At 61.5% G+C, this 57,671-nt stretch carries 50 protein-coding genes and 1 pseudogene (1 of these 51 running past the window's edge); 25 read left to right on the top strand and 26 right to left on the bottom strand.

Going from position 1 to position 57,671, the window contains the following annotated elements; translation table 11 throughout:
• From AC3WP7_RS25145 to AC3WP7_RS25135, 3 genes are all read right to left on the bottom strand, one after another.
• Positions 1-417, bottom strand: partial view of a DUF4123 domain-containing protein gene (locus AC3WP7_RS25145; protein WP_092249622.1) — the start only. 420 nt of this gene lie to the left of the window's left edge; only the first 417 of its 837 coding nucleotides appear in the window; it begins with the start codon at positions 415-417; its stop codon lies beyond the left edge, outside the window.
• Positions 417-2,432, bottom strand: a complete 2,016-nt coding sequence (locus AC3WP7_RS25140; protein WP_092249619.1) for a type VI secretion system Vgr family protein — start codon at positions 2,430-2,432, stop codon at positions 417-419. Before AC3WP7_RS25140 ends, AC3WP7_RS25145 begins: the two co-directional genes overlap by 1 nt.
• Before the next feature lie 306 nt (positions 2,433-2,738).
• On the bottom strand, positions 2,739-3,725 hold the full coding sequence (locus AC3WP7_RS25135; RefSeq protein WP_092249616.1) for a diaminopimelate epimerase: 987 nt from the start codon (positions 3,723-3,725) through the stop codon (positions 2,739-2,741).
• On the opposite strand from AC3WP7_RS25135, the gene AC3WP7_RS25130 reads away from it, so the two are divergent.
• Both AC3WP7_RS25130 and AC3WP7_RS25125 read left to right on the top strand, forming a co-directional pair.
• A complete protein-coding gene (locus tag AC3WP7_RS25130; RefSeq protein WP_139216876.1) occupies positions 3,724-4,056 on the top strand; it encodes a hypothetical protein in 333 nt (110 codons plus the stop codon). The two genes, AC3WP7_RS25135 and AC3WP7_RS25130, sit on opposite strands and share 2 nt — an antisense overlap.
• A gap of 21 nt (positions 4,057-4,077) precedes the next feature.
• On the top strand, positions 4,078-5,229 hold the full coding sequence (locus AC3WP7_RS25125; RefSeq protein ID WP_092249613.1) for an MFS transporter: 1,152 nt from the start codon (positions 4,078-4,080) through the stop codon (positions 5,227-5,229).
• Positions 5,230-5,280: 51 nt separating this feature from the next.
• On the opposite strand, the gene AC3WP7_RS25120 is transcribed toward AC3WP7_RS25125, so the two are convergent.
• From AC3WP7_RS25120 to AC3WP7_RS25050, 15 genes and pseudogenes are all read right to left on the bottom strand, one after another.
• The gene (locus tag AC3WP7_RS25120) at positions 5,281-6,156 is read right to left on the bottom strand and encodes a hypothetical protein (RefSeq protein WP_256575688.1); all 876 of its coding nucleotides are present in this window, start codon (positions 6,154-6,156) and stop codon (positions 5,281-5,283) included.
• A gap of 632 nt (positions 6,157-6,788) precedes the next feature.
• Positions 6,789-6,997, bottom strand: a pseudogene (locus AC3WP7_RS25115) (RNA polymerase subunit sigma-24); the annotation flags it as partial.
• A 15-nt stretch (positions 6,998-7,012) separates the two neighbouring features.
• The gene (locus tag AC3WP7_RS25110; protein ID WP_146012712.1) at positions 7,013-7,942 is read right to left on the bottom strand and encodes a type III secretion effector protein; all 930 of its coding nucleotides are present in this window, start codon (positions 7,940-7,942) and stop codon (positions 7,013-7,015) included.
• Between the two features lie 191 nt (positions 7,943-8,133).
• Positions 8,134-10,539, bottom strand: coding sequence for a TonB-dependent siderophore receptor (locus AC3WP7_RS25105; protein WP_102592966.1), 2,406 nt, complete (start codon positions 10,537-10,539; stop codon positions 8,134-8,136).
• Between the two features lie 97 nt (positions 10,540-10,636).
• Positions 10,637-11,590, bottom strand: coding sequence for a FecR family protein (locus tag AC3WP7_RS25100; RefSeq protein WP_102592965.1), 954 nt, complete (start codon positions 11,588-11,590; stop codon positions 10,637-10,639).
• A gap of 24 nt (positions 11,591-11,614) precedes the next feature.
• Entirely contained in the window at positions 11,615-12,115 is a 501-nt protein-coding gene (locus tag AC3WP7_RS25095) for a sigma-70 family RNA polymerase sigma factor (protein WP_102592964.1), read from the bottom strand.
• A 78-nt stretch (positions 12,116-12,193) separates the two neighbouring features.
• Entirely contained in the window at positions 12,194-12,844 is a 651-nt protein-coding gene (locus tag AC3WP7_RS25090) for a CGNR zinc finger domain-containing protein (RefSeq protein ID WP_102592963.1), read from the bottom strand.
• 107 nt (positions 12,845-12,951) lie between these two features.
• Positions 12,952-13,557 (bottom strand): adenylyl-sulfate kinase, encoded by a 606-nt coding sequence (gene cysC / locus AC3WP7_RS25085; protein ID WP_102592962.1) that lies wholly within the window; start codon positions 13,555-13,557, stop codon positions 12,952-12,954.
• Positions 13,554-14,783: an MFS transporter gene (locus AC3WP7_RS25080; protein WP_092249591.1), complete on the bottom strand. Its 1,230-nt coding sequence runs from the start codon at positions 14,781-14,783 to the stop codon at positions 13,554-13,556. Before AC3WP7_RS25080 ends, cysC begins: the two co-directional genes overlap by 4 nt.
• 9 nt (positions 14,784-14,792) lie before the next feature.
• Entirely contained in the window at positions 14,793-15,563 is a 771-nt protein-coding gene (locus AC3WP7_RS25075) for a class I SAM-dependent methyltransferase (RefSeq protein ID WP_071489708.1), read from the bottom strand.
• A 7-nt stretch (positions 15,564-15,570) separates the two neighbouring features.
• Positions 15,571-16,707 (bottom strand): SDR family oxidoreductase, encoded by a 1,137-nt coding sequence (locus AC3WP7_RS25070; protein ID WP_102592961.1) that lies wholly within the window; start codon positions 16,705-16,707, stop codon positions 15,571-15,573.
• Positions 16,704-17,429, bottom strand: coding sequence for an SDR family NAD(P)-dependent oxidoreductase (locus AC3WP7_RS25065; RefSeq protein WP_071489710.1), 726 nt, complete (start codon positions 17,427-17,429; stop codon positions 16,704-16,706). The genes AC3WP7_RS25070 and AC3WP7_RS25065 overlap by 4 nt, the downstream gene beginning before the upstream one ends.
• A 10-nt stretch (positions 17,430-17,439) precedes the next feature.
• Positions 17,440-18,168 carry a sulfotransferase-like domain-containing protein gene (locus tag AC3WP7_RS25060; protein WP_102592960.1) on the bottom strand — a complete coding sequence of 243 codons (729 nt, stop codon included), beginning with the start codon at positions 18,166-18,168 and terminating at the stop codon, positions 17,440-17,442.
• The gene (locus AC3WP7_RS25055) at positions 18,165-19,388 is read right to left on the bottom strand and encodes a transaldolase family protein (protein ID WP_102592959.1); all 1,224 of its coding nucleotides are present in this window, start codon (positions 19,386-19,388) and stop codon (positions 18,165-18,167) included. Before AC3WP7_RS25055 ends, AC3WP7_RS25060 begins: the two co-directional genes overlap by 4 nt.
• Positions 19,389-19,413: 25 nt before the next feature.
• The gene (locus AC3WP7_RS25050) at positions 19,414-20,118 is read right to left on the bottom strand and encodes an HAD family hydrolase (RefSeq protein ID WP_102592958.1); all 705 of its coding nucleotides are present in this window, start codon (positions 20,116-20,118) and stop codon (positions 19,414-19,416) included.
• A gap of 253 nt (positions 20,119-20,371) precedes the next feature.
• On the opposite strand from AC3WP7_RS25050, the gene AC3WP7_RS25045 reads away from it, so the two are divergent.
• From AC3WP7_RS25045 to AC3WP7_RS25025, 5 genes are all read left to right on the top strand, one after another.
• Complete coding sequence (locus tag AC3WP7_RS25045) at positions 20,372-21,172, top strand: glucose 1-dehydrogenase (RefSeq protein WP_092249573.1); 801 nt, start codon at positions 20,372-20,374, stop codon at positions 21,170-21,172.
• Positions 21,165-22,991 (top strand): glycoside hydrolase family 15 protein, encoded by a 1,827-nt coding sequence (locus tag AC3WP7_RS25040; protein ID WP_093127079.1) that lies wholly within the window; start codon positions 21,165-21,167, stop codon positions 22,989-22,991. Before AC3WP7_RS25045 ends, AC3WP7_RS25040 begins: the two co-directional genes overlap by 8 nt.
• A 49-nt stretch (positions 22,992-23,040) precedes the next feature.
• Entirely contained in the window at positions 23,041-23,514 is a 474-nt protein-coding gene (locus AC3WP7_RS25035; protein ID WP_092249565.1) for a cysteine hydrolase family protein, read from the top strand.
• On the top strand, positions 23,511-24,071 hold the full coding sequence (locus tag AC3WP7_RS25030; protein WP_092249563.1) for a GNAT family N-acetyltransferase: 561 nt from the start codon (positions 23,511-23,513) through the stop codon (positions 24,069-24,071). The genes AC3WP7_RS25035 and AC3WP7_RS25030 overlap by 4 nt, the downstream gene beginning before the upstream one ends.
• A 78-nt stretch (positions 24,072-24,149) precedes the next feature.
• Complete coding sequence (locus AC3WP7_RS25025) at positions 24,150-25,064, top strand: alpha/beta fold hydrolase (RefSeq protein WP_102592957.1); 915 nt, start codon at positions 24,150-24,152, stop codon at positions 25,062-25,064.
• Here the strand turns inward: AC3WP7_RS25025 and AC3WP7_RS25020 are convergent.
• Positions 24,998-26,002 carry a GlxA family transcriptional regulator gene (locus AC3WP7_RS25020; RefSeq protein ID WP_093127071.1) on the bottom strand — a complete coding sequence of 335 codons (1,005 nt, stop codon included), beginning with the start codon at positions 26,000-26,002 and terminating at the stop codon, positions 24,998-25,000. The genes AC3WP7_RS25025 and AC3WP7_RS25020 overlap by 67 nt on opposite strands.
• A gap of 90 nt (positions 26,003-26,092) precedes the next feature.
• On the opposite strand from AC3WP7_RS25020, the gene inhA reads away from it, so the two are divergent.
• A complete protein-coding gene (gene inhA / locus AC3WP7_RS25015) occupies positions 26,093-26,773 on the top strand; it encodes an isonitrile hydratase (protein WP_102592956.1) in 681 nt (226 codons plus the stop codon).
• A 56-nt stretch (positions 26,774-26,829) separates the two neighbouring features.
• On the opposite strand, the gene AC3WP7_RS25010 is transcribed toward inhA, so the two are convergent.
• Positions 26,830-27,459, bottom strand: a complete 630-nt coding sequence (locus tag AC3WP7_RS25010) for a LysE family translocator (RefSeq protein ID WP_102592955.1) — start codon at positions 27,457-27,459, stop codon at positions 26,830-26,832.
• A gap of 159 nt (positions 27,460-27,618) precedes the next feature.
• Between AC3WP7_RS25010 and AC3WP7_RS25005 the strand changes: the two genes are divergently transcribed.
• The 15 genes from AC3WP7_RS25005 (at position 27,619) to AC3WP7_RS24935 (ending at position 47,462) form a co-directional block, all read left to right on the top strand.
• Positions 27,619-28,134, top strand: coding sequence for a sigma-70 family RNA polymerase sigma factor (locus AC3WP7_RS25005; RefSeq protein WP_102592954.1), 516 nt, complete (start codon positions 27,619-27,621; stop codon positions 28,132-28,134).
• Positions 28,121-29,071, top strand: coding sequence for a FecR domain-containing protein (locus tag AC3WP7_RS25000; RefSeq protein ID WP_102592953.1), 951 nt, complete (start codon positions 28,121-28,123; stop codon positions 29,069-29,071). The genes AC3WP7_RS25005 and AC3WP7_RS25000 overlap by 14 nt, the downstream gene beginning before the upstream one ends.
• A 105-nt stretch (positions 29,072-29,176) precedes the next feature.
• Positions 29,177-31,660 carry a TonB-dependent siderophore receptor gene (locus tag AC3WP7_RS24995; protein ID WP_102592952.1) on the top strand — a complete coding sequence of 828 codons (2,484 nt, stop codon included), beginning with the start codon at positions 29,177-29,179 and terminating at the stop codon, positions 31,658-31,660.
• A 431-nt stretch (positions 31,661-32,091) separates the two neighbouring features.
• A complete protein-coding gene (locus tag AC3WP7_RS24990) occupies positions 32,092-33,531 on the top strand; it encodes an undecaprenyl-phosphate glucose phosphotransferase (RefSeq protein ID WP_102592951.1) in 1,440 nt (479 codons plus the stop codon).
• Positions 33,531-34,991 carry a mannose-1-phosphate guanylyltransferase/mannose-6-phosphate isomerase gene (locus AC3WP7_RS24985; RefSeq protein ID WP_102592950.1) on the top strand — a complete coding sequence of 487 codons (1,461 nt, stop codon included), beginning with the start codon at positions 33,531-33,533 and terminating at the stop codon, positions 34,989-34,991. Before AC3WP7_RS24990 ends, AC3WP7_RS24985 begins: the two co-directional genes overlap by 1 nt.
• Position 34,992: 1 nt before the next feature.
• Positions 34,993-35,904: a glycosyltransferase family 2 protein gene (locus AC3WP7_RS24980; protein WP_102592949.1), complete on the top strand. Its 912-nt coding sequence runs from the start codon at positions 34,993-34,995 to the stop codon at positions 35,902-35,904.
• 29 nt (positions 35,905-35,933) lie between these two features.
• The gene (locus tag AC3WP7_RS24975) at positions 35,934-36,710 is read left to right on the top strand and encodes a polysaccharide biosynthesis/export family protein (RefSeq protein ID WP_071489726.1); all 777 of its coding nucleotides are present in this window, start codon (positions 35,934-35,936) and stop codon (positions 36,708-36,710) included.
• Positions 36,711-36,725: 15 nt separating this feature from the next.
• Positions 36,726-38,717, top strand: coding sequence for a GumC family protein (locus AC3WP7_RS24970; protein ID WP_071489727.1), 1,992 nt, complete (start codon positions 36,726-36,728; stop codon positions 38,715-38,717).
• Entirely contained in the window at positions 38,717-39,907 is a 1,191-nt protein-coding gene (locus AC3WP7_RS24965) for a glycosyltransferase (RefSeq protein ID WP_093513823.1), read from the top strand. Before AC3WP7_RS24970 ends, AC3WP7_RS24965 begins: the two co-directional genes overlap by 1 nt.
• The gene (locus AC3WP7_RS24960) at positions 39,897-41,225 is read left to right on the top strand and encodes a GH39 family glycosyl hydrolase (protein WP_071489729.1); all 1,329 of its coding nucleotides are present in this window, start codon (positions 39,897-39,899) and stop codon (positions 41,223-41,225) included. The genes AC3WP7_RS24965 and AC3WP7_RS24960 overlap by 11 nt, the downstream gene beginning before the upstream one ends.
• Positions 41,226-41,233: 8 nt before the next feature.
• Entirely contained in the window at positions 41,234-42,451 is a 1,218-nt protein-coding gene (locus AC3WP7_RS24955) for a glycosyltransferase family 4 protein (protein ID WP_092249528.1), read from the top strand.
• Positions 42,442-43,545, top strand: coding sequence for a glycosyltransferase family 4 protein (locus AC3WP7_RS24950; RefSeq protein WP_093127049.1), 1,104 nt, complete (start codon positions 42,442-42,444; stop codon positions 43,543-43,545). The genes AC3WP7_RS24955 and AC3WP7_RS24950 overlap by 10 nt, the downstream gene beginning before the upstream one ends.
• A 2-nt stretch (positions 43,546-43,547) precedes the next feature.
• Complete coding sequence (locus AC3WP7_RS24945; RefSeq protein ID WP_093127386.1) at positions 43,548-44,975, top strand: O-antigen ligase family protein; 1,428 nt, start codon at positions 43,548-43,550, stop codon at positions 44,973-44,975.
• A complete protein-coding gene (gene murJ, locus AC3WP7_RS24940) occupies positions 44,975-46,384 on the top strand; it encodes a murein biosynthesis integral membrane protein MurJ (RefSeq protein ID WP_102592948.1) in 1,410 nt (469 codons plus the stop codon). Before AC3WP7_RS24945 ends, murJ begins: the two co-directional genes overlap by 1 nt.
• A 22-nt stretch (positions 46,385-46,406) precedes the next feature.
• A complete protein-coding gene (locus AC3WP7_RS24935; RefSeq protein WP_093127043.1) occupies positions 46,407-47,462 on the top strand; it encodes an acyltransferase family protein in 1,056 nt (351 codons plus the stop codon).
• A 261-nt stretch (positions 47,463-47,723) separates the two neighbouring features.
• Here AC3WP7_RS24935 and AC3WP7_RS24930 read toward each other — a convergent pair whose 3' ends face one another.
• The 4 genes from AC3WP7_RS24930 to AC3WP7_RS24915 all read right to left on the bottom strand — a co-directional run bounded on the left by AC3WP7_RS24930 (position 47,724) and on the right by AC3WP7_RS24915 (position 52,129).
• Positions 47,724-48,314 carry a DUF4174 domain-containing protein gene (locus tag AC3WP7_RS24930; RefSeq protein ID WP_092249515.1) on the bottom strand — a complete coding sequence of 197 codons (591 nt, stop codon included), beginning with the start codon at positions 48,312-48,314 and terminating at the stop codon, positions 47,724-47,726.
• Positions 48,315-48,478: 164 nt separating this feature from the next.
• Entirely contained in the window at positions 48,479-49,111 is a 633-nt protein-coding gene (locus AC3WP7_RS24925) for a glutathione S-transferase N-terminal domain-containing protein (protein ID WP_102592947.1), read from the bottom strand.
• Positions 49,112-49,123: 12 nt separating this feature from the next.
• Positions 49,124-49,702 carry a GNAT family N-acetyltransferase gene (locus AC3WP7_RS24920; protein ID WP_092249509.1) on the bottom strand — a complete coding sequence of 193 codons (579 nt, stop codon included), beginning with the start codon at positions 49,700-49,702 and terminating at the stop codon, positions 49,124-49,126.
• A gap of 69 nt (positions 49,703-49,771) precedes the next feature.
• A complete protein-coding gene (locus AC3WP7_RS24915; protein ID WP_102592946.1) occupies positions 49,772-52,129 on the bottom strand; it encodes a DNA polymerase II in 2,358 nt (785 codons plus the stop codon).
• A 198-nt stretch (positions 52,130-52,327) separates the two neighbouring features.
• Here AC3WP7_RS24915 and AC3WP7_RS24910 point away from each other — a divergent pair, with 198 nt between their 5' ends.
• On the top strand, positions 52,328-54,538 hold the full coding sequence (locus AC3WP7_RS24910; RefSeq protein WP_092249503.1) for a TonB-dependent receptor: 2,211 nt from the start codon (positions 52,328-52,330) through the stop codon (positions 54,536-54,538).
• 34 nt (positions 54,539-54,572) lie between these two features.
• Here AC3WP7_RS24910 and AC3WP7_RS24905 read toward each other — a convergent pair whose 3' ends face one another.
• On the bottom strand, positions 54,573-55,040 hold the full coding sequence (locus AC3WP7_RS24905) for an SRPBCC family protein (protein WP_092249500.1): 468 nt from the start codon (positions 55,038-55,040) through the stop codon (positions 54,573-54,575).
• 99 nt (positions 55,041-55,139) lie between these two features.
• Here AC3WP7_RS24905 and AC3WP7_RS24900 point away from each other — a divergent pair, with 99 nt between their 5' ends.
• Complete coding sequence (locus AC3WP7_RS24900) at positions 55,140-55,541, top strand: GFA family protein (RefSeq protein ID WP_071489739.1); 402 nt, start codon at positions 55,140-55,142, stop codon at positions 55,539-55,541.
• A gap of 1 nt (position 55,542) precedes the next feature.
• Here the strand turns inward: AC3WP7_RS24900 and mrdA are convergent, their stop codons facing one another.
• A complete protein-coding gene (gene mrdA, locus AC3WP7_RS24895) occupies positions 55,543-57,435 on the bottom strand; it encodes a penicillin-binding protein 2 (RefSeq protein ID WP_071489740.1) in 1,893 nt (630 codons plus the stop codon).
• Positions 57,436-57,671: the final 236 nt, after the last annotated feature.

The following is a 57,671-nucleotide window of genomic DNA, read 5'->3' as shown; positions in this document are numbered from 1 at the left end:
AAATACCGGCCAGCGATCCTGGCCCAGATGGGCCAGGGCACGCGCCAGGGTACGGTTGTCGTGGAAGCGGTACAGCGATTGCGCGCCTTCAGGGCCCACCAGCAGCCTGTCACGCCAGTGTCGAGTCACTGCCGTCAGGTCTTCGCCGGGTAAACTGCCCAGCCAGCCCCAGTTCGTCTCGGGTTGCCGCAATAGGCCAAGCAAAGCGTGCTCGTTCAGCGGGCCCAGCAGCACAATCAGTGGGCCTTCTGCCGCCAACTCCGCTACGGCAGTCTCGGCGTAAACACTGCGGTACGCCGGCAAGTCGCGTACCTCCAGCAGCGGTGCGCGCGCGTCGCTCTGCCCCTCAAGGATCAAGCACAGTCGTCGTCCCCGCTGTTGCTGTTGGTCCATCCACTGGCCTGGCATCCTTGGCATCAAGCGGCCCTCCCTGGCAGTTCACACCGTCCTTCGCGGCAGCGCTCGCACACCGGGCAGTAATCGGCGCCCAATTGCCTGGCCAGGTTCATGAGGCTGCCTTGCACCAGGGAGATCCTGGGTGTGTCGATCGCTGCCGAGGCATTCGCCGCCAGGGTGACGGACGGCGCTCCACCCAGGGTAATGGGGCGACTGCTGAAGATGCCGCCGGCCTGGATGACCAGATGCTCGCCCCCCGCCTTGAGGCTCAGTTGCGCCCCGGCGTCGATCACCAGGCTGGCACCGGACTTGAGATGAAACTGCTGCCCGGCCTCCAGGATAAGGGTCTGCCCCACATGGGTACGGCTGTCACCTAGTACATCTAGGTAGTCGCTCGCCTTGAGCACGATCCTGCGATCGCCGGTGATATGACGATGCTCCTCGCTGGCCAGGTGAGCCGTACTCAATCCATGAATGACTTCCCGTCGCTCCCCCGCCACTTCCAACCGACTGTCATGGCCGACCTGCTGCTCCAGGTCCCGCTGTGCACGAAGGTAAATGAGCTCCTCGCCACGACGATCCTCCAGGTACAACTCGTTGGCGCCCTCGCCCCCCAGCGTACTGCGGGTGCGCAAGACACTGCGGGTCTTGTGCTGCGGCAACGGGTAGGCCGGCCGGTGCGACGCATTGGGCAGACAACCGTTGATCAACGGCTGGTCCGGGTCGCCTTCAAGGAAGGTCACCAGCACTTCCATGCCCACACGCGGGATGATCGTTGCACCGAACCCGTCACCGGCCCATCCGGACGCAACCCGAACCCAGCAACTGCTTTTATCATCCGCCTTGTCCAGGCGGTCCCAGTGGAAGCGCACCTTCACCCGGCCATAGGCGTCACAATGCACGTCTTCACCCGGCGGCCCGGTCACGGTTGCGGTCTGGCTGCCATTGATGGTCGGCTTGGGATGTTTGAGGGGCGGTCGATGCACCGCTTGCCAAGGCGTCGCGGTGAAGCGATTACGATACCCCTCGAATGCATCGGTGGTGGGCGTCACCTCCTCCAGCACCTGCGGCTGATAACCTTCATGACGCACTGAAGTGATCAGCCACAAGTCATTGCAGGACGGATCGGGGTGATCGCGCAAGTCAAGGAAATGCCCGCTGCGCAGCGCCGGTTGATCACTGCGGCCCAATGCGCGAAGACGGTCGCGCTGGTGACGCTCCAAGCCCCGCCGCGCCAAGCGCTTGCCCCGGGCATGACCCGTGAATCCCGCTGGGTAACGATAATCCTCGAGAGGTTGCGCCGGCGCCGAGCCCGCGCAGTCCTGCAGCAGCAATGAAGGGTGTTCGAAGTCATGATCGCGACGCACCGTCTTCTGGGTGCGTGTGGCCAGGCGCACATCAAAACGCTGGACGACCTGCGTAGCGGCTTGCGGCCCGCCAGCAGGGCAGTAGCGTTGCTGGGGCAAACGGCGAAACACCGTCTGGTCATCACCGAACACCAGCAGATGGGCATCCGCGCTGTGACGAAAATGGTAATGAATGCCCTCCTCTTCACACAGCCGCTGGATGAAGTGCAGGTCGCTCTCCGCATACTGCACACAGAACGTGCGTGGCGGATACACCACGGGACCAAGCTCGAATGCATAGGCGTCCGCCAGGATGCCATGCCGCTCAAGCACCGCCGCGATAATCTGCGGCACGCTGCGTTGCTGGAAGATCCGCTGGTCGCGCCGGTGTGCAAGGTAGGCCAGGCGCGGTGCCAGGGTCAGGTGGTAGAGCGTGATGCGCCGGCCAGGGTCGTCCCGGCCGATTGCGTAAACCTGGCCATGCAGCCCTTCGCCCATTCCGAAATCCAGGTAGGCGGGTTGATGGAGCAACCTCTCAAGGTCAAGGGAAGGATTTTCACTCACCACCTGCACCTGGATGAAAAAAGGCTGGTCAAGGCGCTCGCCGCCATTGAATGCCAGCACCTGAAAGTCGGTATCCATGCAGGGAAGAATCAGTTTGAAACGTGACGAAACAAACGCGTTAACCATCCGTTGTTACCCGCCATAAATGAATGAGCACGCAGGAATGCTTTGCCTCGTTAAGTGTGCGAATAAACTGCCGAGAAAAAGCCCCTGAACGCCTCAAAGCTTAGCGATTACGGGAAAAAATCGGCTGTTTTAAAATAAAAAAGAAGATTCGTACAAAGAAGTTGGAAGTGTCTTTTACAAAACAATAAAACGAGTCAATGTGCCACTTCTTAACAATAAGAAATGCCCTACACTAAACTTCTTAATAACAACTAACTGACACAGAAACAGCCGACACTGAATCACAGCGTCAGCCGTTAAAAAACCTCAGGCCTGCAGCCGTGCGGTCCCGAACAGACTGACGCCGAGCAGCGTCTCGCCCTGGGTGTGCAAGCGTACCGGCGCAACGCCACCCGGCATCACCACCGCGACGTCACCGTTCTCGACCCAGCCCGCACGCCATGCCGCGCAGGCGACGGCGCTGGCACTGGTGCCGGAAGACGCGGTCGGCCCCTCACCGCGCTCGAACACCCGCGCTACGACCTGGTTGCCAGGCTGGCGCGCCGCCCATTGCAAGTTGACCCCCGCCCCACAAGGCTGGCCGCCGCCCGCAGGGGGCGCGAAGGCGATCGCCTTCAAGGACTCGAACAGCTTTGGCAGCAGCATCTGTGCGTTGTCCGGCAACGCCGAGAGCTGCTGGACCAGCGTCACACAGTGGGGGTTGCCCACCCGCACGAATTGACTGGCGGCCCACTGCGGGCTGATCGCCGTCAGCTCGGTCACATGGCTCAGTTCAGTCCCCTGCAGAAACACCTGACCAACCCCCTGCGCGCCCACCGCCGCCGGCCCAAAAGCAGGTACCCCCAGCTCAAGCCAGAACCCTGCAACATCGTCACGAACGGTGGGTTCCACCCGAGTGGCGACTGGAGATTGCGCGTCCGATTTGTCGTGATGGACCCGCAACTCACAAGCTTCGGTCATCAGGCCCTGGTCGGTGAGAGCCTGGGCAAAAATCGTCAAGCCATTACCGCTGCGCTCGGCCAGGGAACCGTCGGTGTTTACGATCAGCAGATCGAACGGCGGCGCGTCCTTGAACGGCCCCACCAGCAGGCCATCACAACGGTGGGCCTTGCCACCAGCCGGGTGCGGCACCGAGCCCCAACTGCATTCCGAGGCGATCGCCGACGCCGCCCAGGCGGTACGAGCAACCGCGGCATGCTCAGCACTCTCGGGTACATCGATGCCCTTGCGGCGCAATAAAGCCGGGCTGGCCACGCCATAGATGTTGCCGCGAGCGTCGTAGAACAGGGTCATGAGCTTATCCACCGAGGCATGCGTGATCGCAAAAAAGAGTTGTTCGATTGTGGGGGATCCCGGCGTTGCACACCACCCGCTTGACGCGTTTTCAGAAGTAGCCTGGAAGGTGGTAATCCACCGCGAGAACCCTGGGGTTCAACTGCTCTCGCAGGGATTACGCACCTTCCAGACCGCCTCCTACAGACTCGTTACGACCTATGTGGTTGCAACCTGCTCCAGCGTTCCAGCTTGTAAAAATAAAATTCAAGGCAGCCCGAATCCCAACGGAACCCGGCTCGCACACCAAGGCCTGATGTGCAAGGATGTCGCGCCGGACATCGTTCGTTGAACGCAAAACCAAGGATTTTTCATGACTGCCATCCCCACCTCAGCGCCCGTGGTTCCCGGGCGGCTGGAGCAAATGTCGACCCGTATCGCTTTCTTCATTGCCGGCTTCGGCATCGCGGCCTGGGCGCCGCTGGTGCCGTATGCCAAGGCTCGTGCCGGGCTGAGCGAAGGCACGCTGGGTCTGTTGCTGCTGTGCCTGGGGGTCGGTTCGATCATCGCCATGCCCGCCGCGGGTGCATTGGCCTCACGTTTCGGCTGCCGACGCGTACTGAGCGCCGGCACGATCCTGATCTGCCTGGCATTGCCGATGCTGGCGACAGTGAGCTCGATTCCGCTACTGATGGCTGGGTTGTTCCTGTTTGGTGCCGGCCTGGGCACGGTGGATTCCACGGTCAACTTGCAGGCGGTGATCGTTGAACGCGCCAGCGGCAAAACCATGATGTCGGGCTTTCATGGGCTGTTCAGCCTGGGGGGCATCGTCGGTGCGGCGGGTGTCTCGGGTTTGCTCGGGCTGGGCCTGTCGCCGTTGCAGGCGACCCTGGTGGTGATCGTCATCACGCTGGCGGCGCTGCTCAAGGCTGCACCGCACCTGCTGCCCTATGGCAGTGAAAGTTCCGGCCCGGCGTTTGCCGTGCCCCACGGTGTGGTGCTGTTTATCGGTTGCCTGTGCTTTATCGTGTTCCTGGCCGAAGGGGCGGTGCTCGACTGGAGCGCCGTGTTCCTCAGTGCCGAACGTGACCTGGACGAAGCCTATGCAGGGTTGGGCTACGCAGCATTTGCGCTGACCATGACGGTCGGGCGGTTGACCGGTGACGCCATCGTGCGCCGGCTGGGCGCAACCCGGGTCATTGTGGCGGGTGGCACACTGGCAGCGGCCGGCACCTTGCTCGCCACCTTGTCTCCAGCGTGGGAAATGGCATTGTTGGGTTATGCACTGGTGGGTGCAGGGTGCTCCAATATTGTCCCGGTGCTGTACACGGCTGTGGGCAAACAGAACGTCATGCCAGAACACATTGCTGTACCGGCCATTACCACTCTGGGTTATGCCGGGATATTGGCCGGGCCGGCCTTGATCGGGTTCATCGCCCATGGCAGCAGCCTGGCAACCGCTTTCATGTTGATCGCAGGGCTGCTGGCGGCGGTGGCGGTGAGTGGCAAAATACTGCGGGTGTGAACGCAAAGTGATACGAGCAGCTTGAGCTTTTCAAGCCGCTCGTACCGGCCTTTAACTCCCCCCCGGCTTTTTACTCATGCTTTCATGCAAGCGCTCAATACTGCTTCTCTTCAACCAGCCATCGTCATTACGGCTGCCAAAGATGTTATAACCGTTGGCTTCGTAACCATCCATCCTGTCCAACAGCCCCCTCTCCTGAATATTCCTGCACATATACACGTCTATTTCAGGGAATTTTTTCAAGGGAAACCTGGTGCGTGGGTCAAGCACAGGTTGGCCGTTTTTATCAGTTACATCAGGGTCTGTGCTGATATAGGTAACTGTGTCTGTTTTCATGTACCGACGTTTCTCTAAACCAAAGAGGACATCGAAGTCTTGCGACTTGTCCCGCAACACATTAAATTTGTCCAGGAATGCCTTGATGACCTGAGCATCGGATTTCGAATGGAACGGATCTGCGCTCTGGGTGTTGGGGTTGGTATTGCCGACTTGCGAGTTGGAAGCCTTGGTCAGACTGTCGCTGGTGATCTCACCGTTCTTTGTGAGAATCGCGGCATTCAGTCGAGGACGGTTGATTGACTCTGCCACCGCCATCATGAGGCGCTCCGGGATCGTCACGCTAACAGCGGCCTTCTGCCAAGACTTCTGTGTCAGTTTGCCGTCTTCCTTGAACTCGTCCAATAATGACAAGTTGTTCTTAATGAAGGTGGCCACCAAGTGATCATCTGAGCTGACAAAGGGGTTCCCAACCCTGGTCATGCCACCGTACAGATTCTGACCGTCAACGTGCCGCTCGGCGCCGTTCACCAAACCAAGGTTATGTCTCCGCGCCGCTGGAAGCGCCGTGCCCAGTGGGCGGGTATCCACCCCCAAACGAGACTGGCCAGTGCTCGCTCCTGCTACCGGACTTCTGATACCACTACTCATTATTCACCTCCAACCTATGTAAATTCCGTAGCCTGGCCCTTGATAGCTTGATCGAAGAAAATGCCTCGAAATCAACACGGTCCAAGCGCCAACTGAGTGGCGGCGACAAAACAATGGTTCCGAAGGCTGCCCTCCATACCTCAGTAAATCTTGATCGTTTGTAACTGCTCATCTGACCGGGCCATCCATGCCCTGGGAAAGTCGCCTAGCCGCGGCTGGACCACCGTTTCAAAAAGTTGGCAACTGTTGAAAGCACAGGGGTGTGCGCCGGTGTTTCAATGAACATCCGAGAGCCTTTGTCAAAATCTTCGGCGGTGGGCGCCTTGAAGCTGCATTTAGGTGAGGATGTGAGGTTGACCCCGTGTAACGGGGATGTGGTTGGGCGTTCCGCTTCCTGCGCGAGCGTAGCCAGGGTTGGAACGTTGTACTGGGATTGAAGGGATTCAAATGATGTCGAATTCATGGTCCAGACCTGATTCGGTAGATGAAGACCCCCATCGGCAGTCAATGACCGGTGGATGTTTTCTGTGTGGCGGGGTCTTCACGAACGGTTCCATTGTGACTGGGTGATAGTCCATCAACTCCTTTCGCTTGATCTGACCATCGCGCAGCCAAGAGAAGCGATTGTCCATCGCCAACTGGATCGCGCGCATGAAACGCTCCGGCTCGCCCGTGTGCTGCGTGCGCTTTTCATAGGCTTCCAGGATCATGGCCTCGCGATAGTCTTCGCGTCGAAAGGCGTCAACGGCAATATTGCGCGCTGCTTGATGCAGATAGCCGCGAGGTTGCTCAACCTCGGAGGATTTTGCCTCAAGCACCGCACAAAGGTGTCGTGGGCCAGGGACCGATTTGGAAGTCATTTTCTGAACAGTTTCTGCACCAGATCGCTGCGATGGAAGAGGAGCTCCTTCGCCAGTTGGGTCCGATGGTCCTGCTCAGAATCCCCCGTCAGCGGTCTGTTCGCCCACCACTGAAGGACTTCGATCCGCGGATTCCGACCCCAATGCTCACGCACTTCTTGGCGCAATTGCTTGTCGCTGTGGTAGGTGAAGTAGTCCTCCCTGTTGGCAAGCATGTCCAGCCTTTGTGGGCTGGCCAGACGCTCCCGTGCGCCTGTGACAGGGTTTCGGAAGATGGCATTCATCAGGTTCGGATCTTTCAAGACTTGCCTGGCCAGGAGCGTTTCCTGGTTCCTTTTCTTGTTCTCTTCTTTGTTCGGACCGTATTCAGGGAGCAACGGCCGATTCCCCTTCGCTTTCATGCTGCCAACGCTTATGTTACCTGGGTACCTGGGGTCCTCGAAGGCTGTAAAGTTGTCGCGCACCAGCCGCATCAACTCTTCGCGGTTCTTCAGGCTGTAGTCAGCATCAGATTCGCACGGTCGGGTCGGACATGGCCTGCCAACAGTGGGATTCGGTCGTGGCGGCGGGCTGCTCCAGCCGGGATTCGGCCTTGGTGGCGGATTACTATAGCCTGGATGCATCGGTGGCCGGTGACCACCAAACCAACTGGTCATCCATTCTTTGAACCTGTCCCAGAAACTGGGCGGCATGAACACGCTGTACTGACCCGAAAAGTGACCGTCCATGGTTGGCTGAGCGTTACCAAACGCAGGGCCAGACTTATTCTCGCTGAAGTGAAAGCTGACGCTGTCGGCGCGATGTCCATTGAAAGACAGCGCTGTAGGCGCCGGGTTGGCGGGTTTAGCCTGAGGCTTGGCGTGTGCCAGCGCACGGTTGTACGTGGTTGATGCAGATGCGGTTGGATCGAGAGTCGATACCGACATGAGTTTCTCCAATACAGTGAGCGTGACCTTCAGGCTGTCGCTTCGTCGATGCCAATAAGGTGTGCCCATGTGTGGGGTTTGCGTCGGAATCAGTTCCGCGACAGACAGCCAAATGCGCTGCGCACACGTAGGAAACAGGCAAAAAAAATCGCAGCCCTGAAGGGAGCTGCGACTTTTCCTTTCGCAATGAATCAGAACCCGACGCTGGCCTGTACAAAGAACGTTCGCGGCTCGCCAAGGTACAGTCCAGCATTGTTGTCACTGGAACGGGTGTAGTGCTGTTGGTCGAAGACGTTTTTCACACCAACGCCCAGTTTCAGGTTGGACAACTGCTCGCCAAAGTCATAGCCACTGCGCACGTTGACCGAGACGTAGCCCGGAATATCACCGTACTGGCCGTCAGCCGTACCTTGGGTGATATAGGTGCTGGTTGTACCTGGCGCACGCTGGCCGGACTGGGCGTATACATCCAGGTTATGGGTCCAGCGGTTGACGTCGTAACGCAGGCCCAAGGTAGCCACCTCACGGGAATACAGCGGCAGGTCACGGCCCTTGAACGGCACGTCACCTTCGGACGTGGCCTTGGTGTAGGTGAAGCCGGCATTGGCGGTCAGGCCATCCAGGCGCGGGTCCAGGTTCGACAGGTCATAGTGCGCCGAGGCTTCGATACCGGTGTGCTTGGTGGCGCCGAGGTTGGTCCAGCCCACGTCGTTGCTGACGTATTGCAGCTCGTCCGAGAAGTCGATGTAGAAGAACGTCAGCTCACCGCCCCAGACATTGTCGTTGTAGCGCGTACCCACCTCGTAGGTCTTGGCCTTTTCCGGGTTCAGGCCGTTGGCGGTCTGGTCGCCGGTGCCGCCCTGGCCCAGTTGGAAGTACTGCAGGCTGCCAAACGAGGTCTCGTAGTTGGCGAACAGTTTCCAGGCGTCGGAAACGTGGTACATCACGCTCAATGCGGGCAGCGGTTCGTTGTTGTGGACTTCGCGGCGTTTTTCCTGGGTGCGGGTGCCGTTCAACGCGATCACCGGACGGTCGTGCCATTCGGTGCGGATATCTTCGAAACGGATCCCCGGAGTCACCGTCCACTTGCCGATATCGATCTTGTTATCGATGTAGAACGCGTTGGCCTCGGTGCCCCCGGTGCGATCCTGATAGACATGGCCGTCACTCTGTCCGCCCGGCGTCGGTACATTGTTGACCAGATTCAGGCTGGTCGCCTGCTCATGCATGCCTTCCTTGAGGTAGCGATAGCCCAGGCTGACTTCCTGGATGCTCGGGCCTACATCGAATACACGGGAGACGCGTGGCTCGATGCCGAAGGTGTAGTAGGTGCGCGGGTAGGAACCGAGGGTCTTCAGGTCACGGTTGGCGATGTTGCTGCCGCGAAAGCTGTCGGAGTAATAGGTCAGCACCTCGGCCTGGGTACGGTCGTCGATCTGGCGGATGTACTTGAACGATACGTCCTTGCGGCGCCCGCTGAAATTGTCCCAGTCGCGTACCGATTGGTACGGGTTGGCGTCGAACTGCTTCTGCGTCAGGCCGCCGGGCATGTCGGCGCTGGCGTCGTAGTAATGGAAGTTGAGCGAGAAGTCGTCCTGATCGGTCGGCGCCCAGTGGGTCTTGAAGATCACGTCGTCGATGTCGTTGGAATTGTTGCTGTTGCGGTAACCGTTGCCATTGACCCCGGAGTACAGCAAGGCGGCGCCGATGCCGTTGTCGGCGGTGCCGCCGATAAACGCATTGTCGATGTGCTTCCAGCCGCCATGTGCGGAGGTTTGCAGGGTGGTGCCGACTTCACCGGAGAATTTCTCGGGGATGGCGCGGGTCACGAAGTTGATTACGCCGCCGACGTTTTGGGGCCCGTAGCGTACGGAACCGGCACCGCGCACCACGTCGATACTGTCCAGGTTACCGGCGGATATCGGCGCCATCGACAATTGCGGTTGACCGTACGGCGCGAACGCTGCCGGTACACCGTCGATCAACACGGTGGAACGTGGCGACAGGCGTGACGTCAGGCCACGTACGCCAACGTTGAGGGAAATATCGCTGCCGCCGGTGCCGTTGGATTCCTGCACCTGCACACCCGGCACACGGCGCAGCACGTCGCCGACGTTCATCGCGCCCTGCTCCACCATGGCTTCGCGGCGGATCACCGTGCGTGCGCCGGGGTGGTTCTGCACCACTTCGGCGTTGGCGTCGCCGAGCCAGTCGCCTACCACCTTGATATCGGTGGCGCCCAGTTCCAGCGGCGAGCCGGCTTCACCGGTGCCGCCGTTCAGCGGGCGCAGGGTCACGGAGCCGGCATCGATCTGGTAGTCCAGGCCGCTGCCGTGCAGCAACTGGCGCAGGGCTTGTTCGGGGGAAAGGTTGCCGTCGACCGCCGGCGCTTGCTTGCCCGCAACCAGTTCGGGGCTGAAGAACACTTGCAGGGACGTCTGCTGGCCCAACTGGCTCAGCGCTGTGCCCAGGGACTGGGCCTTGATGTGGATAGCCTCGGCGGCGTAGGCCACAGGCAGCGCGGCACTGACCGCAAGCGCCAGGGCCAGCGGCGCCCAGCGGGAGATTTTATTGTTGTTCACGGCGAGTTTTTTCACGTCGAACCTAGTCCTGTGATCGCAAGAGTGTGCGGCTGTTAATGCAAACCAGTTGCAGTTGCAGGAGAAGACGAAGAACTCGAAAAAAACCTGAATGTCAGCGTGAAATAATTTCCTGGCTGCCGTCCGGCAAGGTGCGCAAGGCTACCGGCAGGATGTGCGGCAACGCCTTGAGCAAGGCATCGGTGTCGTCGGACTTGAATACGCTGGTCAGGCGCAGGTTGCCCACGGCCGGCGTGCTGACCCGCAGCGGTTGCTCCCGATAACGCGAGACTTCCCGGGCCACTTCGCCCAGCGAAGCGTTGTTGAAGACCAGTTTGCCGGTACGCCAGGCGGTCAATTCTTCGGTGTTCACCGCGTAGGCCGCGGCTACCCGCCCCTGGTTGTCGACATGGCTGCCCAGGCCCGCTGTCAGCGTCACCATCTTGTCCGGCGCACGGCCTTGTACTTTCACGGTGCCGGCTTCGACCATGACGCGGGTCTGGTCGTCATCGCGGCGCACATCGAATCGCGTGCCGGTCACGGTCACCTGCCCTGCCCCGGCCGCCACGACAAAGGGCCTGCTGGTGTCATGTTCGACGCTGAACATCGCTTCGCCCTGCTTGATCTCGACGCCACGCCGACCTTTTTCGTAATGCACCGTGACGATGCTGCGGCTATTGAGGTCCATCACCGAACCGTCGGGCAAGGCCACCTGGCGATGTTCCCCCAGACGCGTACTGAACTCGGCGCGGTAGGGCTTGGGATGATCCAGCCCGCTGAACAGGCCCAGCCCCAGCGCGACTGCAACCACACTGGCGGCCACTGCATAACGCAGGATGGCTCGGCGCTTGGGACGTTCCGCGGGCGCTTCGCACAGCGCCTGCAGGCGGGCGTTGGGCAGCAAGTCAGCGGCGCTCCACACGCCCTGCAATACATCGAACTCATACTGGTGATCGGGATGCTCAGTGCGCCATGCGTCGAAACGCTGGCGTTCGACAGCACTCAACTCGGCGTCTTGCAGGCGCACAAACCATTGCGCGGCTTCGTCTCGGGCACGGTTATCCATCATGGATTCCTGTTTCAGAGCGGGCGATCATGGCGCCATCGCGTCCAGGCGGTCGCGCAGATGCCGCAGGGTGCGGATCATATACTTTTCCACCATGTTTTTAGACAGCCCCAGGCGGTCGGCGATTTCCTGCTGGGTCAGGCCCTCGATTTTCTGCCAGATGAAAATCCTGCGGCAATTGAGCGGCAGCTCGGCCAAGGCTCGCTCGATAGAGTCTGCCAACTGGATCGCGTGCATGAAATGTTCCGGGTCGCCGGTGTGCGGCGAACGCTGATCAAAGGCTTCCAGGGTCATGGCCTCGCGACGGTCTTCGCGTCGAAAGGCGTCAACGGCAATATTGCGCGCCGTTTGATGCAGATAGGCGCGAGGTTGCTCGACCTCGGAGGATTTTGCCTCCAGCACCCGCACGAAAGTGTCATGGGCCAGGTCTTCGGCCTGCTGGCGATTTCTCAGGCGGCGCGTCCAGGTCCCGATCAACTCTTCGTAGTGTTCGAAAAAGCCTGGTCTGCGGGGCGGCTGAGGGATCATCGCGGGAGCACTGGGGAAGCGGGGCGTGAATAGTAATGCTTCCTATTAAGCAGGGCAATTGCTACTCGCCATAGGCCCTCAATGCGCGGTTTTGCCACCCACCTGTCTGAGCCGGCTGAGCTTCTCCCGGCTGCCGCACACGCTCATCTGGCACCACTTGCGCTGTTTGTTCTTGGAGATATCCAGGAACACCCAGTCGCAGTCGGTAGCGCTGCAACTGCGCAATGCGTGCAGATCACCGGATACCAGCAATTGCGTGGCCTCGATGGCCAGGCGGCCCAGCACCATGGCCGTGAGCTCCTGCGCCGTGGTGCAAGGCATCCACGCCCAGGCAGGTTTGCCCTCGACAGAACGCAGCACCCGCCGTGCTGCGCCTTGCTGGAAGGCCTCGTTGATCTGCTGCAAGCCGTGGTCGGGCGCGGCAGCTTGCAAGGACAACGGATAAAACACTGCATACAGGCATTCCCTGAACGCAATGATCGCGTCGAGGTTCGGTTGGTAAGCCATCGATGACTCAAACACCATCGGCTTGTAGTCATCGAACTCCCGGGCCGAGATCAACGACGCATGCAGGGCCCATTCAAAGAAGAACTGAAAACTGGTGAGCCGTTCTTCCATGACCTTGAGCGAAGTGCCGGGGCGACGCCCATTGGTGGTATTGATGAAGTCCAGGACCCGGGCCCCGCCAATCAGGCGAATTGATTTTGCAGTGCCCGTAAAATGTGTCATGCCTGCTCCCGAAAAAACGCGTTCTCCCTGCGATGGCGCAGATTACCTTGTTTTTTCGAGTTACAGATATTGTCATCCCGGCGCAAAGCCGACGCAAAGACAGACGGCTAACCGCGACTGTCGTTGTGCCCCACCCAATCCAGAATCGCCTCGACCGACTGCTCCACCGAAAGCGCCTGGGTATTCAAGTGCACTTCAGGAAACACCGGCACGTCGTACTGGGAGTCGATCCCGGTGAAGTGTTTGATCTGGCCCGCACGGGCTTTTTTATACAGGCCCTTCGGATCACGTTGTTCAGCAACTTCCAACGGTGCATCCACATGCACTTCGACAAAAAACTCATTGCCGATGATCGAACGTGCGTAATGCCGACTGGCCGACGAAGGTGAAATCAGCGCGACAATCACCATCAGCCCCGCCTCCATCATCAAGCGGGCCACTTCGGCGACCCGCCGGATATTCTCATCGCGGTCGCTGTCGGTAAAACCCAGGTCGCGGCACAACCCGCCACGCACCGAGTCGCCATCAATGATCGCGGTCATCCGCCCCTGTTTCTGCAAGGCGATGTCCAACGCATCAGCGATGGTCGATTTGCCGGACGCCGAGATACCCGTCAGCCAGATGACCGCAGGCTTGTGCCCGCGTCCGGCGCGCCGATGGCTGAACGCAAACGCGTGCAGGTTCTGGCTTGGACTGTCTGGAAAATAACTCATGGCCGCACGCCCTCCTTCGCCGCAGTCGGCGGTTTACCCAACATGAACACCATCACGCATTGCACGAACAGCAACAGCGCAACCACCCAGTACACCGTCGAGAACGACCCGGTGAGGTCCTTGGAAAAGCCACCCAGAAAGTTGCCGCACACCCCGCCCAAGCCGATCAGCACATTGGCGATGCCAAAGGCCTGGGTCAGCCGGCTGACCGGCACGATCTGCCCGATGTAACTGGGGACCAGCCCGAAAATGGGGTAGAACGCCAGCGCAAACAGGAACGCGGCCAAGTAGAACAGCGGGAGGCTGTTGAAACTGAACACCAGGGTGGCGGCCAGTCCTGCACTGAGGAAACACATCGCCAGCGACGCCCGCACACCGACCTTGTCGGCAATCCACCCCACCAGAAAGCCCGAGGCCATGCCCACCGCACCGATGGTGGTCCAGATAAACCCGGCGTCTTGAACCGATACGCCCAATTCATCGCGCAGGAAGGGCGCCAGGTACGTCTGGAAAGGCAGCAATGCCATGCCATTGAGAAACGCGATGGCCCAGGTCAGGTACAGCGAGCGGCTGAGCCACGGCTGGCGGCTGTCAAACGCTACGGCGCGCTCGCCGGCAAACCCGGTGTCCTGGCTCGCGGCCAGGTTGCGCAACAGAAACCAGGCCACCAGACACAGGGCCACCGAGATCAGGCCGGCAGTGAGCCAGATCGAGCGCCAGCCGCCATTCAAGGTCAGGAACGACACCAGCAAGCCATTGATGAACACGCCATAGCTGGTGCCACTGGAGATCAGCCCCATGACCCGCGAGCGATTACCCGGGCTGAAGCCCTTGGTGACGATTTCCGCCAGCGGGATGTACACCGAGGCGGAGCAACCACCGAGCAGGATCAACAAGGCCCCCGACAACCAGATGCTGTCGCTGACGCTCAGGCCCAGCAGCGCCAGGGACGTCATCACGGTGGACACCAGGCTGATTTTCCAGCCGTCGAAGAAACGGCTGATGTAACTGGTCACCGACGAAAACAGCAGGAAGCCAATCTGCGCGCCGCCGGTGATCAGGCCCACCGTGGTGTAGTCGAAGCCGATGTCGCGGCGCATGTCCACGACAAGGTTGGCGAACAGGTAAACCCCAAAGCCGTAGGTACTGGCCACGAACCCGGTGAGGACGATCGCCAGCACGACACTGTCCAATGGGCGGGCATTGCTCTGTACGAGTGTGCTCATCAAGCCTCCCTATTCGGCGCGCGCAGTGTGGATGACAAAATCACAATCCATCATGTCGTAGTCACGCTCGAAATCACCGTAGCTTTCATGGTCGGTAAATCCGGACTTGAGCACTTCCCCCTTCAACTCCCCCGGCAACAGGGGGTAAACCTGCAGCCTGTACTGCTGCGCATCATCGAAGGAATAGATGAACTCACACAGGCGTTCATCGACCTGGCCCAAGCTCACCGAAGCGTTCGTACCGCAGTAATAGTAATGACCGCTGGCTTTGAATTTACCGGCACGGATGGCGAAGAAATTGCGCTGGTCCACAATCAGCAACCCGCCCGGCTTGAGCAAGGCCCTGAATTTCGCCAGCACCCTCAATCGATCATGCGCTTCAAACACATGGCACAGCGAACTGCCCAGGCACACCACGGCGTCGAATTGCCCTAGTTCCTGTGGATCCAGTGAATGCCAGTCGCGGTAATGGGACTGGATATCCAGGCCATGTTTGCGAAAGTTCGCCCGCGCCTTGGTCAACATGGTGCTGCTGCCATCGGTGGCGACCACGTCAAATCCGGCCTGCTTGAGCTGGACGGCATGAAAACCACTGCCGGTCGAGACGTCGATCACCGACTGCACGCCGTGGCTTCGCAACAGGTTTTCAAAGAACCCGCCCTCCCCCGCCTTACGCTTCTCCCAATCGATCAACTCATCCCAACGTTCGACAAATTCCGTCGAGTACTGCGCGGAGTAACTGGCCACGTCGTTGTGCTTGTTTCTGGTCATCTGATTCATGACATACCTACCAGGTCGAATTCTTGAAGGACAGGTACTTGCTCGCCAACTCACGGGCAAACTCGGCGGACTGTTCGATGGACATGCTGTGCTTGGAATAGCCCAGCATCGATTGCATGACGGCCATGCACTGCGGGTTGTACGTGACGGAACCATCGCAATGGATTTCGTCGATGCCGTCCTGGCTCTGGCAGATGCTGTTGATGCGCACCGCCTCATCCCGTGGGCAGGCCTCGGAGAACTGCACCTCGATCCGCCCCTCATGCAGCCGCACCGGATAGCCACCCGGAAGCCCAAGTGGGCCAGGCGCATGCACCCACGCCGGCGTGGTTGAAAACAGCCCTTCGATAACCGTGACGGCGGAGCACGCGGTCAGGAATTGCCCATCCACCCCGCCCAGGCGACGGAACTCGGATTTGACCGTAGAAAAAATCGCCTCGGCCGGCAGGCGGGCCACCTGCGGGCGGTCGCGCACGTCATACAACAGGCGGTAGCTGGCACGCGGTGGCAGGCCACCGCGCGGCACGTAGTGGCTGAAGTAGTGCTGGGCATACAACTGCACCTGCACATCGGCGGGCGAACATTCGAGCAACCGCGCAATGGAAAGACGCACGGCGGGAATCAGGTTGGCCACGTTCCCCACACCGATATCGGGTGCCAGGCCGACGCGAGCCAGGATCGGGTTGACCGCATCGGGGAACGCCGCGTTGACGGTTTTGGCCGAAATGCCGGAAGCCTTCACCGCCTGCATCAGGCAGTGCATCAACGTCAGGTGCATGGGCAGCCATGGCCCGAACTGGGCCTGGTCGAGCTTTTCGAACGACAGCTTGGGCAACCCGGTAATCACCCGCCACGACTGCAGCGACGCGCAGTTCACCAGGATATCCGGGGCTTCTTCACGCAGCAGCTGCGTCACCCGGCCGATGTCCGTGAGGTCAGCAATCACCGGCCTGATAGCAATGAATTGCCCCAGTTGCGCGCACGACAGCGCCACCAGGTTGCACAGCCGGATCGTCGCCTCTTCATTGCGCCCCAACACCACAAACTCGAACGCGTTTTTCGGCCCGAGAATCTTGAGGATCTGCAGGCACAGGTTGCCGGCGCCCACCAGCAGCAGTTTTTTCTTGCGCATCGAATGACTCACCGTGGGTAGGCTCCGTTGTCGACCGAAATCACCCTGCCGGTGCTGTGACGCAGGGCATCGCCGACCAGCAGCAAGATGACCTCGGCCACGCCGCCAGGCTGGATCGGATCCTTGAGGACTTCCTGGCGTGCGTACTCGGCGCGGCGGTATTCGGGGATGGTGTCGTAGATGGCGGTGTCATGGATCAGCGCCGGGGACACCGCGTTTACCCGTACGAACGGCGCAAAGTTCCAGGCGTTGGCCTTGGTCAGGCCGATCACCGCCGCCTTGGTGGCACCGTAGAGGGCATCGCAGCTGCCCACTTCACCGGCCACCGAAGCAATGTTGACGATGCTGCGCGGGGCTTCGTGGGTCATTTCCCGTTCGGCGAAGTCCTTGGACAGATACACCAGTGCCTTGAGATTGACGGTGAGGATCTCGTCGATCTGCTCATCGGAATAGGCGTAGACACTTTTACCGTGGTAAAGCCCGGCGTTATTGACCAAGCCATAAATGGTTGCATGACGCTTATACAGTTCAGGAATAAAACCCTTGATAACCGCCATATCGGAAAAGTCGGCGATATGCGCTTCAAATACTTCAGCACCGTAAAGCCGCTGCAACACGTTGAGGCCTTCGGCATCCTTGTCGGCGCCGATAACGAAGTAACCCTGTTGAATCGCCATTTCCACCGTGGCCCGACCAATGCCATTGGCCGCCCCGGTAACAATCAACTTCTTCATACAACCATCCTTATTGGCAAAATTCGTTCATGCGCGCGTAGAAAGTCCGATGGTATTCATACATCGCTTTTAACTTCGGGTATTGATCGAAGGCTTTCATATCGATGTGGTGTTTATCCGACGTCACAATGCGCTCACTGTTTTCCGCCGCAGCATGCCAACGACGCCAGGTTTTCCATTGTTGCGGACACTCTCGCTTCCACGTCATGGCATGCGGCAGAAACTCAATGCCCAAGTAATCACACAACTTACGAATCACCCGTTCCGGTTCAGCGGCCAGATCATCGGCGTTAATCACATAAGGCACTTTGCCCGTGAGTTTTGTGACCACGCAAAAGATCTCGTACAGCGCTTTATGCCCAATGGCCTGCAACGGCATATCCGGGTGCACCCGATGATGGGAAATAATGCTGCTGGCCGGCTCGCGGATAAGAAAGATATTGTCCTGTTGCGCGAGAAACTCACTGTCAACTTTCAAATTATCCAAACAGTGGTAACACATGTCTTTATGAAATACGTGTGTGCGCTCACGGGCGGTCAACAGATGCTGTTTTATACCCTGGTACGTCGTGGGCAAACTGTGATCCCACTCATCCGACGGGATCGCCGAGTCCTCGGAAAACGCCATGTGCGCAAAGGGCTCATGGAAAACCTCAAAATCGCCCCTCTCGATAAACACACGTTCCAGCACGGTGGAGCGCGAACGTGGGTGGGCCCACAACCCGATCATCCGGTTCATGCGACCACCCCGAATTCAGAGGCCAGCAGTGCGTTGAGCGCGCGCTTGAAAGGCTTGGTCACCGGGCAAAGCCGCACGCAGTAATCGGTCAGGCGCCGGTGCGCGCTGTTGGCTTCGTTGCAGGCGTTGATAAACGCCTCATGGTTGCCAAAGTCATACGGCTCGATGCTGTCGACAAAGTAGGCTTCGTAGAAATACGGGATACGGATCAGCTTGGCGAAGGTCGACGCGGGCGGTTTCTGTGGTTCCAAGGCGGGCACCACCGGTTTGCCGTGGCTTTCGCGCTCGATGAGGAACTCCACCACATCCGGCGTCAGCGTGTAGCAGGTTGCCGCATGCCCGGTCTTTTCCAGGTGCCAGCAATGCTTGTTGCCTCGCTCGTCCACATCGACTTTGATACTGGACAGCAAGGTTTTGACCGGCACGCTCGCGGCCGCCACCAACGCCTGGACCTGCTCGTAGATCATCAGCTCGGCCCAGCGCAGCTCCTCGGCGCTGAATGCCAGGCCACGCTCTGCGGCCTGCAGCGTGAGTTCGGGCTGACAGGCGAAACGCCCGATCATGAAGGTGATCACGTACTTGCAGTGGGCAGTGTCGATACCGTTGCTGCGCGCGGTCGCCATGCCCCGCTCGATGGCCTGGATGCCGGCCTGGAACTGCGCGACCGTGAAGCAGAAGGTGATATTGATCGACGCGCCCTGGGCGGCCAGTTGCTCGACGGTCAACAACCCCTCCAGGCTGCCCGGCACCTTGACCATCACATTCGGTGCGAGGCGATGCAGTTCCAGGCCCCTGACGGTCATGCGCTCGGTGCAGCGCACATCCACCGGGTCGACCTGGGCGGAAATCCAGCCTTCGACCTGTGCCGATTGAACCCACAACGGCTGGAGCGCCGACGCCCCCTCAACGATGACCTCGTTGTACAACTGCTTGTGCAATTCGCTGGGAGTCAGGCTCGCCAGGTTGAAGCGCGACGACCAGTACTCGCGTTTTTCAAGGATAACGGCGGTCACCAGCCGGGGATTGGTGGTCACGCTGCACAAGCCCCGGGACTGGGAGAAATCGTCTGGCATCAACGCATCTATATAAGCTGCGGCGGCCGGGTACTTATCCAGCAGGTGCTGTTTGTAAGGCAGGTAAACGGCAGGCGAAGAATCCCACCATAGCTGTGAAGATTGATCGTTGCGTTTAAGTCTTTCCAGGTAACCCAGTGTGTTCACAACGCCTCCTCCCTGAGTAATAAGATCAATTAAAAATCGCCAGTACTTCACGCATGTCGGCGATCGGTAATGCGCCGGCAGCCGCCAACTGTGCACGCCGGTGCGGTGGACCAAAACCCAAAACCCTTATATTGGCAGCGACGGACGCCTGAATACCCGTAACACTGTCTTCAATAACCAGCGCATCAGTAACGGCAATATCGTAAGTGTCACAAGCCGTCAAAAACACCAACGGATCTGGCTTCCAGCGACCCAGTTCATAACAACTGAATATTCGCCCTTCGAAATAAGAAAACAGACCGGCAGTACGCAAGCAGTGTTCTATCTTGCTACGGGGTGCGCTGGAGGCAACGCAATACGGGACCCGCAAACTGTCCAGCACTTCAACAATCCCATCCGTCGCTTTTAAATCAAGCGTCAAGGCATCCAGCGCGCGCTGACGAAAGTGTTGCTCAAACTCATTGTCCAAATGAATATCTAAAATACATTCAGCCTCACGCAAACACTCCGCAATTCTGCGTCCGCGGAAGTGTTCGATAAAACGTGTCACATCAAGTGTCGCACTGCCAGGTGCACGTGCATTTAGCATGGAGATCAACACAGACAGGGTGATCTCTTCACTTTGGACGAGTACACCGTCGCAATCGAAGATCACTAACTTAGGCATGCCAACTAAGGCAGCGGTTTTTCCCTGAACTGGTAGTTCCCCTATATCGGCCGAAAGGCACATAGATACCTCTTGTAAGTGGCCCCGCGATGACTTCCGAACTACCAACGGAGCGGGTTGAGGTGTGCCTATAAGACACGGGCACAAAAAGCCTGTCAAACGCTTTTAAGCGGTTTTTTAGTATCTTATGGTTATTTTTTATAGTTCTGTTATTCCATTTTCCACCATGGTTGTAGTCGCTAAATTCACACGGCTGAACTTCCCTTGCGCACCGTCAGTCAGCTACTTGAACTCACGAAATAAAGGTCGGTGAGCAATGCGTATCTCGTTGGAGCAACAAGTGGCGCTGGTAACCGGCGCCAGTTCCGGAATCGGCGCCGGCGCGGCCAAGGCTCTGGCACAAGCCGGAGCGGCCGTGGTGCTGAATTACAACAGCCAGGCTGCCCCGGCCGAGGCATTGGCCAGGCAGATCAACGCCGAGGGTGGCCGGGCGATTGCCATCGGCGCCAACGTCTCTATAGAAGAAGAGGTAGAACAGCTGTTTGCCCAGGCCCTCGATGCCTTCGGCCACCTGGACATCCTGGTGGCCAACTCCGGCCTGCAGAAGGACGCCAACCTGGTGGACATGAGCCTGGACGACTGGAATACGGTGATTGGCGTCAACCTCACCGGCCAGTTCCTGTGTGCCCGGGCGGCCGTGCGCATTTTCAACCGCCAGGGCGTGCGCGAGGGTGTGTCGCGGGCAGCCGGCAAAATCATCCACATGAGCTCGGTGCACCAGCTGATCCCCTGGGCCGGGCATGCGAACTACGCAGCGTCCAAGGGCGGCGTGGAAATGCTGATGCGCACCCTCGCCCAGGAAGTCAGCGAACAGCGCATCCGCATCAATGGCATTGCGCCGGGAGCGATCCGTACGGCGATCAATCGTGCGGCCACTGAAGGCGCCGCAGAGAAGGAACTGCTGAAGCTGATTCCCTATGGACGGGTCGGCGATGTGGAAGACGTGGCCAACGCCGTGGTATGGCTGGCCAGTGATGCGTCCGACTACGTCGTGGGCAGCACACTCTTTATTGATGGCGGCATGAGCCTGTATCCGGAGTTCCGTGGCAATGGTTGATTTGAAGAACGAGCAACAAAGCCCCATCGATGCCCACGGCATCATCGGCGACATGCGCAGCGCGGCACTGGTGAACGACAAAGGCAGCATCGACTTCTTCTGCTGGCCGGAATTCGACAGCCCGTCGATCTTCTGCTCGCTGCTGGACAGCCCCGATGCCGGCATCTTCCAGCTCACCCCGGACCTGCCCAACGCGCGCCGTGAGCAGATCTACCTGCCCGACACCAACGTGCTGCAAACCCGCTGGCTCAGCGACGACGCCGTGGTAGAGATCACTGACCTGCTGGCCATCAGCGAAGAAATCGACGACCTGCCACTGCTGATACGCCGGGTGCGGGTGGTCAGCGGCACGGCCGAGATTCATCTGCGCTGCGCCGTGCGGCATGACTATGCGCGCACGCCCACACACGCGACCGTCGACAACGGCACCGTATGCTTCAGTGCCGACGGCCAGCCCGGCCTGCGCCTGTCCGGCAGCCATCCGCTGCAGATCCAGGACGGCGCTGCCGTAGCCCGCTTCACCCTGGACCAGGACGAAGGTGCCGAGTTCGTCCTCGGCGGCCAGGACGACGAACGCGTAGACAGCGGTTGCACCGACCTGGCCCTGGCCCACACCTTGAAATTCTGGCGCGGCTGGATCGCGCAATCGAACTACCGTGGGCGCTGGCGCGAAATGGTCAACCGCTCGGCCCTGGCCCTCAAGCTGCTGACGTCGCGCAAACATGGCGCGATCATCGCCGCCGCCACCTTCGGCCTGCCGGAAAGCCCCGGCGGAGAGCGCAACTGGGACTATCGCTACACCTGGATCCGCGATGCGTCGTTCACCGTCTACGCCTTCATGCGCCTGGGTTTTGTCGACGAGGCCAACGCCTATATGCGCTGGCTCAAGGGCCGCGTCAGTGACTGCTGCGGCCAGCCGACCAAGATCAATATCCTGTACGGCATCGACGGTCGCCAGGAGCTGCCGGAAGCCGAGTTGGAGCACTTCAAAGGCCATGGCGGCGCGAAGCCGGTGCGCATCGGCAACGGCGCGTTCGACCAGATCCAGCTGGACATCTATGGCGAGCTGATGGACGCGGTGTACCTGGTCAACAAGTACGGCGAAGCCATCTCCCACGAGGGCTGGAAGCACACAGTGGAAGTCGCCGACCAGGTCTGCGAAATCTGGAATACCGAGGATGTGGGTATCTGGGAGATGCGCGGCGAACAGCACCACTTCCTGCACTCGCGGCTGATGTGCTGGGTGGCGCTGGACCGTGCCATCCGCCTGGCATCCAAGCGCTCGCTGCCGGCGCCGTTCGCGCGCTGGGACCAGACCCGCCAGGCGATCTACGCGGATATCTGGAGCAACTTCTGGAACGAGGAACGCGGGCATTTCGTGCAGCATATCGGCAGCACGGCGCTGGACGGTTCGATGCTGCTGATGCCGTTGGTGCGCTTTGTCGCGGCGACCGATCCGCGCTGGCTCTCGACCCTGGAAGCGATCCAGAAAAGCCTGGTGCGCGACGGCATGGTCTACCGCTACCGCAACGACGACAGCCAGATCGACGGCCTGCAAGGCACCGAAGGCGCGTTTGCGGCCTGCTCGTTCTGGTACGTCGAATGCCTGGCCCGCGCCGGCCAGGTGGAAAAGGCCCACCTGGAGTTCGAACAACTGCTGCGCTACGCCAACCCCCTGGGGCTGTACGCCGAAGAGTTCGACAACCAGGCCCGGCACCTGGGCAATACGCCCCAGGCCTTGAGCCACTTGGCGTTGATCAGCGCGGCGACGTTCCTGGACCGCAAGCTCAGCGGGGAGAAAACCACCTGGCAACCCTGAAATAGCCTGTGCACAATGGGCAGCCCTCCAGGCCACGGACAGGAACACCATGCGCCAGGTATTGCTGATCATCGATGTGCAACCCTCGTTCAACCCTCCCGCGTGGCTGGTGGACGGCATCAATGCCCTGCTGGGCCGCATGCCGTCAATCGCCACCGTGGAGCGTCACGACGAGAGCATTACCCCCTTCGCCCGTCAACTCGGCTGGCAACCGGCGCCGGATGACCAAAGCCTGATTGCGGCGGATCGTATCTTCATCAAGCACGGCTACGCGCCAACGCCCGAGACGGTTGCCTACCTGAAAAACATGGGGCCCGAGCGCGTGCTGGTGTGCGGCATCCAGACCGACACCTGCGTGCTGGCGGCGGGGTTTGCGTTGTTTGATGCCGGGTTGCAGCCGACGTTGATCAGCGATCTGACGATAGGCTCGTCGCTGGACAGGTCCGGGCAGTTGGGGGTGGACTTGTGGCGGCATCACTTTGGGCACGTGGTTGATCGAGACCAGGTCGCTGCCACCTTATGACCCCCTTTCCTACCCTGCACACTCAACGCCTGCAACTGCGGGAGCTGGTGCCCCAGGATGCCCCAGCGCTGTTCGCCATCTACCGTGATACCGACAGCATGCGCTGGTTCGGCGCAGACCCGATGGCCAATATTGCCCAGGCAAAGCGCCTGGTCGAGACCTTTGCCCAATGGCGTACCCAACCGAATCCCGGGACTCGCTGGGGGCTTGAGTTCGAGGGCCGATTGATCGGCAGTTGTGGCTTGTTCAAGTGGAACCAGGGATGGAACAGTTGCTCGCTGGCCTGTGAGCTAGCACCGCAATTCCGAGGCCAGGGTCTGATGAGCGAAGCGCTACGCACCGCGCTGGAATGGGGTTTCAGGCAGATGTATCTGCAGCGGGTGGAAGCGCTGGTTCATCCACATAATCACGCGTCCCGCGCGTTGCTGGAGCGTCTTGGCTTCAAAGCCGAAGGAAAAATGCGAGAAGCCGGATTCTGGAACGGCCAGCGACATGATCTTGAAGTGCTGGGGCTGCTGGCGCGGGAATGGCCGTATCGATCCAGACTGGACAAGTAAGCCCGCGGTCCCAAAAACCACCTCTTCCCGTCACACCTTTCGGCTAGAGTTCCAGCATCTCTGGCCATTTGGTGAACCATGACCATGACCCCCCCACGGCTCCACGTACGCACTTCAATGCTCGATATGGCCTATGAAGCCCACGGCCCCATCGACGGCCAACCGGTGATCCTGCTGCACGGCTTTCCCTACGACCCACGTGCCTATGACGCGATCGCCCCGGTACTGGCCGGGCATGGCTGCCGTGTGCTGGTGCCGTACCTGCGCGGTTACGGCCCGACACGGTTTATCAATGCGCAGGTAATGCGTTCAGGGCAGCAGGCGGCGCTGGCCAAGGACCTGCTGGACTTCATGGATGCGCTGGCGATCCCGCAGGCCACGCTGGCCGGGTACGACTGGGGCGGGCGCGCCGCGTGTATCGTCGCAGCGCTGTGGCCCGAGCGCGTGCATGGGTTGGTGACCGGGGATGGCTACAACATCCAGGACATCGCCCAGTCGCTGAAGCCCAGGGCACCTGTGACGGAACATCGCTTGTGGTACCAGTACTACTTTCATACCCCGCGCGGTGTGGACGGCTTGACCGCCAACCGTGGCGAACTGTGCAAGCTGTTGTGGTCGCTGTGGTCGCCGTCCTGGGCCGAGGGGCCGGGGCTGTATGCGCAGACGGCAGCTTCGTTTGATAACCCGGATTTTGTCGAGGTGGTGATTCACTCCTACCGCCACCGCTTCATGTACGCACCTGGCGACCCGGCGCTGGAAGCCATCGAGCAGGCACTGGCGTTGCAACCGGCGATCTCGGTGCCGAGCATTTCATTGTGCGGTGCCGATGATGGCGTGGGTCCGCCGCCCGAAGTGGATGACGACGTGGAGCATTTCAGCGAGCTTTACCAGCGCCGGGTGTTGCCGGGCGTGGGTCACAACATCCCTCAGGAAGCGCCGCAAGCCACACTGGACGCGGTGTTGGAATTGCTCGGCGAAAAACGTTCACGATAAGCCTGAGGCGTCACCGACAAGGCGCGCAGAAAGCTGCGACGCAGGGTTTCCTCGCAACCGAACCCACATTGCACCGCAATGCGTTTGACCGACGCCGTGCTATCGGCCAATTGCCGACGCGCGGTTTCGACGCGGATGAGCTCGACGGCACGCGCCGGGGTCTGGCCGGTTTCGGCGCGGTAGTGCCGTACAAAGCTACGCTCGCTCATGCCGGCCTGGGCGGCCAGGGTCGAAATATTCAAATCCAGGGTGAGGTGTTCGGCTATCCAGGCGTGCAGTTCGGCGAAGCGGCTGTCATCTTTTTGCAGGGACAGCGTCACGCTGAATTGCGACTGGCCACCGGGGCGCTTGAGAAACACCACCAGGTGCCGCGCCACTTCCAGGGCCACGGCGCGGCCCAGATCCTCCTCCACCAGCGCCAGGCACAGGTCGATACCGGCGGTGACACCGGCGGAGGTCCAGACGGCGCCCTGCTGGATGAAGATCGGGTTGGACTCCACCGTCAGCGCAGGGAACTTGCGCGCCAACTCTTCACAACGGGTCCAGTGGGTGGCGACGCGGCAGCCGTCGAGCAGACCGCTGGCGGCCAACAGGAAAGCGCCGGTGCACACCGAGGTCATGCGCCGGGTATATCTGGCTTTCGCACGCACCCAGTCCACCAGCGCCGGGTCTTCGGCGGCGCCGTACACGCCCCAGCCGCCGGCAATCACCAGCGTATCGCACGGCGCATCGACAGCGGGCAGCGTCTCGGCGACCAGCGCCAGACCGGCGGAGGTCATCACCGGCTGCGATTGCGCGGCGATCACCGATACCGCGTAAGGCAAAGGTTCGCCGCGCTGGCGCGCCAGGTCATTGGTGGAGGCGAACACCTGCAGCGGGCCGGTGACGTCGAGCACCTGGGCGTTATCGAAAGCGAGTACATGGACGATTCGAGGCATGATTGGCGTGATTCGTGGGCTTAATGGCGCATCCGCCAAAGCCTAGGCCTCTAGAGTGAAGCCGTCCACCCCTTTATCGGAGCTTCATTCATGACCTTGCAGATCGGCTTTCTGTTGTTCCCCGGCATCCAGCAACTGGACCTTACCGGCCCCTACGACGTGCTCGGTTCCCTGCCGGACGTGAAGTTGCACCTGGTGTGGAAAGACCTGGCCCCCGTCACCTCCAGCACCGGCCTGGTGTTCACCCCGACCATGGCCTATGCCGACTGCCCGCCCTTGGATGTGATCTGCGTGCCCGGCGGTTCCGGCGTCGGCGCGTTGATGGAAGACCCGCAGACCCTGGATTTCCTCAAGGCCCAGGCACAAACCGCACGCTACGTGACCTCGGTGTGTACCGGCTCGCTGGTGCTCGGTGCGGCGGGTTTACTGCGCGGGCGCAAGGCGACAACACACTGGGCCTACCACGACCTGCTCGCCCCGCTCGGCGCCATTCCTGTGCAAGAGCGCGTGGTACGCGATGGCAACCTGCTGACCGGTGGCGGCATCACTGCCGGGATCGACTTCGCCCTGACCCTCGCGGCGGAGTTGTACAGCGAAGCAGCGGCGCAGTTGGTGCAACTGCAGATTGAATACGCGCCGGCACCGCCGTTCGATGCCGGTCGCCCGGACACCGCCCCCAGGCATGTGCTGGGCGAGGCCAACAAGCGCACCGCCGAATCGCGCAGGGTACGCGGGGAGATCGTCGCACGGGCAGCTGCTCGGTTGGGTTGATACGCTTTCTCTGTGGCGAGCGGGCTTGCCACAAAAAGCTGGCCCAACACGTTTAGTCAGGCCGGACGCGACATCACCGCCAGGCGCACCGCCAGCACTGTCAGCACCGTCGCCAGGCCCCACTTCTGCAACCAGGCGCCTTTCGAGCGCCTGGCGAAGAACCGGCTCAGCGCACCGCCAGACATGCCCAGCAGCAGATGAAACACGCCCGCAATCAGGGTCAACACGCCCCCCAGCACCATCAACTGCACAGCGATGGACCCCGCCTCGGGCCTCACGAACTGCGGCAGGAACACCACAAAAAACAGCAGCGCCTTAGGGTTGAGCAAACTGTTGAGCATGGCTTGCAGGAACACCCGGCCCAGCGGCACCCGGCTGACGGGGCCAGCATCCAGCCCAGGTTTTTTCTGCAAGGTCTTGAACACCAGCCACAGCAGGTAGATCACACCCGCATACCGGATCACGTCAAAGGATGGCGGCCAACTGGCAACCAGCGCCGTCACCCCGGTGGCGGTCAAGGCGGTCAGCAGCACGTCGGCCACGCCAATGCCCAGGGCAGACGCCATCCCGCCGCGCCAGCCGTGGGTCACGCCGTGGCTGATCACAAAGGCCATGTTCGGCCCCGGGGACAACAGCAACAGCAGCACAGCACCGGAAAAAACCGCCAGGGTCGCCAGGTCGATCATGCTCAAGCCTTCCACCGGTAAAGCCTGCAGATTAGTCGGTGCACCGGCGGCAAACAAAAAATTGTGCTGGATACAATGCGCGCCGGGAATTGCGAAGGGCCACGACCAACGTCTAGAATGCGAAACATTATCAATTAAGACAGCTGTGCCAGGATGCCCATGTCGAGCGATCACCCACTGGACCACGCCGCCATCGGCCAGCTTTACCACGTCCATCATTCCTGGCTGCGCGGCTGGTTGAGCCGGCGCACCGGGTGCCGTGAACACGCCGCCGACCTGGCCCAGGAAACCTTCGTGCGCCTGCTCAACGCGCGCAAACAGCAAACCTTGCAGCAGCCGCGCGCCTACCTGAGCAGCATCGCCCGCAGCCTGATGATCGACCACTACCGCCGCCGCGAACTGGAGCGCGCCTACCTGGAAAGCCTCGCGCATTTTCCGCAACTCGAAGTGCCGTCGGAAGAAACCCGCCTGCTCATTCTCGATAGCCTGGAACGCATCGACCGCTTGCTCGACCAGCTCAAGCCGCGGGTGCGCGAAGCCTTCCTGCTGGCGCAACTGGACGGCCTGACCTGTGCACAGATTGCCCTGCGCCTGGGTGTGTCCAAGGCCACGGTGGAGCGTGACTTGTCCAAAGCGCTGCATGCCTGTTACCGCTTGCGTTATGCCGAAGGCTGACCCGCGCCTGGTGGACCAGGCCATCCAGTGGATGATCACACTGCGCTTCAATGTGGCCGACGACGCCAGCACCGCCGCGTTCGAACGCTGGCTGCACACCAGCGCCGAGCACCAGTTGGTGTGGCAGCGGGTGGCCGCAATGAATGACGATTTCAGCCAACTGCCGCCCCAGGTCGGCCGGCACGCCCTGCGCGGCGCGCGCCGACACATCTCCCGTCGTGAAGGCTTGAAACTGCTCGGCCTGGTTGCAGGTGCGGCCGGTTTGACCTGGCTCGGCCGCGACTACACGCCACTGCCTGCACTGATGGCCGACTACCGCACGGCCACCGGCGAGCGGCGCTGGGTGGCGCTGGACGATGGCAGCCGGATCCAGTTGAACAGCGCCAGCGCCCTCGACACGGCCTTCGATAAAGAGCGTCGCCTGGTGCGTTTGCGCCAGGGTGAAATACTGGTCAACACCGGCACCGATCACCGACCGTTCTGGGTACAGACCCGCGACGGCTACCTGCGCACCCTTGGCACGCGTCTGCTGGTCCGCGAAGAAGCCCAAGGCACACAGCTGGCGGTGCAACAGGGCACAGTGGCGGTGTTTGCCGATAGCCATGCGGGCAATACCCGCCAGGTACTCAAGCCTGGCGAGCAGGTGCTGTTCAATCGCAGCGGCATTCGTCCGGTTGTCGGCAACGGCCTTGACCCCTGGGCCTGGAGCGACGGCGTGATCAGCGCCCAGGCGATGCGGCTGGACGACTTCCTCGCCGAACTGGCGCGCTATCGCAACGGCCTGGTGCGCTGCAGCGAGGCGGTGGCTGGGCTGCGGGTGTCGGGGACTTATCAACTGGACGACACCGATCAAGTGCTAGGCCTGATCGCGCAATCACTCAAGCTCGATCTCACGTACCGCAGCCGCTATTGGGTGACGGTTTCCGCGCGCGCGTAAACGCTCAAAAATAAATGAGGTGAATTCTCATTGCCGTTCGACCTGTAAGGAAAGGCCGATCAACAGGCCGGTTCTGTCCACTTCCTTCAGGAGCACCCCGCGGTCATGCAAGCGTTCCCCTCCCAACGTTCACCCCTCAAGCGCGCCATGCAGGCCGCCTTGCTTGGCGCCTGCCTGAGCAGTGCCCTGCCCCTGGCCGTGATGGCCGATACACCGTCCAGCGACACCCAGGCCCGTGACTGGAACATCGCGGCCGGCGCCCTCGCCGCTGCATTGGATCAGTTCGCACGCCAGGCCGGTATCAGCCTGTCCTACGACGCCACCAGCGTCGCCGGCAAGACAAGCCCGGGCTTGAGCGGCCGCCTTGATCCTCAGCAAGCGCTTGAGCAATTGCTGCGCGGCCAGGGCCTTGAAGCCCAACGCCAGGGCAACAGCACCTGGATGCTATTGCCGCAAGTGGCCGATACCGGCTCGCTGAGCCTGGGCGCTACCCTTATCAACGGCGAACGCCTGGGTGTCACCACCGAGGGCACCGGGTCATACACCACCGGTGCAGTCACCATCGGCAAGGGCGAACACAGCCTGCGGGAAACCCCGCAATCGGTGAGTGTGATGACCCGCCAATTCATGGACGACCAGAACGTCACCACCATCGACGACGTAATGGAGCGCACGCCCGGCATCACCTCCTACGAGTCGCCCATGGGCGGCAAGTATTTCTACTCCCGTGGTTTCAAGATGCTCGGCCAGTACCAGTACGACGGCGTGCCCCTGGACATGGGCAAGGACTACGTCCAGGCCGACAGCTTCAGTGCGAACATGGCGATTTATGACCGCGTGGAAGTGCTCAAGGGCGCCGCCGGCATGCTCAAGGGGGCCGGCACCGCCAGCGGCGCGGTGAACTTTGTGCGCAAACGGCCACAGGCCAAGCCCACCACCAGCCTGTCGCTGTCGGCCGGCACCTGGGACAACTACCGCGCCGATCTCGACACCGGCGGCCCGCTGAATGACAGCGGCACGCTGCGTGGCCGCGCTGCCGTGAGCCAGCAGGATCGCGGGTCCTACATGGACATCGCCAAGCGCAAGGACCAGGCGTTCTACGGTGCGCTGGATTTTGACCTCACACCTGACACGACCCTGGGCGTCGGCGCCAGCTACGAGGATGTCGATGCCTCCCCGTGCTGGGGTGGCCTGCCGCGCTACGCCGACGGCAAAAGCGCCAACCTCAGCCGCTCGACCTGCCTTGGCCAATCCTGGAACGACTGGCAAAGCCGGCGTGCCACGTTCTTTGCCGACGTCACCCACCACTTCAACGATGACTGGAAACTCAAGGTCTCGGCAGTGCACAGCCGCAACCTGCAAGACACCAAATACGCCGCCAGCGAAGGCACCATCAACTACGGCGACCCGACGCCGACGGCCAACTCCTATGCAGCGCTGATGGACTACGACCACAGGGACTACGGCCTCGATGCCTATATCGACGGCAAGTTCGAAGCCTTCGGCCTGGAACACGAAGTGATCCTCGGCGCCAACGGCAGCCGCGGAACCCAGGACGACGTCTATGCAATCCAGAACCTGCCCAGACGCCAGAGCATCTACCAGCCAGACCACCACTTCCCGGAACCGGCCAACAGCACCTTCTGGCCGAACATGTACCGTGGCGGCACGGTCAAGGAAACCGCCACCCAATACGGTACTTATGCCACCTTGCGCCTGCGCCTGGCCGAGCCGTTGATGTTCATCGTCGGCAGTCGCGTGAGCTGGTACGACAACCGTCGCGAGTCCTATAACCTGGGCTGGGGCGAGTGGTCCCTGCAAGATGCGCACACCAAGGAAACCGGCGAGGTCACGCTGTTCGCCGCACTGATCTACGACCTCAATGAGCACCTCTCGGTGTACGCCAGCTACGCTGATATCTTCCAGCCGCAGAGTGCCTACGCTACGGCCGATGGCGCGGCGCTCAAACCGAAAATCGGCGACAACTACGAGCTGGGTATCAAGGGCGAATGGTTCGATGGGCGCCTCAACAGCTCCCTGGCATTGTTCCGTGCCATCGAGAAAAACGGCGCCGAAACCGACTACAACAGCTTCTGCCCGACCTCTGCCGATGGCTATTGCTACACCGATAAAGGCAAGGTGCGCGCCCAAGGCGTGGAGGCCGAAATCAGCGGTGAAGTGCTCGAGCGCCTGCAACTGTTCGGCGGCTACACCTACACCCAGACCAAATCCCTGAACACCATTGACAGCACAAAAGAAGGCGGCGTCTCCAACACCTATGTGCCTCGGCACATGCTGCGCGTGTGGGGTGACTACCAGCTCGATGGCGCACTGTCGAAATGGAGCGTGGGCACCGGAGTCAACGCCCAGAGCAGCAACTACCGCGTGCAAACCATCAAATTGGAACAGGCCGGTTACGCCACCTGGAACGCGCGCGTGGCGTATCGCCTCGATGACACCTGGACCGTGGCGCTCAACGGCAACAACTTGTTCGATAAAAGTTATTACAACACGGTCGGCACCGCCTCTTGGGGCAACTTCTACGGTGAACCGCGCAATTTTACCGTCAGTTTGAAAGGCAACTTCTGATCCGGTGAAAGCCCCGGTGGCAGGGTACTTAGTGCGCCCTGCCCCTCCCTCTTTGTCCCCCTTTCCTACCTCGCATTGAAAAAGGTTTTTCCTTTAAGCAGGAAAAATCTGACATTTGTTCCTACACTCAAAAACACACCCAATCACCGAGTGTTCGGACAAGGAACGTCAATAAAATGCCTAAGAAAAAGCCAGTTAACCTGTCTAACACGCCACCTCCGCACCATCGTCAATTCATTGACTGAACACATATCAAAGGAACACTCCTTTAGTCACTACCCCGCAAAACCCACTCAAATGGATAGCCGCATTTGGAATGGCTAGTTGCGTATTACCCAGCGTAGTCGTTCGACCCCAGTTCTAAAGCCAGTCACCGCTTATTGAACAAACCGTCGAACAGTGAAGCCTGGAGTGCAATGAGGGATGTTTGTATGCGAGAGAAGTCGTCCGTCGACAGCCTGTTCTTAACGCGCGCCGGTTTTGTTGAGTTCTTTGTTGTTTTCGTCAAGTTGGTCCATGGCCTGACGGCCATTCTGCCCCCCATGGTCCTGGTGCTCTTGCTCGACCCGATGGCCCCTGAGCTGCGCGCCCACTTCCTGGGCCTGCTGGTATTTTTCGCGGTCCTCACCATTATTTTGTTCCAGGCGCTGGGCATCTATTCCGAAGAACTGTTCAGCAATCGCCTGCGCCTGAAAACCAAGATCAAGGCCTGGTCGGCGGCGTTCTGCATCCTGCTGTTCATGTACCAGATCCTGCAAATGTTCCCGCAGTTGACCCCGCGCAACCTGGTGACCTGGTACGTCGCCAGCCTGGCGCTGTTCTGCCTGGAGCGCCTGCTGATGCTGCGCCTGTATCGCAAGCTGATGCGTGCCGGCAAATTCCTGCAACGCACGGTGATCCTGGGTTTTACCGACACCGCCGTACACGTTGCCGATCACCTGCTGCGCAACGGTGACATCCGCTCCGGCCTGGTCGGGTTCATCGACGACCGCACCGAACGCATTCCCAAGGAACTGAGCAACCTGCCCCTGCTGGGCAACACCCGCGACCTGGAAAAGCTGATCCGCGCCGAGCAGGTCAACCAGGTGATGATCTGCCTGCCCTGGGCCGCCGAGCAGCGCATCCATGGTTTGGTCAACCGCCTGCGGCAGCTATCGGTGAACGTGATGCTGGTACCAGACATGGCCGCCCTGCGTTACGGCCACAGCAAGATTACCGACGTGGGCGGCATCCTGATGTTCAACACCTCGCAATTGCCGTTGCGCGGCTGGTCGCCGGTAATCAAGCGCTGCGAGGACTTGCTGCTGGCCAGCCTGGCGCTGGTATGCCTGTCACCAGTGATGCTAATAACGGCGATTGCGATCAAGCTCGATTCCAAAGGCCCGGTGCTGTTCCGCCAGAACCGCTATGGCTACAACGACAACGAAATCCGCGTGTTCAAGTTCCGCTCGATGTACACCGACCAGAGCGACTTCACCGCGGAACGCCAGACCACCCGCGAAGACCCGCGCATCACCCGCGTCGGCCGCGTCATCCGCAAGACCAGCATCGACGAGCTACCGCAACTGTTCAACGTGCTGCTGGGCAACATGTCCATGGTCGGCCCGCGCCCGCATGCCACTGCGACCAAGGCTGCGGGCATTCCCTTCGAAGTGGCGGTGAGCGAATACAGCTCGCGGCACCGGGTCAAGCCGGGCATCACCGGCTGGGCGCAGATCAACGGCTACCGGGGTGAGACCGACACCCTGTTCAAGATCCAGAAACGGGTCGAATACGACTTGGAGTACATCTCCAAGTGGTCGGTGTGGTTCGACTTGTACATCGTTTTCATGACGGTCCCAGCCGTCCTTTCCACCAAGGAAGTCTATTGATGAACACACTCAACGGATTGATTCCCTGCATTATTTCCGGTGGTTCGGGCACGCGGCTGTGGCCGGTGTCCCGGCAGAACATGCCCAAGCCGTTCATGCGCATGCGCGACGGCCAGAGCCTGCTGCAGAAAACCTTCCAGCGCGCGGCCAAGCTGCCGGGTGTGGAAAGCGTGCTGACAGTGACCAACCGCGACCTGCTGTTCCGCACCCTGGATGACTACCGCCTGGTCAACAAGGCCCATCTGCCCCTGGACCTGCTGCTGGAGCCGTTCGGCCGCAACACGGCGGCAGCGATTGCCGTGGCGGCGTTGCATGTGCAGGAGCATTTCGGCGGTGACGCGCAGTTGCTGGTGATGCCCGCCGACCATCTGATCCTCAATGAAGTGGCGTTCGCCGAGGCCGTGACCCAGGCCCGCGACCTGGCCGAAGCGGGCTACCTGGTGACCTTCGGCATTCAGCCGGATCATCCGGAAACCGGCTTTGGCTACATCGAACAGGGCGAGGCGCTGGGCACCGGCCATCGGGTCAAGCGCTTCGTGGAAAAACCCGACCTGGCCACCGCCCAAGGCTACCTCGCCGGCGGCAAACACCTGTGGAACGCCGGCATGTTCTGCTTCAAGGCCAGCGCCCTGGTGGACGAACTCGCCGCCCATGCACCGGACGTACTGGACGCTGCCCGCGCCGCGCTGGAACACAGCCAAAACCTGCAGAACAAGACCTCACGCCAGCGTGAGCTGGACGCGGACGCCTTCGGCAGCGCGCCGGATGTGTCCATCGACGTGGCGCTGATGGAGAAATCCAGGCAAGTCGCCGTGGTGCCCTGCGACATCGGCTGGAGCGACATCGGCTCGTGGGAAGCCCTGCGCCAGCTCACCCCCAGCGACGCCCATGGCAACCAGGTCAACGGCGAAGCGATTCTGCACGACGTGCACAACTGCTACATCGACTCGCCCAAGCGCGTACTCGGCGCCGTGGGCGTGCGCGACCTGATCATCGTCGACACCCCCGACGCCCTGCTGATCGCCGACGCCCAGCGCAGTCAGGACGTGCGCTACATCGTCGCCGAGCTCAAGCGCCAGAACCACCCGGCGTACAGCCTGCACCGCACCGTCACCCGGCCATGGGGCACCTACACCGTGCTGGAGGAAAGCAGCCGCTTCAAGATCAAGCGCATCGTGGTCAAGCCCCAGGCGTCGCTGTCGTTGCAGATGCACCACCACCGCAGCGAACACTGGGTGGTGGTCAGCGGTGCGGCGCAAATCACCAACGGCGAGCGTGAATTCCTGATCAACGCCAACGAGTCCACCTACATCCCCGCCGGGCACAAACACCGCCTGACCAACCCCGGCATCATCGACCTGGTGATGATCGAGGTGCAGAGCGGCGAGTACCTGGGCGAGGATGACATCGTGCGTTTCGACGACATCTACGGGCGCGCGCCCGCAGAAGTGAAGAAATGACATGCTCACCTCACTGATCATCCCGACCCGTAACGCCTCCAGCCATCTGGGCCGCCTGCTGCCGGCGCTGAAGATGCAAACCCTGCAACCCGACGAGATGCTGGTGGTGGACAGCGCCTCCAACGATGACACTGTGGCGCGCTTTCGCGAATTCGGGGCGCGGGTCGAGGTGATCGACGCGCGTGACTTCAACCACGGCGGCACCCGGCGCTGGGCCAGTGGGCAGGTGAGCGGCGACGCGCTGATCGTGATGACCCAGGACGCGATCCCCGCCACCCCGGAAACCTTCGCCAACCTGCTCGCCGAATTGCAGCAGGACCCGCTCAACGGCGTGGCCTACGGTCGTCAGTTGCCGCACCCCGATGCCGGAGTACTGGGTGCGCAATCGCGGCACTTCAACTACCCGGAGCAGAGCCGCAGCAAGAGCCTGGCCGATGCGCCGAAGCTGGGGATCAAGACCTGCTTCAGTTCCGACTCGTTTTCCGTGTACCGGCGCAGCGTGCTGGAGGCGGTGGGCGGTTTCCCGGCGGATGTGATCGGCAGCGAGGACGCCTATGTGGCGGCGCGCATGCTGCTCGAAGGCTACAAGGTGCGCTACGCCGCCACGGCGCTGGTGCATCACTCGCACGATTACAAGCTCATGGATGAGTTTCACCGCTACTTCGATATCGGCGTGTTCTACGGCCGCGAACCGTGGATCAAGCAGGCCTTTGGCGATGCCGGTGGCGAAGGCAAACGCTACGTGCTGGCTGAACTGGCGGCCTTGCGCAAGGCCGGTGCCTTGCACCGTGTTCCCGAAGTACTGGTGCGCAGCGCGTTCAAACTGCTCGGCTACCGGCTGGGCCATCTGGAGCGCCGCCTCCCCCTCGCCCTCAAGCGGCGCATCAGCATGTTTCCCGGTTATTGGAGGTGAGCATCATGACCCACAGGAAGTCCCCCTTGATGAAACGAACCCTGCTCGTCGTGGCCATGGTGGCCCTGGCCGCCTGCAATACGCCGGCACGCATCGTCCCGCCCGACAGTGACACCGTCGAGGCCGGCAAACGCGCCCTCGACCAGCTGGCACAATTGCCGCCGGCGGTGGAGCGCATCCGCATCGGCGACCAGTTGCGCATCGTCCGCGATGCCGGCGAGATGCCGACACTGTCGGCGTTCAACGTCAGCACCATCTATGAGCTGACGCTGTACACGGTGCAGACCGACGGCAAGATCAACTACCCGTTCCTGGGGCCGGTGCAGGTCGCCGGTCGCCAGCCGTCGGAGCTGGCCACGGAGTTGACCGGCAAACTCGCGCCCATCTACCGCGAACCGCGTGTGACGGTGAACATCAACCAGGCGCCGAGCGGCTCGATCATCGTCGGCGGCGCGGTGAACAACCCGACGGCGGTGCAGATCGCCACGGCCAACACCCTGGAACAAGCCATCATCGGTGCCGGCGGGGTCAGCCCGGCAGGCAACGCCAGCATGGTCGCCCTGCTGCGCGAAGACGCCCAGGGTGCCTATCGCGCGTACTTCCTGGATTTCAGCCAGTTGCTCAAGACCGGTCCCAACGGACGCAAACCCGTGCGCCTGCAACGCGGCGATGTGGTATTCGTGCCCAAGTCCAACGTGGGCGAACGCATCCAGGGGGTGGATACCTACATGAACCAACTGATCCCGTTCACCAAGTCGATCGGGGTTGGCTACAACTACACCCGAACCAGCGGCGGCAACAACTAAAGGAGCGACATCCCAATGATCGAGATCCGTTCTTTTCGTGATCTTCTGCGCTTGTTCTTCATCTTCCGGCATGAGTTCAAGCTGGCGGCGATTGCCGCGCTGGTGATCATCCTGCTGGGAGCGTTCCTGCTGCCGGCCAAGTACGAGTCCACCGCGCGCCTGTTGGTCAAGCCAGGGCGTGATTCGACCTTGCCCATCGAGATCAGCAACCGCCAGGCGCTGGTAATGCCCAGCACCCAACGCGACCCGATTGTCGACGAAGAGCGCCTGCTCACCGGCCGGCCGATCGTACGCGCGGTGGCCGAGCATTACCTGGAAGTGATTGAAAACGCGCCGCCGCCGGAAGGTTTCTGGAAGCGCACCAAGTACTACGTCAAGAGCGGCGTGGGCGCGGTGTTCGATGGCCTGCGCGTAGTGCTTGAAACCGTCGGTATCGTGGAGAAAACCACGCCGGTGGAACGCCTGGCCGCCAGCCTGGAGAAAAACTTCGAGGTCAGCCACGCCGTCGGTTCCACGGTGATGGACATCAGCTTCAAGTGGGGTGACCCCGAGATCGCCCAGGCGGTGGTCAAGGATTGGGTCGAGACCTACATCAACGAGCGTACCGAGGCCCTGGGGCGCAAAAGCCTGTACGCGTTCTACGAAGGCCAGGTAGCCAACAGTGCCACCGAGATCAAGAGCTACAAGGAGCAGATCCTCACGCACCTGAACCAGATCGGCGCGGCGAGCATCACCGACCGCCTGGAGGATTTGTCCGAGCGCATCAACGTGCTGCGCGGTGAGACCTTCAACACGACGCGGTTGATCGCCTCGTCCGACAGCGCGATCCAGAGCACGCGCACCCAGCTCAAGGGCCAACCCAAGGAAGTCACCACCGTACGCCAGATCGCCCTGAACCCGCAGCAGCAGGATTTGCGTCGCCTGCTCAACCAGAAGCTGCTGGAAAAGGCCGACATGATGCGCACCTATACCGACAATGCGCCGCCGGTCAAAGCCCTGGACGCGTCGATCCGGGCCATGCAGATGCAGGTCAACAGCGAGAGCAACACGGTGCAAGCCTCGGAGAACCGTGCGCCGAACACCCTGGAAATTCACTTGCAGCGCGTGTTGCTGGATGAAACCAGCAACAACGTGGCGCTGCGTACCCAGTTGGTGCAACAACAGAAACAACTGTTGAACCTGGAAGAGCAACGCAAGCAGGCCCTGGAGATCGAGCCGGAGCTGGCTCGCCTTTCCCGCGAGCTGAACACCACCGAGCGCAACTACGCGCTGTACGTGGATAACCTGGAAAAATCGCGCATCGACCGTGAGCTGGACAATAGCCAGATCAGCAACATCGCCGTGATCGAAGAAGCCACCCTGAACCCGGGCCGCATCTTCCCGAAAACCCTGGTGATGCTGGTGTTGGCGATTCCGTTCGCCATCGTGGTCGGCCTGCTGGTGATCTACCTGTGCTACCTGCTCGACCAGCGGATTCACGACGGTGGCCTGGTGGAGCGCAAGTTCGGCCTGCCGCTGTGGACCACCCTGCCGGAGCTGGACACCTCCACCGCGCAAAGCACCAACGCGTTCAATGCGAGCATCTACCGTTTGTACAGCCTGCTGCAGCCCGAGCGCATTGCCGAACAGGGCGTGACCCTGGGCCTGACCTCGGCGCGTCACGGCGAAGGGGTGACCTTTGTGGTTGAGCAACTGCGCCAATTGCTCAGTGAAAACGGCATCAACGTGCGCGTCGGCGGGCCGCACGCTGCTGCGCCGGGTGAAGTGGTGCTGCTGGATGCCTCGGCCCTGCTGGACAACCGCGAGGCGTTCGTCGATCTGCGTCGCGCCGACCTGATCGGGCTGGTGGTGGAAGCGCGCAAAAGTACCGTGCCGGTGGTGGAGCATGCGTTGTCGATCCTCAACACCGCGTTCGGCAAGGTGGACGGCATTATCATCAACCGTCGCAAGTTTGAAGTGCCGGGCAAAGTGCTGCGCACCATCGGCAAGTACCGGGGAGCGTTCTGATGCGAATCGCCCTGCTCGCCCCCTTGCCGCCGGAGAAAAACGGGATCGCCGACTACGCGAACCATTTCCGCACGGCCTTGGAACACCTTGGTGTGACGGTGCTGACGCCGTTGGCCGGGGTGGCGGGCAACTCCGGAGCGATCAAACAGGCCATCGACGCGTTCGACTGGCAGGCCGTCGACCTGGTACACGCCGAACTGGGCGGCGGGCGCCTGGGGGAATTCCTGGCCTTGCGTGAATTGCGCAAGGCTTACCCCCAGTTGCCGCTGACCGCCACGGTGCATGACCCGGAACGCATCGTGTGGCGCCGCGAGCACCTGCCGTTCCCCTTGAACCTGATGGAAAGGTTGCCCAGCCCACTGCCGCAGGCAGCCGTGGTGCTGGCCGACCCGCTGACCCTGCGCGAAGAGCGCCAGGTCGCCAAGGGGCTGACCCGGCTGGTGACCCTCACCCGCCTGGGCGCCGACTGCCTGAGCCAGCGCATGCACCTGCCGGCCGGCAAAGTTGCGGTGATCAACCATGCCAATCTGCCGATCCCGGCGGCACCAATACCGCCCCTCGCCACGCTGCGCCTGCTGTATTTCGGGTTTATCTACCGAGGCAAAGGCATCGAAGACCTGGTGCAGGCACTGGCGGATGTGTTCAAGCAAGCCCCCGAATTGCGCGACCGCGTGCGCCTGACACTGGCGGGCGGCACCGCCGCGGAAATGGCGTTTGGCGCAGGCGGTAACTACCTGGAGCAGTTGAACGCACAGATCGCGGCGCTGGACCTGACCGACGCCATCGACTGGCGCCTGAACCTGCCGGCGGATGACATCGCCCAGACCATCCAGGCGCACCACGTGATGGTGCTGCCCTACCGTGAATCGAAAAAACTCGGCCTGCTGGGGCGCCAGCGTGGCACCAGTGGCGCACTGTCCTGGGCCACCGCCTGCGGGCGCGGCGCGATCACCTCCGACGCCCGCGCGTTTGCCGAGGAAGTCGCCAGCGGCAACGGCGCGATCTACCCCGAGGGTGATGTAGCCGCGCTCGGCGAACAGCTGCTGCGCCTGGCGCGTACGCCGCTGCTGGCCCGGGATTGGGCCGAACGGGCCGGCGAAATCGGCCGTGAGCGCGTGTGGCCGTTGACCGCGCGGAAATTCAAGCAGCTCTTCGAGCAGGCCATCACCGGAGCCCCCTATGGCGCGTAAACGCACCTACCTGGCCACCCTCGCGGTGGTCGCCGCCCTGGGCCTGACCGCATTCTTGTGGGGACGCCAGGCGGATGCCGAAAGCCATGTGCTCAAGGGCAGCAAGGAGGTGGTCTGGAAGGACTTCCTCGGGGTGAATGCGCAGTTCTTGTGGTTCAGCCCCGAGCGCTACCAGAAGCAGATCGACCGCCTCAAGGCCCTGGGCCTGGAGTGGGTGCGCCTGGATCTGCATTGGGATCAGCTGGAAACCGCGCAGAACCAATACAAGCTCGCCACCCTCGACGAGTTGGTGGGCAAGCTGCAGCAGAACCAGATCAAGTCGGTGTTTTACCTGGTGGGGTCGGCGCGTTTTATCAGCAGCGCCCCGCCGCTGTCGATGTACCCGGACCAGTACCCGCCGAAAGACCCCAATGTGTTTGCCAACCGCATGGCTCTGCTGTCGCAGCGCTACCCCAGCGTCGAGGCCTGGCAAGTCTGGAACGAACCGAACCTGCTCGGCTTCTGGCGCCCGGCGGCAGACCCTGCCGGGTACGCGAATCTGTTGACCGTCACCACCAACGCCTTGCGCGCAGTGAACCCGAGCAAACCGGTGGTGGCCGCCGGCATGGCGTTCTTCAGCGAAATGCCCAGTGGCCAGACCATGTTCGACGCCCTGGGCGCACTCGGCGTGGCCAGCCTGAATACAGTGATCTCCTACCACCCCTATACCCAATTGCCCGAAGGCAACGACCCGGCCAACCTGGACTTCATCGCCAAGACCACCCAGCTCAACCAGGCCCTGCGCCATGGCGGCGTGAACACGCTGTGGAGCACCGAGTGGGGCTGGTCAACCTACAAGGGGCCAAAAGACGCCCAGGACATCATCACCCTCCAGGCCCAGGCCGACTACGTGGTCCGCCGCCTGGCGCTGATGAGTGCGATGGATTTCGACAAGATTTTCCTGTTCACCTTGAGCGACCTCGACCAGCGCGCCAGCGTGCGTGACCGCTCCTACGGCTTGCTGGATATCGACACCAACCCCAAGCCCGTCTACACCGCCTTGAAGAACTTCCTCGACGTCAGTGGGCCGACGCTCACGCCGGGCGATCCGCCGGTTGCCGACCAGTTGCCCGACGGCCTGTTCAGCATCGGTTGGACCCGCGCCGACGGGCGCAAGCTGTGGTTCTTCTGGTCGGCCCAGGGCGGCAACGCCCACTTGCCGGGCCTGGCCAGCGCCACCCTGTACGACCCGCTGCGCGGCACACAAACCCCGGTAAGCGGCACCAGCGGCCTGACCGTGCCGGTCAAGTCGAACCTGCAAATTCTGTTATGGGACTGAGGCCTGCCATGCGTATTTTATGGATCCTGCCCTACTCACCCTGGCCCGCCACCAGCGGCGGCAAGACGCGCCAGTTCCATCTGCTGCGCAACCTCGCCGCGCGCGGGCATCGGATCACCCTGCTTTTGCATGACAAACACCCGGTGTCGCTCAGCGACCGCCAGGTGCTGGAAGCGTTTCTCGAACAACTGATCATCCTGCCGCGCCGCCCTCTGCGCAGCGTCACGACCCTGTTGGCCGGGCTGTTTGCGCCGTACCCGCTGCTGGCCAGCGTGAATGGTTTGTCGGGTGAATTGCAGGACACCTTCAATTGGTTGCTGGGTGACCCTTGGGACGTGGTGCAAATCGAACACAGCTACAGCTTCCAGCCGTATGAAGAGGTGCTGGCGCGCAAGTCCCAACCCTTTGTGCTGACGGAACACAACGTTGAATCGGCCCTTGGCGCCGCCACGTATGACCGTTTGCCGGGCTGGTCGCTGCCGTTCATTCGCTACGATCAATGGCGCTACGCCCGCTGGGAACGCCGCGTGATGCGCCAGGCCGCCCAGGTGGTCGCGGTGACCGACAGCGATGCGCAGGTACTGGAAAAAATCGCTGGCAAGCCGGTGTCGGTGGTGGTCAACGGCGTGGATTGCGATCACTTCGCCGCCGCCCGTCCCGACCCAACCACCCAACGCGTGCTGTTTCTCGGCAACTACGAATACGCGCCCAATGTGGACGCCATCGAATGGGCCCTGGATGAAATCCTGCCCCAGGTCTGGGAACGCTGCCCCGACGTACGCATGAGCGTGTGCGGCTTCGGCATGCCCGACAGCTGGCGCGCACGCTGGCCGGACCCGCGTATCGAGTGGCAGGGTTTTGTGCCCGACCTGCTGAGCCTGCAATCGAGCTGCTCGGTGTTCCTGGCGCCGTTGCGCCATGGCGGCGGCTCCAAGCTCAAGGTACTGGAAGCCTTGGCCGCCGGCTTGCCGCTGGCAAGTACCGAGCAAGGCGTATCGGGATTGGACCTGGTGGAAGGCCTGGATTACCTCGGCGGGCAAACCGCTGCGAGCCTGGCGGATGCCGTGGTGCGCCTGCTGCAATTTCCCGATGCCGCCACGACCATGGGTGAAGCCGGCCGCGCCTATGTGCGTCGTGCCCATGACTGGAACGTCGCCGCCAGCCAGCTGGAAAAGGTCTACACGACCCTTTTGCCCCAGAATCAAAAGGAGCCCGCATGCGTGTAGGCCTGGATTACCGCACCGTCGGCACCTCGCCGCAATCGGGCATCAGCCGCCAGGTGTACGCGCTGGAAAGCGCCCTGCACGGCCTGCCCGGCATCGAGCTCGAGCGGTTTACCGTGGCGCCCCTGGGCGATGAAACCCGCTTGCAGGCGCACTGCCCGGCCTGGGGTTGCGCCAAGACCGCCATGCACCAGCCGCAGAATCGCCTGCGCTTCGAAGCCGGGTTTCTGCCACGGGCGTTGCGCGAGCACCACATCGACCTGTACATCAGCACCTTCAACATGGGCCTGCCGTTGCCGCCCAAACCCAAGGGCCTGCGCACCGTGGTGCTGTTGCATGACCTGTTCCAGATCACCTTGAACAACTACCACGCCAACCGCTTGAAGGCGCTCATCTATAAGACCAGCGATCGCCTGTCGATCACCTACGCGGTGCACAGCGCCGACCGGGTGTGGACGCCGTCGCAGTACAGCGCCGATGAAACCGCGCGGTTGTTTCCCAAGGCCGCGGGCAAGATTCGTGTGCTGCCCAATCAGGTCGACGGCTTTACCGAACTGGCGGCGGACCTCGGCCCGCGCCAATTGCCCGAGCGCTATTGGTTGCTGGTGGGCACCCGCGAGCTGCGCAAGAACGTGCCGTTCCTGGTGGAGGCCTGGCAGCAGGCGCGGCGCCAGTCCCCCGGCGTGCCGGAGTTGGTGCTGGTGGGCAGCCTCGATCATTTGCCTGAAAACCAGCGCAGCCTGCCTGGGATTCGTGCACTCAGTGGCGTGTCGGATGCCGAACTGCATGCGCTTTACCGCCAGGCGTCGCGCCTGTGGCAACCGTCTTACGCCGAAGGTTTTGGCCTGCCGGTGATCGAAGCCCTGAGCGTCGGCACGCCGGTGGCGGTGGCCAGCGGCACATCGCTGGATGAAATCACCCCGCCGTCGGCACCGCGCTTTTCGCCCACTGATGGTCCAGCGCTGACGCAGCTGATGATCAGCCTCGGCGAGCGGGCCGCCGATGAATCGCCCGAACAATGCCGGCAGTGGGCAGAACGCTTTAACCATCGCGCCTATCGCGGGCGCCTGGCCGAACTGATCGAGGAGCTGAAGTGAACGTGAACCTGCCCAGCCTCGTCGCCATACTGTTCGGCCTGTTGTTCGGCGCCGCCGCTCTGCTGCTGTCGCCGGCCAAGGCGTTCCTCGCCGTGATCGGCCTGGCCGGTGCGGTGACCATCCTGCGTTTTCCGTTCTGGGGCCTGGTGCTGTTCGCCCTGGTCGCCACGTTCATGCCGTATTCCACGGTCAACCTGGGCATTCGCAGTACCGTCAGCGAAGCGATCCTGGCGCTGACCTGGGGCGCGGTCCTGTGGCACAACTTCCTGGCGCGCCTGCCGGATACGCCGAGCCTCACCCGTCGGCCCACCGACCAGATGCTGTTGTGGCTGATGCTGTTCAGCGTGTTCCCGTTCATCGTCGGCCAGGTCACTATTCACGCCGACACCAGCGGCGTCGCCAACTGGCTGCGCTGGTTGCTGAGCCTGTCGGCGGTGTTCCTCTGTGCCAAGTTGCTGGTGGACCGCAAGCACCGTGAATCCCTGGTGATCGCCCTGCTGCTGGGCAGCCTGGCGATGCTGGTGCTGTCGATTGCGGTGTTCGTGCGCACACGCTCCGGGGCCGGTATTGCACCGGTGCTGGCGCTGTTCAACTACGGCAACTTCGACATGCTCAAATTCGGTTTGGAGGCGATGTCGTCGCGCATGGGCTCGCCGTGGATGCACCCGAATGCCATCGGCGGGATCATGGCGTTGCTGCTGCCCCTGGCGTTCTGCTTCGGCATGACCGAGCAAGGCTGGAAACGCGCACTGGGCCTGGGCGTGGCGTGCCTGGGCGCCGCCGCCTTGCTGTTGGCCAGTAGCCGTGGCGCGATGGTCAGCCTGGCGCTGGTGCTGCTATGGATGGCCACGCGCCGGGTGCCGTACACCGGGCGCCTGCTGATGATCGGCGCGGCGCTGACGGTGGCGCTGGTGATCGCGTATCCGCCTTTACAGGAGCGCCTGGCGACGATTTTCTCATCGAGCAACGCCAGTACCGAAGTGCGTTTCGACGAGTACCGCATGTTCCCGCAGGCGGTGATGGCGTATCCGTTCGGCATCGGCTTCAAGGTCGACCCGCCCGTCCCCGACACCCACTTGCTGGGCATTTCCAACCTGTGGCTGAACTTCATCTACAAGACCGGCATCGTCGGCATGCTGTTCTTCGTGGCCGTGACCGTGCGCTGGTGGCGTGAAGCCCGCCCGGAACGCGGCCCGATCCGCCTGACCAAGGACAACGCGCTGTGGCTGGGCACCACCGCCGGGATTCTCTCGGCACTGGTCAGCGGCCTGTTTGACCACTACTTCAGCTTTGCCGTGGTGATGGTCGCGCTGTTCTGGCTGATGGTGGGCATCAATGTGCTGGAAGCGCGGCGTCTGTTTCCGGCGCGCCTGCCGCAGGTGAAAAGCATAACGTCGCGCAAAACGCTGCTCGACGGCGTACAGCGCTGATGCTGGGCTCTGCCGCATGGCTGACGCTGGCGACGCTGCTGGGGCTGTGCCTGGGCTTTGCCCGTGAGTGGTTGCTGGTGGCGGCCTGGGGCGCGGGCGAGCGCAGTGATGCGTTCCTGATCGCACTGTTCTTGCCGGAGGCGCTGCGCATGTCGTTGGCCGGCGGTGTGCTGAGTGCAGCGGCGCTGCCGCTGTACCTGGCGCGCCAGGACGACGAGCGGCTGGGCTGGCTGGCGGTGTTGTTCCCGGCGTTGCTGTCGATCGCGCTGGTCACCAGCCTGCTGTTGACTGTATTGGCGCCGTGGCTGGTGCAACTGCTCGGGCCCGGCCTGGCCGCCAGTGCCACGGCGCTCGCCAGCAGCAACTTGCAGATTGTCGCCTGGTGTGTGCCGGGGCTGATGCTGCATGCGCTGTTCAGCATTGCGTTGCAAGCCAGCGAGCGCTTTGTACTGGCGGGCCTGGGCTCGTTGCTGTTCAACCTGCCGCCGGTGGCCTACCTTGCCTTCGCCGGCACCGCCACTCAACCTCACTCATTGGCCCTGGCCTGCCTGGCCGGCAGCCTGTTGATGCCGTTGGCGTTGCTGCCGTCGATGTGGCGCCAGGGCTGGCGGCCGTGGCATTGGCAGCGGTCGTGGGCACCACTGCGGGAGCTGGGCCAACGCATCGGCCCGCTGCTGTTGAGCAACGGCGCCAGCCAGGGCCTGGCCTTGATCGAACGGCTGGTGGCGTCCTTGCTGGGCGAAGGTGCGGTGACCTGGGTCAACCTGGCGCGCAAGCTGATGAACCTGCCGCTGATTGCGCTGATGAGCCTCAACCAGGTGTTGCTGGGCATGATGAGTCGGCGCCAGGGCGACGAGCGCCTGGCCCTGCTCAAGCGTGGCCTGGAAACCGCCAGCGTGCTGACCCTGCCCGCCGGAGTCGGCCTGGTGGCGGCGGCGCCGAGCCTGGTGGCGTTGCTGCTGCCCAAGCAATCGCTGGACTCGCCGTTGCCGCTGCTGCTCGCCTGGTTTGCCGTACCGCTGGTGTTCGGCGCCTGGAACGCCCTGCTCGCGCGCTACGCCTACGCTGCAGGCGATACGCGCCAGCCATTGCGTTGTGAACTGCTCGGCAGCCTGGCCAATGTGCTGTTGCTGGGCGTGCTGCCGTTTGTGTTCGGCCTGGCCGGGATTCCGCTGGCTGCGCTGGCCGGCGTGCTCTGCACCGCGTTGCTGCTGATGCAACGCCAGACCTTGCTCGGCGCTCTGCCCTGGGCTCGGAGCTGGCTGCTCAGCGCGGTGCTGATGGGCGTGGCGGCGTTGGCGCTGTTTCGGATTGAAGGCGTGTGGCTGCAACTGGGGCTGAGCACCCTGGCTGGCGCGGTGGTATTGCTGGGCATGGCACTCTGGCTGAGACCGTGGCGCAAGGCATGAATGATCGATCAGGACAACTCATATGAAACATCGCTGGATTCAGATGGATATCGCCAAAGGCATCGGCATCCTGGTGATCGTGTTTGCCCACAGTTGGTTCGTCGCCACTTCGCCGGACTTGCTGTACCCGGTGCTGGCGTCGTTCATCTTGCCGCTGTTCTTTTTTCTGTCGGGTGTGTTCTTCAAGCCCGAGCAGCCGTTCGTGGAGATGGCGATACGCAAGGCCGATGGCCTGCTCAAACCGTTTTTCTTCACCATGCTCACCTATGTGATCGTGCGCAGCATTCTGCGTGGCCAGCCGCTGTTGCCGGATATCGGCGGTGTGCTGTACGCCTCGGTGGATACCATTCCGTGGCAGGCGCTGTGGTTCCTGCCGCATTTCTGGGTGGCGATCCTGTTCAGTTGGGTGATGCTGCGCCTGATCCAGCGCCTGAAGCTGTCGCTGTTGCTCAGTTGCGCGCTGGTAACGCTGCAGTTGATTGTGGGCGTCTGGATGCTGCCGTGGTTCTGGCAGTTGCCAGTCGCGTTCGGCGGGCATACCTGGGTGCTGCCGGGCCTGCCGTTCAGCCTGGATATCACCTTGATCAGCAGCACTTATTTCATTGTCGGCTACCTGCTGCGTGATTGGCTGCACACCCACGCGGGCTCCTGGCTGACCCTGTTGATTTCGATTGCATTGTTCGTTGTGGTGTTCACCTTCACCTGGGACACCATGGACCTGGCGCAGCGACGCTACGACCACTGGTTCTGGACCACCCTGCCGGCCGTGATCGGCGTGTACGCCTGCTGGGCGCTGGCGCGCGTATTGATGGTGTCGACCTGGGTCACGCGGGCCATGACCTACATCGGTCAGAACACCTTGATCCTGCTGATCTTCCACGGCGAGATCCAGCACAAGACGGTCGACCTGCTGGAGCGCCTGGGGCTGCCCGCGTTTGTCGCGGCCTGCGTGGGGTTTGTGGTGGCGGTGGTGGTGCCGTTGTTGATCGGGGAAGTGATCAAGCGGGTGGCGTTCCTGCGGTTTTTCTACTTTCCGTTTCCGGTGCGCAAGGCGCCTGTCGCAAAAACGGCGCCTTGAAGGCGCCGTTCAATCATTGCGTCAGAAAGCGTATTTGACACTGGTCATCAGGTTGCGCGGCGCTCCGTACACGCCGTGGTTGCCGGCGTAGCTGAAGTACTCGCGATCGAGCAGGTTGAAGGGGCCGGTGACGTAGAGATCAAGGACTTAGAGGTCGCGCGCGAAGAACAAGGCGTAAATGATAACGTTTATCATATTCTTCGCAGAGCTGTTACTGCAGGTTTCTGCTGCGGGAGCCGACTGCCCAGCTCCCGCACAGGATCAGTCGTCCAATGGTTGCGGCGCGGCATGCTTGGCGGGCTTGCCAGGTTTGGTGCCAGCCTTGGCACCCTGCTTCTCCGCTGGTGCGGCGGCGGGTTCAGGCTCGGCCGGTGCAGCGGTTTCTTTCTCGGCCATCGGCATCTGGTCGATGGCGCTGAAGAATGCCTTCAGGTCGAGGGTATCCGGCGGTACGGTCTTCTCGAGTTTTTTCTCGCCGTCCTTGCCCACCAGGATCACTTTGGTGCCACTGCCGGCGCCCAGCTTGAGGGCACGGATCAGCGCGTTGGTTTCCGGCGGGGTGAGTTTCCTGCTGTCCTTGGGGTCCTTGGCGAATTTCTCGCCTTCAGCACCGATGCTGCCGAACTTCACGGTGTAGAACACCATGCTGCGTTCTTCAAAGGACTGCTTGGTCGCAGGCTCGTCCAGCTGATTTTTGACCTTGGCCAAGGTGTCGTTGCCTGCATCAAGCTCCACCACCACCAGCGGCCGGGCCTTGCCCAAGTCCTGCTTGAGCGGGTTGATATCATCAGCAGCCAACAGCGGCCCCGTAAAAGCCATCAAGGTAGCCAGGGTCAGCGACCGGATGAGCATGCGCACCTCCTTTGAATTCCATGCAGGGTTCTTGAGTTTCATGTCTGCGACAGTCAAATTCAAGGATGATTCCTACACCACTTTAAGAAAGCGTAGGACAGGACGCCCGCCACGCAAGGGTTTGATGGCTGCGACTGTCATTGTTTCCACTGATTGCGGAAACATCATGAGACCTTCCACTCCGGCCAATGCCGAGCAAATACGGGCGCGACGATGGGGTCGGCGTCCACTTGTGCCAGGCTCAGGGCAAAGCCTGGCGCCAGGCCGCTCAACGCGTCGCGTGCCTCATCCCAGCGCGACACCGCCGCCGCCATCAGGCCCAGTGCATTCGGGGTGTTGTCCGGGGCAAACAACTGGTCGGCAAACTGATCGGCGAACACCACCCAGGCCTGGTGAAGGTAGCGTCGTGTGCCGGTGACAAGCTGGGCCTGCACGGTTTCGTTGACGTTACCGAGCCAGCGTTGCGGGTAGTCGATGATGCCTATCGCCGAGTAGCAATTGGCGGCGATATACACCAGGCCGCGAATGATCTGCGCGCGGTTGCCGGCCAACAGGTGGGAGACGGGAAATTCCAGGCCCAGGTGGATCAGGATCGCTGCGCTTTCCGTCAGCACCTGGCCGTCAGGCGTCACAAGGGTCGGCACCTGTTTGAGCGGGTTGATACGGGCCAGTTCGTCACTGCCCTCGCCCTCTGCCCAGGAAGCCGCGTCGACCCTGCGCCACGGCACCGCACAGCGCTGCAGGGCAATTTCGATCATGCAGGAGCCGGATTCGTCGATGCCGTAGAGCGTATACATGGACCTGTCCTCCTAGCGTTGCAGTTTGGCCTGCAGGTTGGCTTTTACCTGCGGCCACTCCGAGTCGATGATGCTGAAACGCACCGAGTTGCGCTTGCGCCCGTCGGGCATGATGCGTTCGTGACGCACGATGCCTTCCTGCACGGCGCCGAGGCGCAGGATCGCGGCGCGGGACTTTTCGTTGAGTTCATCGGTGGTGAATTGAACACGCACACAGCCGAATACTTCGAACGCGTAGGTCAGCAGCAACAGTTTGGCTTCAGTGTTGATGGCGCTTTTCTGGGTGGACAGCGCCAGCCAGGTGTGACCGATTTCCAGTTTGCGGTTGACCCGGTCGACCTTCCAGAACCGCGTGCTGCCGACCACCTGGCCGGTGTCGCGGCGCACCAGGGTGAACGGGATCACGCTACCGGCATCGCGCCCGGCCAGGGCGGTGTCGATGTACTGGTCGACAGTGTCCGGGCCCGGCACGTTGGTGACCTTGAGGTTCCACAATTCGCCATCGGCGGCGGCCTCGAGCAAGGCGGCCTTGTGTGCCCGTTGCAGGGGTAGGAGTTCGACCGTGGTGCCGGTCAAGGTAAGTTCGGTCATGGCGCTGCGCCGTCAAGGTGGTCGTCAGTGACCAAGAGTGCAGGCTCGCGCACGGACGAATCAAGCGTTTTAAAACAGACCCATTTGCCCGCCGACCAAGGTACTGAAATCGTCATTCACGAATGGCAGGATCGCATCGGCCACCGGCTGCAATTGCCGGGTGACGTAGTGATCGTAATCGATGGGCGCTTGCCGCACCTCCATCGGCTCGGGGCCGTTGACGCTGATCACGTAGCTGATCCAGCCGCCGCGCTGGTATTGGCGCGGGCGGTTCAGGCGGTCGTTGTACTCATCGGCCAGGCGCGCGGCGCGCACATGGGGCGGCACGTTGCGTTCGTAGTCGTCCAACCGGCGGCGTAGGCGTTTGCGGTAGATCAGCAACTCATCGAGCTCGCCGCTCAGGGTGCGGCGCACGTAGTCGCGGATGTAGTCCTGGTGCGGCTGGCGATGGAAGATGCGCTGGTAGAGTTCCTGCTGGAAGCGGCGGGCCAGGGGCGACCAGTCGCTGCGCACGGTTTCCAGGCCCTTGTAGACCATGTCCTCGCTGCCATCGCTGTGCACCACCAGGCCCGCGTAGCGCTTTTTGCTGCCCTCCTCCGCGCCACGGATGGTCGGCATGAGGAAGCGCGTGAAGTGGGTTTCGTATTGCAGTTCCAGGGCGCTTTGCAGGCCGAACTCGGTGTGCAGGTGCTCGCGCCACCAGTCGTTGACGTGCTGGACCAACGCCTGGCCGATGCGGCCGGCCTCGACTTGGCTGTGGGCTTTGCCGAGCCAGACGAAGGTGGAGTCGGTGTCGCCGTAGATCACCTCGTAGCCTTGGGCTTCGACCAGGTGGCGGGTCTGGCGCATGATCTGGTGCCCGCGCATGGTGATCGACGAGGCCAGCCGTGTATCGAAGAACCGGCAACCGCTGGAGCCAAGCACGCCATAGAAGGCGTTCATGATGATTTTCAGGGCCTGGGACAACGGCGCGTTGTGTTCGCGCTTGGCCACTTCGCGGCCTTCGGAAACTCGCGCAACGATGGACGGCAAGCAATGTCGGGTACGGGAAAACCGCGCGCCGCGAAAGCCTTCCACCGATTCACTGTCGTCGGGGTGCTTGAGGCCTTCGACCAGGCCGACCGGATCGATCAGGAAACTGCGGATGATCGACGGGTAGAGGCTTTTGTAATCGAGCACCAACACCGATTCGTAGAGACCGGGCCGTGAGTCCATGACGAAGCCGCCGGGACTGGCCTGGGGTGGTTTGTCGCCCAGGTTAGGCGCGACGAAGCCCTGGCGATGCATCAACGGCATGTACAAATGGGTGAACGCGGCGACGGAGCCGCCGTTGCGGTCGGCCGGCAACCCGGTGACGCTGGCGCGTTCCAGCAGGAACTTGAGCAGTTCGGTCTTGGCGAAAATCCGCGTGACCAGCTCGCAGTCCTTGAGGTTGTAGCGAGCCAGGGCGGGCTTGTCCTCGGCGAACATGCGGTTGATTTCGTCCATGCGCTGGTACGGCGTGGAGATGTCCTTGCCTTCGCCGAGCAGGGTTTGCGCGACGTTTTCCAGGCTGAAGGATTCGAAACTCCATGTCGCTGAGCGCAAGGCCTCGATGCCGTCGATGATCAACCGCCCCGCTGCCGCCGCGAAGTAATGGTTGCGGCTGCCGTGTTCGCGCCAGGCCATCGGCTCGTCGCCCCGCCCGAGCATCAGCGGCACGTTGAGGCGCTGGGCATGTTCGTGGAGCACGCGCAGGTCGAATTGCACCAGGTTCCAGCCGATGATCGCGTCGGGGTCGTGCTCGGCGAGCCATTGATTGAGGCGCTCGAGCAGTTGGGCGCGGGTGTCGCAGTAGTCGAGCTTGAAATCCACCGCGTCGGTTTTGTTCGGCGGGCCGAGCATGTACACCTGGCGTTCGCCGCAGCCTTCGAGAGCGATGGAATACAGATCGCCCTGAGCGGTGGTCTCGATGTCCAGGGACACCAGTTTCAGCGGCGGGCGGTAGTCGGGCGCGGGTTTCATCTGCGCATCGCAGAGTGCGCCGGTAGCGTCGGGGGTGCCGCCGAACCACACGGGCGCGGTGATGAAGCGCTCCATCATGTAGCGCTCGGGTGGGCGCACATCGCCCTCATAGACGTCGACGCCCGCAGCGCGCAGGCGTTTTTCCACGTCCATCGCCTGGCGGTGCTGGCGGGTGTACAGACCCAGGACCGGGCGGTGATGGAAATCGCACAACTGCAATGGGCGCAGTTCGATATCGCGCTCGCCCTTGAGCAGCCAATCCAACGGCTTGCGATGGGCTTCGGGGATGAACATCACCGAGGTCTGCACAGGTAGGCGGATAAACCTCGGACCCTGGTCGGTGGCTAGCCAGAAACTGACCTCCGTGCCCGCCGGGGTATCGCGCCAATGCCGGGTCAGGACAAAACCCTGCTGTAAATCCACCGTACCGCACCTCAGGAATCGCTTTCAGGGCGTGATTCTACTCGGCATCCGAACGCGCGGACCTTAATCTCACAAAATTGTTGCATGACGTTAATAATAATTACTATCATTTGCACTGGAGTTGTATCCGCGCAGTGAGGAAGCGCAACCATTGTTGCCCTTTCCCTCACCATTGACGGTTCACCGTCAGGATCGACCATGCCCGCCCGTATTCCATTCGCTGTGCCGTATCGCCCCACCCTGCTCGCCCTGTGCTGTTCCCTGAGCCTCTCGGCTCACGCCAGCCAGGAAACCGGCACGCTGGAACTGGGCGCCACCACTGTCAGCGCCGAGGCCCCTGCGCCAGGCGCCCTGCCCCCGGTATACGCCGGCGGCCAGGTGGCACGTGGCGCTCAGTTGGGGGTGCTGGGTAACCAGGACATCATGGACGTGCCGTTCAGCATGTCCTCCTATACCGAGAAATTGATCCGCGACCGGCAGGCCGAAACGATCGGCGATGTACTGCTCAATGATTCATCGGTGCGCCAGGCGTCTGGCTATGCCAACCAGGCACAGACGTTCATGATCCGAGGCCTGCCGCTCGCCGGTGACGACATGTCCTTCAACGGCCTGTACGGCATCCTGCCGCGTCAGATTATGTCCACCGACGCCCTGGAGCGTGTGGAAGTGTTCAAGGGGCCGAATGCTTTCATCAATGGTGTGACACCGACCGGCTCGGGGATAGGCGGTGGTGTGAACCTGCAACCCAAGCGCGCCGATGACCTGCCACTGCGTCGCTTCAGTACCGATATCAGCAGCGATGGCCGGGTGGGCGAGCATCTGGATATTGGCCAGCGCTTCGGCGAGGACAACCAGGTTGGTGCACGCGTGAACCTGTCCCAGCGCGAAGGCGATACCGGCATCGATGATGAAAATCAGCGCTCGAAGCTGTTCACCGTGGGCCTGGACTACCGCGGTGATGCGTTGCGTCTGTCCAGTGATTTCGTGTATCAGAAGCAGCGCATCAACGGTGGGCGTAATTCGGTATTCCTTGGCACGGCCACCCATGTGCCGGATGCGCCTTCGGCAGACACCAACTACGCGCCGAGCTGGAGCAGCACCAACCTCGAAGACACCCTGGGGATGCTGCGCGCCGAGTATGACCTGAACGACAACTGGACGGCCTATGCAGCAGGCGGTGCCAAGCACACCCGGGAAATGGGGCGCTACTCGTCGGTCACGCTGACTGACAACAGCGGCAATGCCCTGGCAAGCCGCTCGACCATCGCCCACGAAGAAGACAACCGCAGCTTAATGGGCGGGTTGAACGGCAGTTTCCAGACCGGCCCTGTGAGCCATCGACTCAACTTTGGCCTGGCAGGTATCTGGACTCAAGCACGCAATGCCTATGTGTTCAACGCCTCGTCGACGGCTACCCGAACCAATATCTACGACCCTGTGACCGGCGCTCCGCCCACCCTGAACAACCCGCGCAATACGCCAGGCACTGATTTCAGCGACCCTACCATTACAGGCAAAACATTCGTGCGCAGCGCAGCGGTGTCCGACACCCTGGGCTTCTTCGATGACCGCCTGTTGGTCACGCTGGGCGCGCGCCGCCAGCAGATGGTGGTACAGGCTTACAACTACATGAGCGGTACGCGCACTTCCAACTATGACGAGTCAATTACCACGCCAGTCTACGGCCTGGTGTTCAAACCGTGGCAACACGTGTCCTTCTACGCCAACCGCATCGAAGGCCTTGCGCAAGGCCCGACGTCGCCGGTCAACTCGGGTAACCGGACGATCATCGGTGGCGGCCAGGCGTTTGCGCCCGCTCGCTCCAAACAAATCGAAGCGGGTGTGAAGGTGGACATGGGCACCTATGGCGCCACGCTGGGTGTATACCGTATCGAACAGCCTGGGGCCGGCTACGTTCAGGTCATCGATGCGACTACAGCGCGCTATGTGCGTGAAGGCCAGCAGATCAACAAAGGCGTGGAACTGAACGTCTTCGGCGAGCCCCTCAGCGGCCTGCGTTTGCTGGGCGGTGTAACGGTGATGAAGACCGAACTCAAGGACACGCAAAACGGCGCCAATGACGGTAACCGAGCAATCGGCGTGCCTTCGTTCCAGCTCAACGCCGATGTGGAGTGGGATGTGCCTGGCCTGCAAGGCGTAACCCTCAATGGCCGCTGGCTGCGCACGGGCGGGCAGTACGCCGACGCCGCCAACAACTTGAGCTTGCCGACGTGGAACCGCTTCGATATAGGCGCGCGTTACAACTTCAAGGTTGCCAAGCGTGATGTCACCCTCGGCGCCACCGTGGAGAACGTCGCCAACACGAAGTACTGGGAATCGGCCCAGGGCGGTTTCCTGAGCCAGGGCGACCCGCGTGTTGCCAAGTTGTCGGCGACTGTAGACTTCTAAAAAGCACTACAACGAAGTGAGCCCGTTGTTGCAGTCATGCCTGGCGGGCTTGGTTCAGGTAGTTTTCGATGTTGCCCATTTGTTCATCCCAGCCCCGGGAGTTCATCTTGAAGGCCTTTTGCCGACGGGCTTCTGGCACCGTGTCGAAGCCGGACTCGACCACCCGCAATAGAATGCCTGGAGCACGGTCTTCAAGGGTGAACTCCACCAGCGTGGGGGTTTCCTGGTCATAATCGACACCCGCCTCGACCGCGAAAGGGTGCCACCAGAAGGAGAACAGCGTTTGCGGCAGGATGCGTTCGATCCTGGCCTTCCAGATCACATGTTCATAACCCGGATAGGTGATCGGTGCCTCGATGGTTTGCCCGGCAACAAAGGCTTTGCCTTCGAGGGCGATACCAAACCATTGGCCGAACTGCTCGGCATCGGTGAGGGCTTCCCACACCTGTTTGCGTGAAGCGTTGAGCAGGACTTTCCGTTCGATTCGATCCAATACGTGCATAAGTCACCTCCTCCATTGACAGTAGGTGACATCGAACAATGCGCAACCTGGGATTGTAAGCAATGATGATGACCCCTTTATTGATCCGGCAATTACGTTATGACTGACCCATTGAATGGAAGTTGCTTCTGCAAGGGCGTGCGGTATCAGGTGAGGCGTCTGGACATGCCGATCAGCCACTGCCATTGCGACAGCTGCCGCAAGGTGCATGCGGCGGCATTTGTCGCGACAGCCGGCGTGATGCGCGAACACTTTCGTTGGACCCAGGGCGTGGAGTTGCTGGCGTCTTTCGAGTCGTCGCCGGGCAAGCTCAGGCATTTCTGCTCGCGTTGCGGCTCGCACCTGATGGCCGAACGAGGGCATCAACCTCACGTGATTGTGCGGGTGGCGACGCTGGACGATGATCCGGGCGTCAAACCCACCGCGCACATATGGATGGCCCATGATGTGCCCTGGCTCGCCCATGAAGGCGTAGAGCAATGGGACGAGTGGAAAGCCTGATTTAAACCTTTGGGTCTCCAGGTGCTTTGGCCGGCGTTGCGTATTGCGGTTTCAAGTGACCTTCCTGGTCGAGCAACCAGGCGTCCATGATCTGGCGTACGACCGGCCCAGCAACGCGACCACCGGCTTCACCGTTTTCGATCATCACCGAAATCACAATTTTCGGGTGTTCGGCTGGGGCGAAGCCGACGAACAACGCGTTGTCGCGGTGGCGCTCCAGGGTCTTTTCACGGTTATAACGCTCGCCCTGCTTGATCGCGACCACCTGTGCGGTACCACTCTTGCCAGCGATACGGTATTGCGCGCCTTGTGCGGCAGCACGGGCGATACCGCGTGGGTCGTGCATCACCAATTGCATGCCATGGTTGACCTGCTCCCAATCACGTGGATCCTTGAGGACCACATTGGGCATAGGGTTTTCATCCACCGGTGGCACGCCGTTAATGGTCTTGGCCAAGCGGGGTCGGTTCCACACGCCTTTGTTGGCGATCAGCGCGGTGGCTTGGGCCAGTTGCAGCGGTGTGACCTGCATGTAGCCCTGGCCGATACCGAGGATCACGGTCTCGCCCGGGAACCAGGGTTGGCGGCGAGTGGCGCGCTTCCAGGCCTGGGAGGGCATCAAGCCAGCCGACTCTTCAAACATGTCCAGCGACACTTTCTGGCCCAGGCCGAATTCAGCCAGGTAGTCGTGCAGGCGATCGATGCCCAGCTTGTGGGCCAGGTCGTAAAAGTAGGTATCGTTGGAGCGCATGATAGCGGCGTCCATGTCGACCCAGCCGTCACCGCTGTGGTTCCAGTTGCGGTATTTGTGGTCGAAATCCGGCAGTTGGTAGTAACCGGGATCGAACACACGGGTCTGTGCAGTGACGACACCGCTGTCGAGACCGGCGATGGCGACTTCCGGCTTGATGGTCGAGCCCGGCGCATAGAGCCCGCGCAGGACGCGGTTGAACAGTGGCCGGTCGATGGAGTCATGCAGCGCGGCATATTCCTTGAAGCTGATGCCGGTGACGAACAAGTTAGGGTCGAAACTCGGTTTGCTGACCATGGCCAGCACTTCGCCTGTTTGTGGGTCGAGGGCAACCACCGAGCCACGGCGATCGCCCAAGGCTTCTTCTGCCGCCTCCTGAAGGTGGACGTCGAGGCTCAGTACTATGTTTTTGCCGGGGATCGGATCGGTGTGCTTGAGTACACGCAGCACACGGCCCTGGGCGTTGGTCTCGACCTCTTCATAACCTACGTGACCATGCAGCTCGGACTCGTAGAAGCGTTCGATGCCGGTCTTGCCGATGGATTGAGTGCCGCGGTACTCAACCGAATCGAGGGCTTTGGACTCTTTCTCGTTGATCCGTCCCACGTAACCGATGGAATGCGCAAAGTGGGCGCCCAGGGGATAGTGGCGAACGAACTGAGGTTCTACATCAACCCCTGGCAGACGGAACTCGTTCACCGCCAGCAACGCGATCTGCTCTTCGGTCAGCTCGTAAAACAATGTCACAGGGACAAAGGGGTGGCGTGCCTGCTTCAGCGCCTTGTCGAACATCGCGCGATCCTCGGCGGGCAGGTGCAGCAAACTGACGATGGCGTCCAGCTCGCCCTTGAGGTCGGTGGTGCGCTCTCGGGTGATGGTCAGGTTATAGCTAGGGCGGTTGTCGGCCAACACGACGCCATTGCGGTCGTAGATCAGCCCACGCGTCGGCGTGATGGGTAATACGTGGACGCGGTTGTTTTCGGAAATCGTGGAGTGATAGTCGAACTGCACGACCTGCAGGAAGTACATGCGCCCCACCAGGGCGCAGGAAATGCCAATCACCAGCAGCGCACAGGCGAGCAGGCGCTTGTTGACCAGACGGTTTTCTTTTTCGTGATCTTTGATGGGTATCGGTTCAGGCATTTCTACAGCATCTCGTTGAAGAAGGTCGACGCCGCATCCTGCGGGTGAAAGATCAATCCCTGTGAAAATGTGCTGCACCATACCAAAAATGCAGAAACACTTTGCATCGTTTTGCTCAACGGTACGGTATTTATTGAGGATGAGCTGCGCTTGAATTTTCGACCGCCCAAAACAAAACCCCTGACTGCGTTAGCAATCAGGGGTTCTGGAATTTAATCTTGACGATGACCTACTCT

This window comes from Pseudomonas sp. FW305-3-2-15-C-LB1 (genome assembly GCF_058787615.1).
The sequence above is the reverse complement of the archived record's forward strand: the minus strand, read 5'-3'. Positions and strand labels throughout refer to the sequence as shown.

Coding starts and splice junctions, on each gene's coding strand:
- AC3WP7_RS25110 (WP_146012712.1), bottom strand. CDS start 7,942: ATGTCGGTATCGACTCTCGATCCAACCGCATCTGCATCAACCACGTAC.
- AC3WP7_RS25080 (WP_092249591.1), bottom strand. CDS start 14,783: ATGAGCACACTCGTACAGAGCAATGCCCGCCCATTGGACAGTGTCGTG.
- AC3WP7_RS25040 (WP_093127079.1), top strand. CDS start 21,165: ATGGTTGATTTGAAGAACGAGCAACAAAGCCCCATCGATGCCCACGGC.
- AC3WP7_RS25035 (WP_092249565.1), top strand. CDS start 23,041: ATGCGCCAGGTATTGCTGATCATCGATGTGCAACCCTCGTTCAACCCT.
- AC3WP7_RS25005 (WP_102592954.1), top strand. CDS start 27,619: ATGTCGAGCGATCACCCACTGGACCACGCCGCCATCGGCCAGCTTTAC.
- AC3WP7_RS25095 (WP_102592964.1), bottom strand. CDS start 12,115: ATGATCCCTCAGCCGCCCCGCAGACCAGGCTTTTTCGAACACTACGAA.
- AC3WP7_RS25045 (WP_092249573.1), top strand. CDS start 20,372: ATGCGTATCTCGTTGGAGCAACAAGTGGCGCTGGTAACCGGCGCCAGT.
- AC3WP7_RS24975 (WP_071489726.1), top strand. CDS start 35,934: ATGAAACGAACCCTGCTCGTCGTGGCCATGGTGGCCCTGGCCGCCTGC.
- AC3WP7_RS24925 (WP_102592947.1), bottom strand. CDS start 49,111: ATGTATACGCTCTACGGCATCGACGAATCCGGCTCCTGCATGATCGAA.
- AC3WP7_RS25140 (WP_092249619.1), bottom strand. CDS start 2,432: ATGGTTAACGCGTTTGTTTCGTCACGTTTCAAACTGATTCTTCCCTGC.
- AC3WP7_RS24980 (WP_102592949.1), top strand. CDS start 34,993: ATGCTCACCTCACTGATCATCCCGACCCGTAACGCCTCCAGCCATCTG.
- AC3WP7_RS24965 (WP_093513823.1), top strand. CDS start 38,717: ATGCGAATCGCCCTGCTCGCCCCCTTGCCGCCGGAGAAAAACGGGATC.
- AC3WP7_RS24900 (WP_071489739.1), top strand. CDS start 55,140: ATGACTGACCCATTGAATGGAAGTTGCTTCTGCAAGGGCGTGCGGTAT.
- AC3WP7_RS24985 (WP_102592950.1), top strand. CDS start 33,531: ATGAACACACTCAACGGATTGATTCCCTGCATTATTTCCGGTGGTTCG.
- inhA (WP_102592956.1), top strand. CDS start 26,093: ATGACCTTGCAGATCGGCTTTCTGTTGTTCCCCGGCATCCAGCAACTG.
- AC3WP7_RS25060 (WP_102592960.1), bottom strand. CDS start 18,168: ATGAACCGGATGATCGGGTTGTGGGCCCACCCACGTTCGCGCTCCACC.
- AC3WP7_RS25100 (WP_102592965.1), bottom strand. CDS start 11,590: ATGATGGATAACCGTGCCCGAGACGAAGCCGCGCAATGGTTTGTGCGC.
- AC3WP7_RS25050 (WP_102592958.1), bottom strand. CDS start 20,118: ATGTGCCTTTCGGCCGATATAGGGGAACTACCAGTTCAGGGAAAAACC.
- AC3WP7_RS24950 (WP_093127049.1), top strand. CDS start 42,442: ATGCGTGTAGGCCTGGATTACCGCACCGTCGGCACCTCGCCGCAATCG.
- AC3WP7_RS25065 (WP_071489710.1), bottom strand. CDS start 17,429: ATGAAGAAGTTGATTGTTACCGGGGCGGCCAATGGCATTGGTCGGGCC.
- AC3WP7_RS25030 (WP_092249563.1), top strand. CDS start 23,511: ATGACCCCCTTTCCTACCCTGCACACTCAACGCCTGCAACTGCGGGAG.
- AC3WP7_RS24910 (WP_092249503.1), top strand. CDS start 52,328: ATGCCCGCCCGTATTCCATTCGCTGTGCCGTATCGCCCCACCCTGCTC.
- AC3WP7_RS25090 (WP_102592963.1), bottom strand. CDS start 12,844: ATGACACATTTTACGGGCACTGCAAAATCAATTCGCCTGATTGGCGGG.
- AC3WP7_RS24935 (WP_093127043.1), top strand. CDS start 46,407: ATGAAACATCGCTGGATTCAGATGGATATCGCCAAAGGCATCGGCATC.
- cysC (WP_102592962.1), bottom strand. CDS start 13,557: ATGAGTTATTTTCCAGACAGTCCAAGCCAGAACCTGCACGCGTTTGCG.
- AC3WP7_RS25010 (WP_102592955.1), bottom strand. CDS start 27,459: ATGATCGACCTGGCGACCCTGGCGGTTTTTTCCGGTGCTGTGCTGCTG.
- AC3WP7_RS24955 (WP_092249528.1), top strand. CDS start 41,234: ATGCGTATTTTATGGATCCTGCCCTACTCACCCTGGCCCGCCACCAGC.
- AC3WP7_RS24995 (WP_102592952.1), top strand. CDS start 29,177: ATGCAAGCGTTCCCCTCCCAACGTTCACCCCTCAAGCGCGCCATGCAG.
- AC3WP7_RS24920 (WP_092249509.1), bottom strand. CDS start 49,702: ATGACCGAACTTACCTTGACCGGCACCACGGTCGAACTCCTACCCCTG.
- AC3WP7_RS25135 (WP_092249616.1), bottom strand. CDS start 3,725: ATGACCCTGTTCTACGACGCTCGCGGCAACATCTATGGCGTGGCCAGC.
- mrdA (WP_071489740.1), bottom strand. CDS start 57,435: ATGCCTGAACCGATACCCATCAAAGATCACGAAAAAGAAAACCGTCTG.
- AC3WP7_RS24905 (WP_092249500.1), bottom strand. CDS start 55,040: ATGCACGTATTGGATCGAATCGAACGGAAAGTCCTGCTCAACGCTTCA.
- murJ (WP_102592948.1), top strand. CDS start 44,975: ATGCTGGGCTCTGCCGCATGGCTGACGCTGGCGACGCTGCTGGGGCTG.
- AC3WP7_RS25025 (WP_102592957.1), top strand. CDS start 24,150: ATGACCATGACCCCCCCACGGCTCCACGTACGCACTTCAATGCTCGAT.
- AC3WP7_RS24990 (WP_102592951.1), top strand. CDS start 32,092: ATGCGAGAGAAGTCGTCCGTCGACAGCCTGTTCTTAACGCGCGCCGGT.
- AC3WP7_RS25000 (WP_102592953.1), top strand. CDS start 28,121: ATGCCGAAGGCTGACCCGCGCCTGGTGGACCAGGCCATCCAGTGGATG.
- AC3WP7_RS24960 (WP_071489729.1), top strand. CDS start 39,897: ATGGCGCGTAAACGCACCTACCTGGCCACCCTCGCGGTGGTCGCCGCC.
- AC3WP7_RS25120 (WP_256575688.1), bottom strand. CDS start 6,156: ATGAGTAGTGGTATCAGAAGTCCGGTAGCAGGAGCGAGCACTGGCCAG.
- AC3WP7_RS25130 (WP_139216876.1), top strand. CDS start 3,724: ATGAGCTTATCCACCGAGGCATGCGTGATCGCAAAAAAGAGTTGTTCG.
- AC3WP7_RS24930 (WP_092249515.1), bottom strand. CDS start 48,314: ATGCTCATCCGGTCGCTGACCCTGGCTACCTTGATGGCTTTTACGGGG.
- AC3WP7_RS25125 (WP_092249613.1), top strand. CDS start 4,078: ATGACTGCCATCCCCACCTCAGCGCCCGTGGTTCCCGGGCGGCTGGAG.
- AC3WP7_RS25075 (WP_071489708.1), bottom strand. CDS start 15,563: ATGAATCAGATGACCAGAAACAAGCACAACGACGTGGCCAGTTACTCC.
- AC3WP7_RS25020 (WP_093127071.1), bottom strand. CDS start 26,002: ATGCCTCGAATCGTCCATGTACTCGCTTTCGATAACGCCCAGGTGCTC.
- AC3WP7_RS24970 (WP_071489727.1), top strand. CDS start 36,726: ATGATCGAGATCCGTTCTTTTCGTGATCTTCTGCGCTTGTTCTTCATC.